The 57,394-nt window shown below is 71.3% G+C and carries 47 protein-coding genes (1 of these 47 cut by a window edge); 26 read left to right on the forward strand and 21 right to left on the reverse strand.

Features of this window, described 5'->3' with window-relative positions:
* Window positions 1-222: 222 nt before the first annotated feature.
* Window positions 223-1,443 (reverse strand): acetyl-CoA C-acetyltransferase, encoded by a 1,221-nt coding sequence (locus LIV37_RS29570; protein ID WP_020870762.1) that lies wholly within the window; start codon window positions 1,441-1,443, stop codon window positions 223-225.
* Between the two features lie 754 nt (window positions 1,444-2,197).
* On the reverse strand, window positions 2,198-3,229 hold the full coding sequence (locus LIV37_RS29580; RefSeq protein ID WP_121824361.1) for an SGNH/GDSL hydrolase family protein: 1,032 nt from the start codon (window positions 3,227-3,229) through the stop codon (window positions 2,198-2,200).
* Between the two features lie 197 nt (window positions 3,230-3,426).
* Between LIV37_RS29580 and LIV37_RS29585 the strand changes: the two genes are divergently transcribed.
* Window positions 3,427-4,812: a cystathionine beta-synthase gene (locus LIV37_RS29585; RefSeq protein WP_020870764.1), complete on the forward strand. Its 1,386-nt coding sequence runs from the start codon at window positions 3,427-3,429 to the stop codon at window positions 4,810-4,812.
* 290 nt (window positions 4,813-5,102) lie between these two features.
* On the opposite strand, the gene LIV37_RS29590 is transcribed toward LIV37_RS29585, so the two are convergent.
* Window positions 5,103-5,540 (reverse strand): hypothetical protein, encoded by a 438-nt coding sequence (locus LIV37_RS29590; protein WP_020870765.1) that lies wholly within the window; start codon window positions 5,538-5,540, stop codon window positions 5,103-5,105.
* Between the two features lie 154 nt (window positions 5,541-5,694).
* On the opposite strand from LIV37_RS29590, the gene LIV37_RS29595 reads away from it, so the two are divergent.
* The gene (locus LIV37_RS29595; RefSeq protein ID WP_020870766.1) at window positions 5,695-7,074 is read left to right on the forward strand and encodes an acyl-CoA synthetase; all 1,380 of its coding nucleotides are present in this window, start codon (window positions 5,695-5,697) and stop codon (window positions 7,072-7,074) included.
* Between the two features lie 46 nt (window positions 7,075-7,120).
* Here LIV37_RS29595 and LIV37_RS29600 read toward each other — a convergent pair whose 3' ends face one another.
* The 5 genes from LIV37_RS29600 to LIV37_RS29620 all read right to left on the reverse strand — a co-directional run bounded on the left by LIV37_RS29600 (window position 7,121) and on the right by LIV37_RS29620 (window position 12,079).
* Window positions 7,121-8,569, reverse strand: a complete 1,449-nt coding sequence (locus LIV37_RS29600; RefSeq protein ID WP_020870767.1) for a purine-cytosine permease family protein — start codon at window positions 8,567-8,569, stop codon at window positions 7,121-7,123.
* A gap of 16 nt (window positions 8,570-8,585) precedes the next feature.
* Entirely contained in the window at window positions 8,586-9,524 is a 939-nt protein-coding gene (locus tag LIV37_RS29605) for an ABC transporter substrate-binding protein (RefSeq protein ID WP_020870768.1), read from the reverse strand.
* 98 nt (window positions 9,525-9,622) lie between these two features.
* Window positions 9,623-10,300: an ABC transporter permease gene (locus LIV37_RS29610; RefSeq protein WP_020870769.1), complete on the reverse strand. Its 678-nt coding sequence runs from the start codon at window positions 10,298-10,300 to the stop codon at window positions 9,623-9,625.
* A 1-nt stretch (window position 10,301) separates the two neighbouring features.
* Window positions 10,302-10,943, reverse strand: a complete 642-nt coding sequence (locus LIV37_RS29615; RefSeq protein ID WP_020870770.1) for an ABC transporter permease — start codon at window positions 10,941-10,943, stop codon at window positions 10,302-10,304.
* Entirely contained in the window at window positions 10,940-12,079 is a 1,140-nt protein-coding gene (locus tag LIV37_RS29620) for an ABC transporter ATP-binding protein (protein WP_020870771.1), read from the reverse strand. The genes LIV37_RS29615 and LIV37_RS29620 overlap by 4 nt, the downstream gene beginning before the upstream one ends.
* 162 nt (window positions 12,080-12,241) lie before the next feature.
* Between LIV37_RS29620 and LIV37_RS29625 the strand changes: the two genes are divergently transcribed.
* The 3 genes from LIV37_RS29625 to LIV37_RS29635 all read left to right on the forward strand — a co-directional run bounded on the left by LIV37_RS29625 (window position 12,242) and on the right by LIV37_RS29635 (window position 15,471).
* Entirely contained in the window at window positions 12,242-13,768 is a 1,527-nt protein-coding gene (locus tag LIV37_RS29625; protein ID WP_373920667.1) for an aromatic amino acid ammonia-lyase, read from the forward strand.
* 31 nt (window positions 13,769-13,799) lie between these two features.
* Complete coding sequence (locus LIV37_RS29630; protein WP_020870773.1) at window positions 13,800-14,744, forward strand: MurR/RpiR family transcriptional regulator; 945 nt, start codon at window positions 13,800-13,802, stop codon at window positions 14,742-14,744.
* 139 nt (window positions 14,745-14,883) lie between these two features.
* Window positions 14,884-15,471, forward strand: a complete 588-nt coding sequence (locus LIV37_RS29635) for a hypothetical protein (protein ID WP_020870774.1) — start codon at window positions 14,884-14,886, stop codon at window positions 15,469-15,471.
* 582 nt (window positions 15,472-16,053) lie between these two features.
* On the opposite strand, the gene LIV37_RS29640 is transcribed toward LIV37_RS29635, so the two are convergent.
* Entirely contained in the window at window positions 16,054-17,409 is a 1,356-nt protein-coding gene (locus LIV37_RS29640; protein ID WP_121824360.1) for a type III PLP-dependent enzyme domain-containing protein, read from the reverse strand.
* A 111-nt stretch (window positions 17,410-17,520) separates the two neighbouring features.
* The gene (locus LIV37_RS29645; protein WP_020870776.1) at window positions 17,521-18,537 is read right to left on the reverse strand and encodes an MDR family NADP-dependent oxidoreductase; all 1,017 of its coding nucleotides are present in this window, start codon (window positions 18,535-18,537) and stop codon (window positions 17,521-17,523) included.
* Window positions 18,538-18,765: 228 nt separating this feature from the next.
* Here LIV37_RS29645 and hutU point away from each other — a divergent pair, with 228 nt between their 5' ends.
* The 4 genes from hutU (at window position 18,766) to hutI (ending at window position 24,411) form a co-directional block, all read left to right on the forward strand.
* Entirely contained in the window at window positions 18,766-20,427 is a 1,662-nt protein-coding gene (gene hutU, locus LIV37_RS29650; RefSeq protein ID WP_121824359.1) for a urocanate hydratase, read from the forward strand.
* A gap of 131 nt (window positions 20,428-20,558) precedes the next feature.
* The gene (locus LIV37_RS29655; protein ID WP_121825185.1) at window positions 20,559-21,746 is read left to right on the forward strand and encodes an allantoate amidohydrolase; all 1,188 of its coding nucleotides are present in this window, start codon (window positions 20,559-20,561) and stop codon (window positions 21,744-21,746) included.
* On the forward strand, window positions 21,737-23,188 hold the full coding sequence (locus tag LIV37_RS29660) for a formimidoylglutamate deiminase (protein WP_020870779.1): 1,452 nt from the start codon (window positions 21,737-21,739) through the stop codon (window positions 23,186-23,188). Before LIV37_RS29655 ends, LIV37_RS29660 begins: the two co-directional genes overlap by 10 nt.
* Window positions 23,189-23,232: 44 nt before the next feature.
* Window positions 23,233-24,411, forward strand: a complete 1,179-nt coding sequence (gene hutI, locus LIV37_RS29665) for an imidazolonepropionase (protein ID WP_020870780.1) — start codon at window positions 23,233-23,235, stop codon at window positions 24,409-24,411.
* A gap of 84 nt (window positions 24,412-24,495) precedes the next feature.
* Here hutI and LIV37_RS29670 read toward each other — a convergent pair whose 3' ends face one another.
* A complete protein-coding gene (locus LIV37_RS29670) occupies window positions 24,496-25,443 on the reverse strand; it encodes an RNA polymerase sigma factor SigF (RefSeq protein ID WP_020870781.1) in 948 nt (315 codons plus the stop codon).
* Window positions 25,444-25,696: 253 nt separating this feature from the next.
* Between LIV37_RS29670 and LIV37_RS29675 the strand changes: the two genes are divergently transcribed.
* The 6 genes from LIV37_RS29675 (at window position 25,697) to LIV37_RS29700 (ending at window position 31,266) form a co-directional block, all read left to right on the forward strand.
* Window positions 25,697-26,065, forward strand: coding sequence for an STAS domain-containing protein (locus tag LIV37_RS29675; RefSeq protein ID WP_020870782.1), 369 nt, complete (start codon window positions 25,697-25,699; stop codon window positions 26,063-26,065).
* A 183-nt stretch (window positions 26,066-26,248) separates the two neighbouring features.
* Window positions 26,249-26,776: an ATP-binding protein gene (locus LIV37_RS29680; RefSeq protein ID WP_020870783.1), complete on the forward strand. Its 528-nt coding sequence runs from the start codon at window positions 26,249-26,251 to the stop codon at window positions 26,774-26,776.
* 171 nt (window positions 26,777-26,947) lie between these two features.
* Entirely contained in the window at window positions 26,948-27,715 is a 768-nt protein-coding gene (locus LIV37_RS29685; protein WP_020870784.1) for an LPXTG cell wall anchor domain-containing protein, read from the forward strand.
* Between the two features lie 26 nt (window positions 27,716-27,741).
* A complete protein-coding gene (locus LIV37_RS29690; protein ID WP_121824358.1) occupies window positions 27,742-28,785 on the forward strand; it encodes a COG1470 family protein in 1,044 nt (347 codons plus the stop codon).
* Entirely contained in the window at window positions 28,782-29,849 is a 1,068-nt protein-coding gene (locus LIV37_RS29695) for a hypothetical protein (RefSeq protein ID WP_020870786.1), read from the forward strand. The genes LIV37_RS29690 and LIV37_RS29695 overlap by 4 nt, the downstream gene beginning before the upstream one ends.
* Window position 29,850: 1 nt before the next feature.
* Window positions 29,851-31,266 carry a hypothetical protein gene (locus LIV37_RS29700; RefSeq protein WP_121824357.1) on the forward strand — a complete coding sequence of 472 codons (1,416 nt, stop codon included), beginning with the start codon at window positions 29,851-29,853 and terminating at the stop codon, window positions 31,264-31,266.
* 101 nt (window positions 31,267-31,367) lie between these two features.
* Here LIV37_RS29700 and LIV37_RS29705 read toward each other — a convergent pair whose 3' ends face one another.
* Window positions 31,368-32,894 carry a peptide MFS transporter gene (locus LIV37_RS29705; protein ID WP_020870788.1) on the reverse strand — a complete coding sequence of 509 codons (1,527 nt, stop codon included), beginning with the start codon at window positions 32,892-32,894 and terminating at the stop codon, window positions 31,368-31,370.
* 324 nt (window positions 32,895-33,218) lie between these two features.
* On the opposite strand from LIV37_RS29705, the gene LIV37_RS29710 reads away from it, so the two are divergent.
* Together LIV37_RS29710 and LIV37_RS29715 are read left to right on the forward strand one after the other, a co-directional pair.
* Window positions 33,219-33,899 (forward strand): response regulator transcription factor, encoded by a 681-nt coding sequence (locus LIV37_RS29710; protein WP_020870789.1) that lies wholly within the window; start codon window positions 33,219-33,221, stop codon window positions 33,897-33,899.
* Between the two features lie 22 nt (window positions 33,900-33,921).
* Window positions 33,922-35,172 (forward strand): ATP-binding protein, encoded by a 1,251-nt coding sequence (locus LIV37_RS29715; RefSeq protein WP_020870790.1) that lies wholly within the window; start codon window positions 33,922-33,924, stop codon window positions 35,170-35,172.
* A 42-nt stretch (window positions 35,173-35,214) separates the two neighbouring features.
* Here LIV37_RS29715 and LIV37_RS29720 read toward each other — a convergent pair whose 3' ends face one another.
* Window positions 35,215-35,742 carry a GtrA family protein gene (locus LIV37_RS29720; RefSeq protein ID WP_020870791.1) on the reverse strand — a complete coding sequence of 176 codons (528 nt, stop codon included), beginning with the start codon at window positions 35,740-35,742 and terminating at the stop codon, window positions 35,215-35,217.
* Between the two features lie 182 nt (window positions 35,743-35,924).
* Between LIV37_RS29720 and LIV37_RS29725 the strand changes: the two genes are divergently transcribed.
* From LIV37_RS29725 to LIV37_RS29740, 4 genes are all read left to right on the forward strand, one after another.
* Window positions 35,925-37,046 carry a 5-(carboxyamino)imidazole ribonucleotide synthase gene (locus LIV37_RS29725; protein ID WP_020870792.1) on the forward strand — a complete coding sequence of 374 codons (1,122 nt, stop codon included), beginning with the start codon at window positions 35,925-35,927 and terminating at the stop codon, window positions 37,044-37,046.
* Window positions 37,043-37,567 (forward strand): 5-(carboxyamino)imidazole ribonucleotide mutase, encoded by a 525-nt coding sequence (purE, locus tag LIV37_RS29730; protein ID WP_121824355.1) that lies wholly within the window; start codon window positions 37,043-37,045, stop codon window positions 37,565-37,567. The genes LIV37_RS29725 and purE overlap by 4 nt, the downstream gene beginning before the upstream one ends.
* A 213-nt stretch (window positions 37,568-37,780) precedes the next feature.
* Window positions 37,781-38,983 (forward strand): dipeptidase, encoded by a 1,203-nt coding sequence (locus LIV37_RS29735; RefSeq protein ID WP_020870794.1) that lies wholly within the window; start codon window positions 37,781-37,783, stop codon window positions 38,981-38,983.
* Window positions 38,984-39,185: 202 nt separating this feature from the next.
* Entirely contained in the window at window positions 39,186-40,613 is a 1,428-nt protein-coding gene (locus LIV37_RS29740; RefSeq protein ID WP_020870795.1) for an alkaline phosphatase family protein, read from the forward strand.
* Window positions 40,614-40,695: 82 nt separating this feature from the next.
* Here the strand turns inward: LIV37_RS29740 and LIV37_RS29745 are convergent, their stop codons facing one another.
* Together LIV37_RS29745 and LIV37_RS29750 are read right to left on the reverse strand one after the other, a co-directional pair.
* On the reverse strand, window positions 40,696-41,064 hold the full coding sequence (locus LIV37_RS29745; protein WP_020870796.1) for a VOC family protein: 369 nt from the start codon (window positions 41,062-41,064) through the stop codon (window positions 40,696-40,698).
* 64 nt (window positions 41,065-41,128) lie between these two features.
* Window positions 41,129-42,469, reverse strand: coding sequence for a UDP-glucose dehydrogenase family protein (locus tag LIV37_RS29750; RefSeq protein ID WP_020870797.1), 1,341 nt, complete (start codon window positions 42,467-42,469; stop codon window positions 41,129-41,131).
* A 165-nt stretch (window positions 42,470-42,634) separates the two neighbouring features.
* Between LIV37_RS29750 and LIV37_RS29755 the strand changes: the two genes are divergently transcribed.
* Window positions 42,635-43,810 carry an acyl-CoA dehydrogenase gene (locus tag LIV37_RS29755; protein ID WP_121824354.1) on the forward strand — a complete coding sequence of 392 codons (1,176 nt, stop codon included), beginning with the start codon at window positions 42,635-42,637 and terminating at the stop codon, window positions 43,808-43,810.
* 79 nt (window positions 43,811-43,889) lie between these two features.
* On the opposite strand, the gene LIV37_RS29760 is transcribed toward LIV37_RS29755, so the two are convergent.
* The gene (locus LIV37_RS29760) at window positions 43,890-45,206 is read right to left on the reverse strand and encodes an LCP family protein (RefSeq protein ID WP_167525786.1); all 1,317 of its coding nucleotides are present in this window, start codon (window positions 45,204-45,206) and stop codon (window positions 43,890-43,892) included.
* Window positions 45,207-45,313: 107 nt separating this feature from the next.
* On the opposite strand from LIV37_RS29760, the gene LIV37_RS29765 reads away from it, so the two are divergent.
* Window positions 45,314-45,886, forward strand: coding sequence for an acyl-CoA thioesterase (locus LIV37_RS29765; protein ID WP_020870799.1), 573 nt, complete (start codon window positions 45,314-45,316; stop codon window positions 45,884-45,886).
* 94 nt (window positions 45,887-45,980) lie between these two features.
* On the opposite strand, the gene LIV37_RS29770 is transcribed toward LIV37_RS29765, so the two are convergent.
* Window positions 45,981-47,438, reverse strand: a complete 1,458-nt coding sequence (locus LIV37_RS29770) for an LCP family protein (RefSeq protein WP_020870800.1) — start codon at window positions 47,436-47,438, stop codon at window positions 45,981-45,983.
* A gap of 222 nt (window positions 47,439-47,660) precedes the next feature.
* Here LIV37_RS29770 and LIV37_RS29775 point away from each other — a divergent pair, with 222 nt between their 5' ends.
* Entirely contained in the window at window positions 47,661-48,677 is a 1,017-nt protein-coding gene (locus LIV37_RS29775; RefSeq protein ID WP_020870801.1) for a glycosyltransferase family 2 protein, read from the forward strand.
* Between the two features lie 136 nt (window positions 48,678-48,813).
* On the opposite strand, the gene LIV37_RS29780 is transcribed toward LIV37_RS29775, so the two are convergent.
* The 4 genes from LIV37_RS29780 to LIV37_RS29795 all read right to left on the reverse strand — a co-directional run bounded on the left by LIV37_RS29780 (window position 48,814) and on the right by LIV37_RS29795 (window position 54,635).
* The gene (locus tag LIV37_RS29780; RefSeq protein WP_121824353.1) at window positions 48,814-50,436 is read right to left on the reverse strand and encodes an LCP family protein; all 1,623 of its coding nucleotides are present in this window, start codon (window positions 50,434-50,436) and stop codon (window positions 48,814-48,816) included.
* 69 nt (window positions 50,437-50,505) lie between these two features.
* On the reverse strand, window positions 50,506-52,197 hold the full coding sequence (locus LIV37_RS29785; protein WP_121824352.1) for an LCP family protein: 1,692 nt from the start codon (window positions 52,195-52,197) through the stop codon (window positions 50,506-50,508).
* A gap of 227 nt (window positions 52,198-52,424) precedes the next feature.
* The gene (locus tag LIV37_RS29790) at window positions 52,425-53,543 is read right to left on the reverse strand and encodes an LCP family protein (protein ID WP_121825184.1); all 1,119 of its coding nucleotides are present in this window, start codon (window positions 53,541-53,543) and stop codon (window positions 52,425-52,427) included.
* A gap of 339 nt (window positions 53,544-53,882) precedes the next feature.
* Window positions 53,883-54,635 carry a TIGR03089 family protein gene (locus LIV37_RS29795; protein WP_020870805.1) on the reverse strand — a complete coding sequence of 251 codons (753 nt, stop codon included), beginning with the start codon at window positions 54,633-54,635 and terminating at the stop codon, window positions 53,883-53,885.
* Between the two features lie 128 nt (window positions 54,636-54,763).
* Between LIV37_RS29795 and LIV37_RS29800 the strand changes: the two genes are divergently transcribed.
* On the forward strand, window positions 54,764-56,365 hold the full coding sequence (locus LIV37_RS29800) for an N-acetylmuramoyl-L-alanine amidase (RefSeq protein WP_121824351.1): 1,602 nt from the start codon (window positions 54,764-54,766) through the stop codon (window positions 56,363-56,365).
* A gap of 71 nt (window positions 56,366-56,436) precedes the next feature.
* Window positions 56,437-57,394, forward strand: the 5' portion of a protein-coding gene (gene manB, locus LIV37_RS29805) for a mannose-1-phosphate guanylyltransferase (protein WP_121824350.1). The gene runs 149 nt beyond the window's last position; 958 of the gene's 1,107 nt are visible here — the first part of the coding sequence; it begins with the start codon at window positions 56,437-56,439; the stop codon falls past the right edge of the window.

Genomic DNA, 57,394 nt, shown 5'->3' on the forward strand with positions numbered 1-57,394 from the left:
AGGCTTATCGCCTCTCGACGTCAGTGCATACCATCACCAAATGGGCAGAATTCGGTACCGGGTGGGCCTTTGGTCACCGGTGCTGAGCTGGGCAGACAGCTCTCCCCCAGGACTTATGTCACATCCTGGGGGAGATTCGGTCACGGCCCGGGCCGAACCAGTGTCGCAGACGCGCTACGACGCGGCCGCCCGGCCCGGCTCCGCGGACCGGCTCAGCTCACCTCAGCTCAGGCGCTCGATGACCATGGCCATGCCCTGGCCGCCACCGACGCACATGGTCTCCAGGCCGAACTGCTTGTCGTGGAACTGCAGCGAATTGATCAGCGTGCCGGTGATCCGGGCGCCGGTCATGCCGAAGGGGTGGCCCACGGCGATCGCGCCGCCGTTGACATTGAGACGGTCCAGGTCGATGCCCAGATCGCGGTAGGACGGGATGACCTGCGCGGCGAACGCCTCGTTGATCTCCACCAGGTCGATGTCGCCGATCGACATCCCGGCGCGGGCCAGCGCCTGCTTGGACGCCTCGACCGGGCCGTAGCCCATGATCTCGGGGGAGAGGCCGGTGACACCGGTCGACACGATCCGGGCCAGCGGGGTCACGCCCAGCTCCCGCGCCTTGGTGTCGGACATGATCACCAGCGCCGCGGCGCCGTCGTTGAGCGGGCAGCAGTTGCCCGCGGTGATCCGGCCGTCGGGGCGGAAGACCGGCTTTAGGCCCTGCACACCCTCCAGGGTGGTGCCCGCGCGGGGGCCGTCGTCCTGGCTGACGACCGTGCCGTCGGGGGTGGTCACCGGGGTGATCTCACGCTCCCAGAAGCCCTTCTTGATGGCCTCCTCGGCGAGGTTCTGGGACCGCACGCCGAACTCGTCCATCTCCGCGCGGGTGACCCCCTTGAGCCGGGCCAGGTTCTCGGCGGTCTGGCCCATCGCGATGTACGGGTCGGGCAGGAGATCGTCCTCGCGCGGGTCGTGCCAGTCGGAGCCCTCCTGCTCGGCGCGCGCGACCGTACGGGCCTCGGCCTCCGCGAACACCGGGTTGTGGGTGTCCGGCAGCCCGTCCGAGGTGCCCTTCTTCGACCGCGAGACCATCTCGACGCCCGCCGAGACGAAGACGTCGCCCTCGCCCGCCTTGATGGCGTGCAGCGCCATCCGCGAGGTCTGGAGGGAGGAGGAGCAGTAGCGGGTGATCGTACAGCCGGGGAGGTGGTCCATCCCCATCTGCACGGCCACGATCCGCCCCAGGTTGTGCCCCTGCTCACCGCCCGGGAGCCCGCAGCCGAGCATCAGGTCGTCGATCTCGCGGGGGTCGAGCTCGGGGACCTTGGCGAGCGCGGCCTGGATGATCTCGGCGGTGAGATCGTCCGGCCTCAGATCCTTGAGCGAGCCCTTGAAGGCGCGGCCGATGGGGGAACGGGCGGCAGAGACGATCACTGCTTCGGGCATCACGGCTCCATGGGGGCGGGGTGCGGGCGGGACTCCGAGGGAAGTTACCCGTACGTATCGGCAGGGTCACGGGGTGCGGGCTGTGACACCGGACTCTTTTTTCCAAGCGTACGCTCAGCGACCCGGGGCTCGCCCGGGAACGGCCCCCGGGATCGGCCCCCGGGATCGGCCCCCGGGATCGGCCCCCGGGATCGGCCCCCGGGATCGGCCCCCGGGATCGCGCCCGGGAGCGCCGCCCTCCGGGCGGCACGAGTATCCGTCGGGGCCCGCGCCGTCGCCGGGCGCGGCGCCGTCTCGCGCCTTCGGCGCCATTGAGCAGCGGGGCAGGGGGGCGGGGGCGCGCGGCCGCCGCCGGGCGCCGGGCCGGCGGGAGTGGGTGCCGGGGGCGGCTCCCGTGCTCGGTGGCCGAGGTTCCTCCGGACTGCGGGCGGCGGGGGTTCGGCATGCCCTCTCGAAAACACTTGATATAGCGCAACTAATGCATCAAGCGATTTCGAGAAGGCACCCCACCCCCGCTGTCCGGCGTCGGCCTCGGCCCCCCGGCCACGGAAGCCGCCCCCGGCGGCCACCGCCATCGGCCCGGCGCCCGGCGGCGCACCCCGCACCCCGTCCCCCCCTGCCCCGCTGCTCAATTGCGCCGAAGGCGCGAGACGAAAGCCGCACCTGACCGAGCAGATCAGCCCGCACCGGAAGGGGGCGGGCGGCGGCCCCGGCCGACCCGGGACGCAGGCTCCAGGCACGCCCCGGCGGGGCCTCAGCAGCCCGAAGGGGGCGGCGACGCCGGGGACGGGGTGTCGGGCGAGCCGGAGACGGCCGCGGGCTCCTTCTTGGCGGGGCCCTGGCGGCGCAGCAGACGGGCCCAGGGGCCGCGGGCCGCGGTGACCTCCGTGCCGCCCTCCGCGGCCGCCTCGGCCGCCGCCGTGGCGACCGGCAGGATGCCCTCGTCGAGCATCTCCGGCGCCTCCTCGGGCCACAGGCCGAGCGAGTCGCACAGGGTCGGCAGAACGGCCATCGCGGCCGTTGCGTACCCCTCCGCCGAGGGGTGGTAGTTGTCCGGGCCGAACAGCTCCCGCGGATTCGCCGCGAACTCCGGGCCCAGCAGATCGCCCAGCGAGACCGTGCGCCCGCCCTGCTCCACCACCCCGATCGTCTGCGCGGCGGCCAGCTGCCGGCTCAGCCGCCGCGCGATCCAGCGCAGCGGCTGATAGACGGGCTCGATCGTGCCGAGGTCGGGACAGGTGCCCACGATCACCTCGCAGCCCGTCTCGCGCAGCCTGCGCACCGCGTCCGACAGCAGCCGCACCGACTTGGCGGGCGGCATTCGCCGGGTGACGTCATTGGCGCCGATCATGATCACGCATACGTCGGGGAGCAGATCCGGATCCTCCAGCACCAGCGTGACCTGGCGCTCCAGATCGCTGGACTGCGCCCCCGGCAGCGCCACGTTCCGCAGGTCCACCGGGCGCTCCGCGACCGCCGCCAGCCCCGAGGCGAGCAGCGCGCCCGGTGTCTGACTAGGGCGGTGGACGCCCTGCCCGGCGGCCGTGGAGTCGCCGAGAAAGGCCAGCCGCAGTGGTGGCTGGCCGGTCCTGCGGGCGAATGCGAAGCCATATCGGCCGTCCGCGCGCGGAGGCGGATCGTCCGACCCGCCCACGACCCGCTTCGCATGGGACACCTCGGTGAGCACCAGCACGGCGGTCACCCCGCCCAGCAGCCCGATCCCGCCGCCCCCGTACGCCGCCGCGGCGGCGATCCGCCGCGCCACCCTCGCCCTCGACATCGACATGGGTTCAGCCCACCTCCGTCCGCACGCGCACGCGCTTCTTTCTCCTTTGTACGCCTTGCTAACAACTTGTTGCCCCGTGCAGGCTTCGTCCCAACGCGCCGGTCGGAGGGCGGCAGCGCGCAATAAGCTGACAGCAAGGCCCCGCGACGGCGGCCGCCCCGACGCGGAGATCCCGCGGAACCGGACCAGGAGCAGGTGTGCAGTACTACGAATCGATGATTGAGCTGGTCGGCAACACCCCGCTGGTGAAGCTCAACACCGTGACCGAAGGCATCCGGGCGACCGTCCTGGCCAAGGTCGAATACTTCAACCCCGGCGGCTCGGTGAAGGACCGGATCGCGGTCCGGATGATAGAGGCCGCCGAGCGCTCCGGTGAGCTGAAGCCGGGCGGCACCATCGTGGAGCCGACCTCCGGCAACACCGGTGTGGGCCTCGCCATGGTCGCCCAGCGCAAGGGCTACAAGTGCGTCTTCGTCTGCCCGGACAAGGTGTCCACGGACAAGATCAACGTGCTGCGGGCCTACGGCGCCGAGGTCGTGGTCTGCCCCACCGCGGTGGACCCCGAGCACCCCGACTCGTACTACAACGTCTCCGACCGGCTGGTCCGCGAGACGCCGGGCGCCTGGAAGCCCGACCAGTACAGCAACCCGAACAACCCGCTCTCCCACTACGAGACCACCGGCCCCGAGCTGTGGGAGCAGACCGAAGGCAGGATCACCCACTTTGTGGCGGGCGTCGGCACCGGCGGCACGATCTCCGGCACCGGCCGCTATCTGAAGGAGGCCAGCGAGGGCCGTGTCCAGGTGATCGGCGCCGACCCCGAGGGCTCGGTCTACTCCGGCGGCTCCGGCCGCCCGTATCTGATCGAGGGCGTCGGCGAGGACTTCTGGCCGACCGCGTACGACCAGACCGTCGCGGACGAGATCGTCGCCGTCTCCGACAAGGACGCCTTCCAGATGACGCGGCGGCTGGCCAAGGAGGAGGGGCTGCTGGTCGGCGGCTCCTGCGGGATGGCCGTCGTGGGCGCCCTGAAGGTCGCCGAGCGGCTCGGCCCGGACGATGTGGTGGTCGTCCTGCTGCCCGACAGCGGCCGCGGCTATCTCTCCAAGATCTTCAACGATGAGTGGATGGCCGACTACGGCTTCCTCGAGGAGGACGGCCCCTCGGTGCGGGTCGGCGACGTGCTCCAGGGCAAGGAGGGCGGACTGCCCTCGCTGGTCCATATGCACCCGGAAGAGACGGTGGGCGAGGCCATCGACGTACTGCGGGAGTACGGCGTCTCGCAGATGCCGATCGTCAAGCCGGGCGCCGGGCACCCCGATGTGATGGCCGCCGAGGTCATCGGCTCGGTGGTGGAACGCGAGCTGCTGGACGCCCTGTTCGCGCGGCGCGCGGAGCTGACCGACCCGCTGGAGAAGCACATGAGCCCGCCGCTGCCGCATGTCGGCTCCGGTGAGCCGGTCGAGGACCTGATGGCGGTGCTGGGCGCGGCGGACGCGGCGATCGTGCTGGTGGAGGGCAAGCCCAAGGGCGTGGTGAGCCGGCAGGACCTGCTGGCATACCTGGCCAACAGCCCGAAGTGAGGGCCCGTAAGGATCCCAACCGCTCCCAACCGCCCTTCGGGCAAGTGGTACGAACGTGTCACGCGCCCGCAGCACAGGGTTAACACGGCTCCGGCAGATTAGTGGGCGTCGGAAGGACGACACCGACACCCGAGATGAGGCGGCAGGACCTCCGGAGCGGCTCCCGGACCTCCATGGTCGCCTGGACGCGGAATTCCGGCCCTGACCCGGCCCGCGTCCCCGCGGGGACCGCCGTCGTCCCGCCCTCGGTGGCTCGCCACCGGGGTGCGGCGGTCCCCGCGCAGCTTCTTCTAGTTCCCGCTCTCCTCCTGCCCGCGGCCTCGGCGGAGCCAGGAGAAGGCCCCCATGGCGTGGACCGCGTTGACGCCGAAGATCCCGGCCCAGGTGATCAGCAGACCGGGCAGCCCCTCGTTCACGACGCCGATGGCCGACAGCGGGATGGCCAGCACCAGGGAGACCCCGACGAAGGCGAAGCGCTCGCCGAGGCCCAGGCCGTGGGCCTGGTCCGCGGGCGCGCCGGTGGCGTACGGGCGGCTGCCGCGGGCCGTCGCCATCTGCTGTTCGGCGAGCTGGCGGCGGACATGGCGGTCCGCCGTATCGTTGAACCGCTGCTCGACCTTCTCCATGAAGGAGTCGACCAGCTCCGACTCGTACTCCGCGCCCAGCTCCTTACGGGTCTGCAGGGCCGCGTCGAGTTCCTTTTTCAGATCCGGGTCACGGGCGTCCATGCTTAAGGACGGTACGGTCGCGGGGACGCTTTGTCGGTAGGGCTAGCCCCCGAAACCAGCACCCCCTGAAACCACCCTCCGAGAAGCCAGCCCCCGGAAGACGAGCGGACCCGGGAAGCACCACCCCCGGCCCGCTGTGGAAGGAGTCAGTTCCGTGACCGCACCTCTCCTCACGTCCCTCGCCGCGTCCGGCGACGACCGCCCCGACGCGCTGAGCGTCGGCGGCCGCGCGCTCTCGCGCGAGGAACTGCTCGGTGCCGCGGGCGCGGTGGCGGCCCGTATCGCCGGCGCGCCGGTCGTCGCGGTCCGGGCGACCGCGACCCCGGAGACGGTGGTCGCGGTGGTCGGCGCGCTGCTGGCCGGGGTGCCGGTGGTGCCCGTACCGCCGGACTCCGGCCCGGCCGAACGCGACCACATACTGCGGGACTCGGGCGCCACCCTGCTGCTCACCGGGGAGGCCGTGGACGCCCCGGTCGAGACCGTTCCGGTGGACCTGACCGAGCGCGCGGCGTGGACGAAGGCGGAGCCGGACCCGGAGTCCACGGCGTTCGTCCTCTACACCTCGGGCACCACGGGGGCGCCCAAGGGCGCGCTGATCTCCCGGCGGGCGGTCGCCGCCGACCTGGACGGACTCGCCGCGGCCTGGGCCTGGACCCCGGAGGACACCCTGGTCCACGGGCTGCCGCTGTTCCATGTGCACGGTCTGGTGCTCGGCGTGCTGGGCGCGCTGCGGACGGGCAGTCGCCTCGTCCACACCGGCAAGCCGACCCCGGCGGCGTACGCGGCGGCGGACGGCAGCCTCTACTTCGGCGTCCCCACCGTCTGGAACCGCATCGTCCAGGACCCGGACTCCGCCCGCGCCCTGGCCTCCGCCCGGCTCCTGGTCTCCGGCAGCGCCCCGCTCCCCGCCCCCGTCTTCCGCGAGCTGGAGCGGCTCACCGGCCAGCGCCCCATCGAGCGCTACGGCATGACCGAGACCCTCATCACCATCAGCACCCGCGCCGACGGCGAACGCCGCCCCGGCTATGTCGGCACCCCGCTCTCGGGCATCCGCACCCGGATCGCCGCCGAGGAGGGCGCCGAGATCGGCGAGCTCCAGCTGACCGGCCCGACCCTCTTCGACGGCTACCTCAACCGCCCCGAGGCCACGGCCGGTTCGTACACCGAGGACGGCTGGTTCCGCACGGGCGACATCGCCGCCATCGACCCCGACGGCTTCCACCGCATCGTGGGCCGCGCCTCCACCGACATGATCAAGTCCGGCGGCTACCGCATCGGCGCGGGCGAGGTCGAGAACGCCCTGCTGGACCACCCGGCCGTCCGCGAGGCCGCCGTCGTCGGCGCCCCGCACGAGGACCTGGGCCAGGAGATCGTCGCGTACGTCGTGGCCGACGGCATCGGCGAGCGGGAGCTGATCGACTTCGTCGCCTCCCAGCTCTCCGTCCACAAGCGCCCCCGCAAGGTCCGCTTCCTGGAGGCCCTCCCCCGCAACGCCATGGGCAAGCCCCAAAAAAAGCTCCTGCCCCCGGCCTGACCCCGGCTTGACCCCGGCCCGCCCGCCCTCACCGTGCCGGGTGCCGTCACCCGGACTCGGTGACGTACGGACGGTCCGATGGTGGATCCGGGGTGAGGATCATGTGGTCCGGGACGTGGGCGGTGTCGCGGTGGGCCAGGAGCCAGTAGACGGCGGCGGGGACGGCGAGGCCGATGAGCCAGGAGATGTCCGCGCCGCCCAGGGGGGCGACGAAGGGGCCGGTGTAGAAGGCGGTGGACAGGAAGGGGAGTTGGGCGAGGACACCGAGGGCGTAGGTGGTCAGCGCCTTCCAGCGCCAGGCGCCGTAGCGGCCGTTCGGGTCGCTGAGGGCGGGGATGTCGTAGCGCTCCTTGGCGATGGCGTAGTAGTCGACGAGGTTGATCGCGCTCCACGGGGTGAAGAAGGTCAGCAGGAACAGCAGGAAGTCCTTGAAGGAGGACAGGAAGCTGTCCTTGCCGAGCAGTGCGACCGCCGTGCCCGCGACCATGATCCCGGCGATGTAGGCGGCCCGGCCGCGTGGGGAGAGGGTGGCGCGGCCGCGGAAGCCGCTGACGCTGGTCACCATCGACATGAAGCCGCCGTAGGTGTTGAGGACGTTGATCGTCAGCTTGCCGAGGGCGATGACGAAGTAGAGCAGCGAGGTGATCAGGGCCGCGCCGCCGCCGAGGCCGACGATGTACGTGACCTCGTGGCCGACGAAGGCGTGGCCGGCCGCGGCGGCCGCGAGGGCGCCGAAGGTCATGGACCACTGGGAGCCGAGGACGGTGCCGGCGAGGGTCCAGGAGAAGGTGGCCTTCGCGGAGGTGGTGCGCGGCAGATAGCGGGAGTAGTCGGCGACGTACGGGCCGAAGGCGAGCTGCCAGGAGGCGGACAGCGACACCGCGAGGAGGAAGAGCGGGAAGTCGAAGGTCCGGTCGTGGAGGAGGGTGGCCAGGTCGGTGCGGTCCAGCAGCCGGATGCCCAGATAGACGAAGGCCAGGGCGCAGACGACGCCCGCGATCCGGCCCAGGGTGTGGATCAGGCGGTAGCCGACGGCGGCCGCCACGGCGGTGACGAGGGCGAAGAGGACGATCCCGGTGGTGTCGCCGAGATGGGTGAGTTCGCCGACCGCCTGTCCGGCGAGCACGCTGCCGCTGGCGAAGAAGCCCACGTACATGACGATGACCAGCAGCAGTGGGACGATCGCGCCCCGGACCCCGAACTGGGCCCGGGAGGAGATCATCTGGGGGAGGCCTAGTCGCGGTCCCTGGGCGGAGTGGAGCGCCATGACGGCTCCTCCGAGCAGGTTGCCGATCAGCAGGGCGATGATCGCCCAGAAGGCGGCGGCGCCGAAGACGACGGCCAGGGCGCCGGTCACGACGGCGGTGATCTGGAGGTTGGCGCCGAGCCACAGGGTGAACTGGCTGAAGGCGGTGCCATGGCGCTCCGCGTCCGGGACGACGTCGATCGAGCGCTTTTCGACCAAAGAGTCCAGCGCGTCCGGGGAGTCGGGCATACGGGTGCTCCTACTGCTACTTCTTGGTGAGGCCGTTCTTGGCGGCCCAGTCGGCGGCGACCCGGTCCGGGTCCTTCTTGTCGTTGCTCACCAGCTTGTTGAGCCGGGCCAGTTCGCGGGTGGTGAGGGCGCCGCCGAGGCGGGCCAGGGCCTTGCGGACCTTGGCGTCGGCCTTGGCGCCGCGGACCACGGGCACGATGTGCTGGGCCGGGATGAGGGCCTTGGGGTCGGCGAGGATCACCCAGTCGTTGGCCTCGATGTCGGGGTCGGTGGAGAAGAGGTTGGCGACGTCCACGTCGCCCTTCTTCAACGCGCCCTTGACCAGGGGCCCGGAGGCGTCGAGGGCCTTGAACTCCTTGAAGGTCACGCCGTAACGGTCCTTGAGGCCGACCAGGCCGACCACGCGGTTCTTGTCCTCGGCCGGGCCGCCGAAGATCAGCTTGCCGTTCTGCCTGGCGAGGTCGGCGAAGCTGCGCAGCCCGTACTTCCGGGCGGCCTCGCGGGTGACGCAGAAGACGTCCTTGTCCTCGGCGGCCGCGTACGACAGGGCCTCCAGACCGCTGGGGAGGGCCACGGTGAGGGCGTTCTGGAGGTCGCCGGCCTCGGTCTGCGGGGCCTTGTCGTCGAAGTGGAGCAGCAGATTGCCCTGGTACTCGGGGAGCAGATCGATGTCGCCCTGCTGGAGGGCGGGTATGACGATCTCTCGGGAGCCGAGGTTGGGCCGCACGCTGGTCTTGATGCCCGCGCCCTTCAGCGCCTCGGCGTAGAGGTAGCCCAGCAGCTGGTTCTCGGTGAAGTTGGCGGTGCCGATGACCAGCCCGCCCAGGCTGCTGCCGCCGCCCGAGCCGCCGCTGCCGCCGTCGCCCTTGAGCGAGGTGATACCGCCGCCGCAGGCGGCGAGCGTGGGCACGGAGGCGCCGGCGAGCAGGCCGCCGAGCAGTTTCCTGCGGTTCATGGGGTCGTCTCCTCGGATCGGAGTGAAGTCGCTGAGTCGGTGGGGTGCTGAGGCGCTGAGCCGGGGGGCTGAGGCGCTGAGCCGGTGTGGGGTGGCGCTCAGTGCGCGTGGGCGCGCGGGGGGCGGTTGCGGAACAGCAGGCGCTGCACTCCGGCCAGCGCCAGGTCCAGGGCGATGGCCAGCACGGCGACCAGCACCGCCCCGCCCAGCACCTGCACCAGATCGCGCTGGGCGAGCCCGTCGAAGACATAGCGGCCGAGCCCGCCGAAGCTGACGTACGCGGCGATGGTGGCGGTGGCCACGACCTGGACGCAGGCCAGCCGCAGCCCGGTCATGATCAGCGGCAGCGCGAGCGGCAGTTCGACCTGGAACAGCACCTGGTACCAGCGCATGCCCTGGCCCCGCGCCGCGTCCCTGACCTCGGGGTCCACGGCGGCCATGCCCGCGTACGTATTGGTGACGATCACCGGGACGGCGAGGGCGACCAGCGAGACGTACACCGGCCACATGCTCAGCCCGCTGGCCAGGAAGACCAGTGTGACCAGGCCGACGGTCGGCAGGGCCCGGCCGAAGCCGGAGAGGTTGATGGCGAGGAACGCGCCGCGCCCGGTGTGCCCGATGAGCAGCCCGACCGGGAGGGCGATGGCGGCGGCGACCAGGGTGGCCAGCAGCGAGTACTGGAGGTGCTCCAGCAGGCGGGTGGCGATGCCGTCGGGCCCGGACCACTGGGAGCCGCTGGTCAGCCAGCGGAGGAGGTTCTGGAGTAGTTCGAGCATGTCAGGCACGCCTCCTCAGCCACGGGGTGCACAGCCACTGGATGGTGACCAGTACGGCGTCCGCGACCAGCGCCAGCACCAGGGACAGGATGACTCCGGCCACGACGGGGGTGGGGTAGTTGCGCTGGAAGCCGTCGGTGAACAGCTGGCCGAGGCCGCCGTACCCGATGTAGCTGGCCACGCTGACCAGCGATATCGCCATAACGGTGGCGACCCGTACGCCCGCCATGATCACCGGGAAGGCGAGCGGCAGCTCGACGGTGAGCAGGGTGCGCAGCGGGCGGGCGCCCATCGCGGTGGACGCCTCGCGGACCTTGGTGGGGACGCTGTCGAGGCCTTCGACGGTGTTCCGCAACAGCACGACCAGGGTGTAGATGGTCAGGCCGGTGATGGCGGTGGTGCGGGTGAGGCCGGTGACCGGCAGCAGCAGGACGAAGATCGCGATGGAGGGGATCGTGAACAGGATGTTCGAGAGCCCGAGCAGGAGTCCGCGCAGCGGGCGCACCCGGTGGGCGATCACGGCCAGCGGGAGCGCGATCAGCAGGCCGAAGAGGACGGCCGGGACGGCGGTGGAGAGGTGGTCCAGGGTGAGCGTGACCAGGGTGCTCCGGTGATCGGGGAACCAGCCCCAGTCGATGGTCATGCGGTCACGCTCGGGTCGGAGGCCGTGGTGCCGTCGCCCGCGTCGGCGGTTTCGGGGTCCTCGGCGGCGTTCTTGAGGGCGGCCGCGCGGCCCGCCTCCGTGTGGCGCTGCCCCGCGTACTCGTGGATCGCGTCGCGCCCGGTGACCCCGGTGAGCACCCCGTCGGCGTCCACGCGGGCCACCAGACCGGCGGGGGAGGCCAGCGACTCGTCCAGGGCGGTGAGCAGCGAGTCGCCGTCCCGCAGCGCGCGCACCGGCAGCAGCGGGGCCCGGTCGCCCTCCGGTCCTTCGGTGTCGCGCCAGCCCAGCGGCTCACCGCGCTCGGAGGTGACCAGCTGCCAGCGCTGCCCGTCGGCGGGCGCGGGCTCCCGCTCCACGTCGGCGAGGGTGGACAGGGAGAGCAGCTTCAGCCCGCGCTCGGCGCCCAGGAAGCCCGCCACGAAGTCGTCGGCGGGGCTCGCCAGCAGCTCGGCGGGGGGTGCGCACTGGACGAGATGGCCGCCGGTGCGGAAGATCGCGATGCGGTCGCCGAGCCGTACCGCCTCGTCGATGTCGTGGGTGACGAAGACGACCGTCTTGCGCAGCTCGCTCTGGAGCCGCAGCAGCTCGTTCTGGAGCTGGGTCCGTACGACCGGGTCGACCGCCCCGAACGGCTCGTCCATCAGCAGCACCGGCGGGTCGGCGGCCAGTGCGCGGGCGACCCCGACGCGCTGCTGCTGACCGCCCGAGAGCTGGTGCGGGTAGCGCTTGCCGGAGTCGGCGGGCAGCCCGACCAGCTCCAGCAGCTCGGCGGCGCGGGCCCGCGCCTTGCGGCGCCCCCAGCCCAGCAGCAGCGGGACGGTGGCGATGTTGTCGAGGATCGTGCGGTGCGGGAAGAGCCCGGCCTGCTGGATCACATAGCCGATCCCGCGCCGCAGCTCGGCGGCGTCCGCTCGCAGGACATCACGTCCGCCCACGCTCACCGTGCCGCTGCTCGGCTCGACCATGCGGTTGACCATGCGGAGGGTGGTGGTCTTGCCGCAGCCCGAGGTGCCGACAAGAACGGTGATGCCTCCTTCCGGGAGTTCGAGACTGAGGCGATCCACCGCTGTGGTGCCGTTCGGGTAGTGCTTACTGACGTCCTTGAAGCTGATCATCCGCTTCCCCTTGCCCTGTCTGCATATAGTCATGCACAGTCATAGTCGAGTGAATAGAAGTCAAGAGGGTCTGCGTTAATCACCGGTTACTTCTGCTCGCGATGTGGACGGAGTGCTGGGCGGTTGGCCCAGAAAGGGCGCGTTCGAGAGGGGTTGCCCTGGATGTTGTCTCACATGCTGGATGCTGATCACGCGGCGGCCGACGGCGCCGACGGCGCCGGCCCGCGGATCACGCTGGACGGCCGGAGCCTACGCGTCGTGGATGTGGCGCGTCTGGCCGACCGTCTCAGCCGGCCCGCCGCGCCCGATCCCACCGCGCTCGCCCTGGCCGAGCGTGCCTGGGAGACTGCGGACCGGCTCGCGGCCACCGGCCGCGTCTACGGGCGCAGCACCGGTGTGGGCGCCAACCGCACCGAGGACGTCGGCCCGGCCGACTCCGACCACGGGCTGCGGCTGCTGCGCAGCCACGCCGGGGCGATCGGCGCACAGCTGCCCGGCCGCGAGGTGCGCGCCATGATGGCCGTCCGCGCCAATCAGCTGCTGGCGGGTGGTGCCGGGCTGCGCCCCGCCGTCGTCACCGCGCTCGTCGAGGGCCTCGACAGCGGCGCCCACCCGGTGATCAACGAATACGGCGCGGTCGGCACCGGGGACCTCGCCGCGCTCGCCCAGACCGGTCTGGCGCTCGTCGGCGAGCACCCCTGGGACCTCACCGAGGCCGTCCCGGGCCGTCGCGCCCCCGACCCCATCACGCTCGACAGCAACGACGCCCTGGCGCTCATCAGCAGCAACGCCCTCACCCTCGGCCAGTCCGCGCTCGCCCTCGCCGAGCTGCGGCGGCTGCTGTCCGCCTCGCTCGCCGTGGCCGCGCTCTCGCTGATCGCGGTCGGCGGCTCGTACGAGGCGTACGCCGAACCCGTCCACGCGTCCCGGCCGCACCCCGGCTCCGTCGCGGCCGCCGCCCGGATGCGCGCCCTGCTCGGCGCCCCGCCCCGGCCCACCCCGCCGCTGGGCCGCATCCAGGACCCGTACGGCTTCCGCTGTCTGCCGCAGATCCACGGACCGGCGCTGGACGCGGCGGACGCGCTGGAGCGGGTGCTGGCCGTCGAGTTCAACGCGGCCGCCGAGAACCCGCTGATCAGCTCCACCGACGAGGCCGCCTACCACCACGGCAACTTCTACGCCGCGCACACCGCCCTCGCCCTGGACCACTTCCGGCTCGCCGCGCTCCAGACCGCCCGGCTCTCCACGGCCCGGCTCGCCGCGCTCAGCGAACCCGACTTCACCCGGCTGCGCCCCTTCCTCGGTGACGCCGCGCCCGCGAGCTCGGGCGTGATGATCCTCGAATACGCGGCGGGGGCTGCTCTCGGCGAGATGCGGGCGGTCTCCCACCCCGCCTCGCTGGGCCACGCCGTGCTCTCGCGCGGGGTGGAGGAACAAGCCAGTTTCGCCTCGCTCGGCGCCCGCCAGACGCTGCGGGTGGCCGACCACTACCGGCTGGTGCTGGGCTGCGAACTCGTGGCGGCCATACGGGCGTTGCGCCAGCGCGGTCTTGAGCCGGACCCGGAGCTCCCGGCCGGTGTGGCCTTCGCCCTGGCGTCGGAAGTGCTCGATCCGCGGATGGAGGACCGGCCGTTGACGGAGGATGTGGCGGTGGCCGCGCGTCTGCTCGACCGGCTGGCGGGGGCCTGAGGGACGAGGGTACGAGGGTCAGGAGGACGTGATGAGTACGGAGCACGGGGTGAGCGACGGGGTGGGCGGTGCGCGGGTGACGCAGGTGGAAGAGGACGTCACGGCGGTGTCGGCGGGGGTGCCGGGCGTCTCGGCCGCTTCCGGCGCCTCGACCGCCGCCCGGCTGCAGGCGCTCTTCGAGGGCCACCGGCTGACCCCGACCCAGCGGCGGATCGCCCACTGCATGGTGCGGCGGGCCGCGGACGCGCCGTTCCTCTCCAGCGTCGAGCTGGCCGAGCTCGCGGGCGTCAGCCAGCCGTCCGTGACCCGCTTCGCGGTCGCCCTCGGCTTCGACGGCTATCCGGCGCTGCGCAAGCATCTGCGCGATGTCGCGCCCGCCGAGCCGGAGGCGGACGAGGGGTCGTACAACGAGTATCAGCAGGCCGTGCAGTCCGAGATCGACAATCTGCGCCATCTCGCCGCGCTGCTGGCCGACCCCGCCCCGGTCGTCCGCGCCGGCCGGCTGCTCGCCGAGTCCCGTCCGCTGCCGGTCCTCGGGCTGCGCGCCGCCTCCGCGCAGGCCCGCGGCTTCAGCTACTTCGCGCGCAAGGTCCATCCGGACGTCCGGCTGCTCGACGAGGGCGGCACGATGCTCGACGACCGCGTGGACGCGGCGAAGCGCGCGGGCGCCACGGCGCTGCTGTGCTTCGCGCTGCCGCGGCATCCGCGCGAGGTCGTGGAGGGACTGGAGTACGCCCAGGAGGCGGGCCTGACCGTGGTCACCGTCGCCGACAGCGCCTTCGCCCCGGTCGCCCGCCACAGCGATCTGCTGCTGCCCGCGGCTGTCGGCACGGGCCTGGCCTTCGACACCGCGTGTGCGCCGATGCTGCTGGGGCGCGTGCTGCTGGAGGCGATGTGCGACGCGCTGCCGGACGCGCAGGCGCGGCTGGAGGAGTTCGACGCGAAGGCGGCGGAGCGGGGCCTGTTCGTGGAGTGAGCCGGGCTTCCGGGCCGGGCTTCCGGACCGCCCTGGGGGCCAACCCCCGTTCCTCTCACCGAATTCTCAGGCATCCTGGCTAGATTCCTCGATTCGACAGGGATTTCTTCCGGGATTCACCAGGGTGAGGAGGTCGGTCGTGGGGCGCGGGGCGTATGCGCTGGCACGGGTGGCGGTGATCGTGAGGGCTCCCGCGGGGTGGCTGTGGTGGCCCGGTGTGCTGGCCGCGGGGATCGGGGTGCTGGTGCCGGGGTTGACCGGGCGCCGGATCGGAGTGCTCGCCGGGGCGGCGCTCTTCCTGATCGCGGGGGTCGTGGTGTTCGTGGTGCGCCGCAAGCGGTATCTGGAGCTGGCGCGCGACGCCTCGCGTGCGGGCAAGGCGGTCTTCCTCCAGGACCGCGCGGTGACCGTAAGGACTCGGCGGCGCGCCCTGCGGTGGTGGCTGCTGCTGGCCTTCCTCGCCGCGATGGGCTCGTCCTTCGCCGTTCCGGCGGCGGGCGGCATGCTGCTGGCGGGGCTAGGGGCCGGGCTGTGGGCCAAGGCGCTGTGGCTGGGCCGCTGGGAGCGCGCGCACGACGCGCTGCTGTGGGTCCGCACGGAACGGGTCCCTCGGGGGCGGCCCGCGGGCAAGGCGGTGGACGGCTACCAGACGACGGGGATCGTGGCCGGTGACGCGGGGCCGGGCGGCGCGAGGCGCTCCCGCGCGATGGCGGCGGCCGCGCGCTGAGGGCGCTCCGGTGGGGGTTGCCCGGTGGGGTTGCGCGGTGTGGGTTTTGTGCGGCGCCGTCTCGCGCCTTCGGCGCCTTTGAGCATGGGGCCGGGGGTGCCCTGGCCGGGGCCCGTCGCCGACGGTCGGCCGGTGGGGGCGGGCCCGGTCGCGGCGTCCGTTCGGCCCGGGCTTCGCGCCGATCCGGACTGCGGGGGGTACCCCTCTCGAAAACGTTTGACAAAGTAGTTGCGCCAGATCAAGTGTCTTCGTGGAGGGGGTACCTCCACCGGGGGGCCGGGTCGCCGGGCACGGAGTGGACGTCGGACCGGCCCGAACACGTCGGCTCTTCGGCGACCTGCGAGGGCGCGGTGCGGCATGGGCCAGGCCACAGGGGCCCGCAGTCCGGCAACGGCCCCGGCTCCAGATCACAGAGGCCGCCACCGGGCTTCGCCCCCACTGACCGGTGGTCGGCGACGTGGCCCGCGCCCGCCCCCACCTGGCCCGATGCTCAATCAACGCCAGCCCGGACGAAAGCGCCACCTGTGCGGCGGACTTCGGAGCCCACAGCCTGGGCACCCCACAGCCTGGGCACCCCGCGCCCTACCGCAACCGGCTCAGACCCAGCGCGTGCTTCGCGCCGCTCTCGGCCACGATCTCGTCCACCGTCTGCGGCTCCCGTACCGTCGCGAAGCGCACATCGGCGCTCGTCGCGTCGAAGCCGTAGATCCCCGGGCGGGGCAGGCTGTTGTACGCGAAGTGGTTGGAGAAGTAGTACGCGCCGGTGTCGAGCAGGGCGACCAGGTCGCCCGCCGCCAGCTCCGGCAGTGGCCGGTCGCGTGCGACCAGGTCGCCCGCGAAGCAGCAGGGACCGGCGATGTCCTGGGGGACCGGGCCGTCGCCGGTCTCCGCCTTGGGGCGGCCCTCCGCGTCGTAGGCCAGGACGCGCAGCGGCCAGGCTTCCGGAGCGAAGACCGTACGGGTGGCGAGCTGGGCGCCCGCGTGGGTGACCGCGATCGGGCGGCCGCCCGCGGACTTGGCGTATTCGACCCGGGCCAGCACCAGGCCGGACTTGGCGAGCAGGGACCGTCCGAACTCGGTCACCAGCTTGTACCGCCCGTCGAGGAGCCCCGGCACGGTGGCCCGCAGCAGCTGGGCGTACTCCCGGTAGCCGGGGGTGATCTCGTCGGAGGCGAAGTTCACGGGGAGGCCGCCGCCGATGTCGAGGGCGTCGATCTGCTGCCGGCCGGCCGCCTCGTTGATCTCCTCGGCCAGTTCGTAGGCCGCCCGTATGCCCGCCGCCATCAGCTCCAGCGGACAGCCCTGGGAGCCGACGTGCGCGTGCAGCCGGGTCAGCCACGGGCGCTCGGCGAAGGCGCGCACGACCCACGCGCGCGCCCCCGGGTCCTGGAGGGCCACGCCGAACTTGGAGGTCGCGGTGGCCGTGCTCATCGCGTCGATGCTGCCGCCGCCCACCTGCGGGTTGACCCGAAGGCCCAGGGGCGAGGGCGGGGCCGCGCGGTGCCCCACCAGCGCGTCGAGCCGCTCCAGCTCCTGGGGGTTGTCGGCGTTGACGGCGATGCCCAGGTCGAGGGCCTCGCGCAGCTCAGCGGTGGTCTTGGCGGGGGAGTCCAGGACGATCCGGTCGGGCGTCACCCCCGCCGCACGGGCCAGCGCCAGTTCGCCGGGGCTGGCCACCTCGCAGCCCAGGCCCTCGTCGGCCAGCAGCCGCAGGACGGGGACGAGCGCGGCCGCCTTGACCGCGAAGGCGTGCAGGACGGGGGTGCCGGGCGCGACGACCTCCTCGAAGGCCTCGCGCAGCCCGGCGGCCGCGGAGCGGATCCCGGCCACGTCCAGCAGCCCCACGACGGGCTGGTCCGGGCCCAGCAGCCGCTGCTCCACGGCCGCCCGTACGGCCTGTTCGCGCCGGGTGGCCATCGCAACCGCTTTCAAAGTCATGCTTTCAGCCAACCATCCGGAACGGCCGCGGACCAGCTCCGGGGGGCGCTCCGGCGGGCGGGGCCGTGCGGTCGCGGGGAGCGCGGCCCCTGGCCCCGGGCCGACCCGGCCCTACAGCTCCACCAGCACCGCCCCGAGGTGGCGGCCCGCCACCAGCTCGCACAGCGCGCCCGGCGCCCGGTCGATCCCCGTCAGCCGGGTGTACGGGTAGGTGAGCGCGCCCTCGCGCAGCGCACGGCCGAACTCGTTCAGGTACCCGGGCATGGCGTCCTGGTGGTCCACCGCGCTGATGCCGCGCAGCGTGATGCTCCGGGTGATCAGGGCCAGGGTGCTGATCGCGGTCGGGGCCAGCGCGTCGTCGGACAGCTGTGCGGCCAGCGCCCCGACCAGGGCGAACCGGGCGTTGCGGCGGGCCAGCGCCAGGGCGGCTCTCAGCTGCTCGCCGCCGACGGTGTCGAAGAGGACGTCGATGCCGTCGGGGGCGGCCGCGCGCAGCTGCTCCTCGATCGATCCGTCGCCGCGCAGGACGACCGCGTCATAGCCCAGCTCCCGCGTCAGCCGGTCGGCCTTGTGCCGGGAGCCGGTGGAGCCGATGACCCGTGCGGCGCCGTGCAGCCGGGCGAACTGTCCGGCCAGGGAGCCCACTCCGCCCGCCGCGCCGGTGACGAACACCGTGTCGCCGCGCCGCACCCCGGCCCCGCGCACCACCCCCAGCCAGGCGGTGAACCCCTGCGAGAGATGGGCGGCGGGGTCCGGCAGCACCTCGGGGTCGACGGGCGAGACCTCGGGGGCGTTCAGGACCGCGTACTCGCGCCAGCCCGCGCGGTGGCGGACGAGGGTTCCGGGGGCGAGATCCGTGCCCGGCGCCCGGACCACCTCGCCGAGGGCCGCGCCCCGCATCACCTCGCCCGCCTTGTGCAGCAGCTGGGGCAGGCCGAAGGCGTCCGGGTCGGCCGGCGTGAGCGGGCGCATCACGGCGGCGACGCTCATCAGCCGGTTGCGCACCAGCACCTGACCGGGGCGGGGGGTGGGGACGGGAGCGGTGACGACCTCGAAGTGACCGGGGGTGAGCTCCCCGTCGGGCAGAGCCGCCAGACGGACCTCGCGGTGGGTGGCGGGGAGGGACACGGAGGGCTCCTCGGCGGGCGGGGACACGACCTGGTGACGCTACCCCGTGGCCCGGGGCGGGTAGGCCGCGACCAGCACGGGGAGTCCGCGCCGCTGAACCACCTGGGCGTATGCGGAGCCCCACGGTATTGACTAGTCATATTCATCGGCATCAAGATGTGAATAAGTCGATCCAGTCGATGTGGTCGACGCAGTCGAACCAGTTGATGGCACAGGGAGGCTTGGCCCATGACAGGACCGCGACCCGTACGGGCGCCGCGTGGTGCAGAGCTCAGCGCCCTTGGGTGGCAGCAGGAAGCCGCCCTTCGGATGCTGCAGAACAACCTCGATCCGGAGGTCGCCGAGCACCCCGACAAGCTCGTCGTCTACGGCGGCACCGGTAAGGCGGCCCGCGACTGGCGTTCGTTCGACGCCATGGTCCGCACCCTGCGCACGCTGAAGCAGGACGAGACGATGCTGGTCCAGTCGGGCCGCCCCGTGGGCGTCATGCAGACCCACGAATGGGCGCCTCGGGTGCTGATCGCCAACTCCAACCTCGTCGGCGACTGGGCCAACTGGGAGGAGTTCCGCCGCCTGGAGGCGCTGGGTCTGACCATGTACGGCCAGATGACCGCCGGCTCCTGGATCTACATCGGCACCCAGGGCATCCTCCAGGGCACGTACGAGACCTTCGCCGCGGTCGCCGCGAAGAAGTTCAGCGGTACCTTGGCCGGGACGATCACCCTCACCGCGGGCCTCGGCGGCATGGGCGGCGCCCAGCCGCTGGCGGTCACGATGAACGACGGCGTCGCGATCTGCGTCGACTGCGATCCGCGCGCCATCGAGCGCCGTATCGAACACCGCTACCTGGACGTCCGCGCCGACAGCCTGGACCACGCGCTCCAGCTCGCGACCGAGGCCCGGGACGCCCGGCGACCCCTGTCGATCGGCGTGCTGGGGAACGCGGCCGAACTGGTCCCGCAGCTCCTCGCGATGAACGCCCCGATCGACATCGTCACCGACCAGACCAGCGCCCACGACCCGCTGTCGTACCTGCCGGTCGGCGTGGACTTCGACGAGATGGCCTCGTACGCCACCGAGAAGCCCGCCGACTTCACCCAGCGGGCGCGCGAGTCGATGGCCAAGCACGTGGAGGCCATGGTCGGCTTCATGGACGCGGGCGCCGAGGTCTTCGACTACGGCAACTCCATCCGCGGCGAGGCAAAGCTGGCGGGCTTCGAGCGGGCCTTCGCCTTCCCCGGCTTCGTCCCCGCCTACATCCGGCCGCTCTTCTGCGAGGGCAAGGGCCCGTTCCGCTGGGCGGCCCTGTCCGGCGACCCGAAGGACATCGCCGCCACGGACAAGGCGATCCTGGAGCTCTTCCCGGAGAACGAGTCGCTGGCCCGCTGGATCAAGATGGCGCAGGAGCGGGTCCACTTCCAGGGGCTGCCCGCCCGGATCTGCTGGCTCGGCTACGGCGAGCGCGACAAGGCGGGCGAGCGCTTCAACGAGATGGTCGCCGACGGCACCCTCGCCGCACCGCTGGCGATCGGCCGCGACCACCTCGACTGCGGCTCGGTGGCCTCCCCGTACCGCGAGACCGAGGCCATGCTGGACGGCTCGGACGCGATCGCCGACTGGCCACTGCTCAACGCCATGGTCAACGTCGCCTCGGGCGCCTCCTGGGTCTCCATCCACCACGGCGGCGGCGTCGGCATGGGCCGCTCGATCCACGCGGGGCAGGTCACGGTCGCCGACGGCACGGCGCTCGCGGGCGAGAAGATCCGCCGCGTTCTGACGAACGACCCCGGCATGGGCGTCATCCGCCACGTGGACGCGGGCTACGACCGAGCGGACGAGGTAGCGGAGGAGCGGAACGTCAGGATCCCCATGAGGGAGAAGGATAAGTGACCGTTGTGGGCAATCGTTCCGCGGGGCGGAACGGGTGGGCACAACCCGGCCACCGGGCCGCACCCGCACACGAAACGGAGGCTGAGACGGGCGTGGGCGCACCCAGCACAACCGGCGCGTCGTTCCACGACATGTGGCGCGACCTGGCCCCCGTCGGCCGCAACACGACAACAAACGGCTACCGCCGCTACGCCTGGACAGACGCGGACGCCGACTGCAGAACGTGGTTCAAGGAGCAAGCCCAGAACCGCGGCCTCACCTACGAAGTGGACCGCAACGGCAACCAATGGGCCTGGCTGGGCGACCCCACCGCAGGAGACGCCGTCGTCACCGGTTCCCACCTCGACTCCGTCCCCGACGGTGGCGCCTTCGACGGCCCGCTGGGCGTCGTCTCCTCCTTCGCCGCCCTCGACGGGCTACGAGCGCGGGGCGCCCGCCCCACCAGGCCGCTCGCCATCGTCAACTTCGGCGACGAGGAGGGCGCCCGCTTCGGTCTGGCCTGCGTCGGCTCCCGGCTGACGAGCGGGCAGCTCAGCGTCGCGCAGGCGCATGAGCTGCGGGACGCGGACGGGGTGAGCCTCCCCCGGGCGATGGAGCGCGCCGGTTACGACCCGGACGCCATCGGCCCCGACCCGGAGCGGCTGGCCCGCATCGGCGCGTTCGTCGAGCTGCACATCGAGCAGGGGCGCGCCCTCGCCGACACAGACGACCCCGTTGGTGTCGCCTCCGCGATCTGGCCGCACGGCCGCTGGCGGTTCGACTTCCACGGCGAGGCCAACCACGCCGGGACCACCCGGATCGAGGACCGCCGCGATCCGATGCTCACCTATGCCAACACCGTCCTCGCCGCCCGTAAGAAGGCGAAGCTCGCCGGGGCGCTGGCGACCTTCGGCAAGGTCAGCGTCGAGCCCAACGGGGTCAACGCGATCGCGAGCCTGGTCCGCGGCTGGCTGGACTCGCGCGCGGCCGACGAGGAGACCCTGGCCGCCGTGGTCGGCGAGATCGAGCGTGCCGCGGTCGAGCGCGGACAGCGGGACGGGGTGGACGTCCGGGTCACCCGGGAGTCCTTCACTCCGGTCGTCGAGTTCGCCCACGACCTGCGTGACCAGCTCTCGGGGCTGCTCGGCGGCGTCCCGATCCTCCCCACCGGGGCCGGGCACGACGCCGGCATTTTGTCCGCGTCGGTTCCGACGGCCATGCTGTTTGTAAGGAACCCCACCGGCGTCTCGCATTCACCCGCGGAGACGGCGGGCGAGGACGATTGCCTCGCCGGTGTGGCCGCGCTCGCGGAGGTACTGGAGGGCCTGGCGTGTCACTGACGGCGCAGACGTACTGGGCGGAGCACGCCTGGGTGGACGGAAGCGTGCGGTCGGACGTGGTGATCGTGGCCGCGGCCAATGGGCGGATCACGGCGGTGGTGCCCGGGAGTCCGCGGCCACCCGCCGGGTCCGTCACCCTCCGTGGTCTGACGCTCCCCGGTCTGGCCAACGCCCACAGCCACGCCTTCCACCGGGCCCTGCGCGGTGTCGTCCAGGCGGACAGCAGGGCGAACGGTACGACGAACGGCGAAACGGGAGGCGAGACCGGAGACGGGGCGAACGCCCAGGCGGAAGGCAACGCGGACAGCGGCAATGGCGCGCCGGACTCCTTCTGGACCTGGCGCGAGGTGATGTACGGCGTCGCCGACCGGCTGACCCCGGACAGCTACTTCGAGCTGGCCCGAGCCGTCTACGCCGAGATGGCCATGGCCGGGATCACCTGCGTCGGGGAGTTCCACTACCTCCACCACGCGCCCGGCGGCGCCCGCTACGGCAACCCCAACGCGATGGGGGAGGCCCTGATCGCGGCCGCGGCCGAGGCCGGTATCCGGATCACCCTGCTCGACACCTGCTATCTCTCCTCCGGTTTCGGGGCCGAGCCCAACGAGCACCAGCTGCGCTTCTCCGACGGCACGGCCGAGGCCTGGGCCGAGCGGGTCTCCGCGCTGAAGGGCGACGGCAACACCCGCATCGGCGCGGCGATCCACTCGGTGCGGGCCGTACCCGTCGACCAGCTGGCGACCGTGTCCGGCTGGGCCGACGAGCACACGGCGCCGCTGCACGTCCACCTCTCCGAGCAGACGGCGGAGAACGACGCCTGTGTGGAGGCACACGGCTTCACCCCCACCCGGCTGCTCGCCGACCACGGGGTGCTGGGCCCGCGGACCACCGCCGTGCACGCCACCCACCTCACCCCGGGCGACATCCGGCTGCTGGGCCACGCCGCCACCGGTGTCTGTATGTGCCCGACCACCGAGCGTGACCTCGCCGACGGGATCGGCCCGGCCGTCGAGCTGCAGAGTGCGGGCTCACCGCTCTCGCTGGGCAGCGACAGCCATGCCGTGATCGACATCCTGGAGGAGGCCCGCGCCATGGAGCTGGACGAGCGGCTGCGCACCCGCGCCCGGGGCCACTGGACCGCGGCCCAGCTGCTCCGGGCCGCCACCGCGGACGGTCATGCGGCGCTCGGCTGGGGCGCGGAGGCGGGCCGGATCGAGGTGGGCGCGCTCGCCGACCTCACCACGATCGCGCTGGACTCGGTGCGCACCGCGGGGCCACCGCCCCGGCTGGGCGCGGAGACCGCCGTATTCGCGGCGACCAGCGCGGATGTCCGGCACACCGTGGTCGGCGGCCGCCACGTCGTACGGGACGGCGCCCATCAGCTCGTCCCGCGTGTGCCGCAAGCGCTGGCCGAGGCCATCGAAGCCCTGCACGGACCGTGATCCGGCCGCTACCGGCACGGCCGACGAAGGAGAGCACCCCCACGATGACGACCGCGACGCCCACGACGGCCATCACCGACATCGCCACTCTGGTCACCAATGACCCCTCCCTCGGTGAAGGCCCCCTCGGTCTGATCCGGGACGCGGCCGTCGTCATCGGCGGCGACCGCATCGCCTGGGTCGGTGAGTCCAGCAAAGCACCCGCCACCGACAATCGGGTCGACGCCGGTGGCCGGGCGGCCATTCCGGGCTTTGTGGACTCCCACTCCCATCTGGTCTTCGCGGGCGACCGGACCGAGGAGTTCAACGCCCGGATGTCCGGCCGCCCGTACAGCGCGGGCGGGATCCGCACCACCGTGGCCGCCACCCGCGCCGCCTCGAACAACGTGCTGCACGCCAACGTCGGCCGCTATGTGGCCGAGGCGCGCCGCCAGGGCACCACGACCGTCGAGATCAAGTCCGGCTACGGGCTGACCTCGCACGACGAGGCCCGCGCCCTGACCATCGCCGGTGCCCACACCGACGAGGTGACCTTCCTCGGGGCGCATATCGTCGCGCCCGAGTTCGCCGACGACCCGGCCGCGTACGTGGATCTGGTCACCGGCCCGATGCTGGACGCCTGCGCCCCGCACGCCCGCTGGATCGACGTCTTCTGCGAGCAGGGAGCCTTCGACGGCGACCAGGCCCGCGCCGTCCTGACCGCGGGCAAGGAGCGCGGGCTGATCCCGCGGGTCCACGCCAACCAGCTCTCCTACGGCCCCGGGGTGCGACTGGCGGTGGAGCTGGGCGCCGCCTCGGCCGACCACTGCACCCATCTGACCGAGGAGGACGTCGACGCGCTGGCCCAGGGCGAGACGGTGGCCACCCTGCTCCCCGGGGCGGAGTTCTCCACCCGCTCGACCTATCCGGACGCGCGCCGGCTGCTCGACGCGGGCGTCACGGTCGCCCTGTCCCCGGACTGCAACCCGGGCTCGTCCTTCACCAGCTCCATGCCGTTCTGTGTCGCCCTGGCCGTACGGGAGATGGGGATGACGCCGGACGAGGCGGTGTGGGCCGCGACGGCCGGTGGGGCGAGGGCCCTGCGCCGTACCGACGTGGGCCGGGTGAGCCCGGGCGCCCGCGCCGATCTGGCGCTGCTGGACGCCCCGTCCCATGTGCACCTCGCCTACCGCCCCGGCATGCCCCTGGTCTCGGCGGTGTGGCACGAGGGCACCCTGATCTGACGGCACGGCAGCGCACGACGGAGACACGGATAAGGGCCCGTCCCGGGTGATCCGGGGGCGGGCCCTTATTCGTCTGCGGAGGCGTCACTCCTCGATCATCAGACCCTTGCGGAGCCGACGGAGGGTGCGCGACAGCAGCCGCGAGACATGCATCTGGGAGATGCCCAGCTCCTCACCGATCTCCGACTGCGTCATATTGGCCACGAAGCGCAGGGAGAGGATCTTCCGGTCGCGGGCAGGCAGATCGGCGATCAGCGGCTTCAAGGACTCGACGTACTCGATGCCTTCGAGCCCGTGGTCCTCGTATCCGATCCGGTCCGCCAGCGCGCCCTCGGAGTCGTCCTCCTCCGGCTGGGCGTCCAGCGAGCTCGCGGTGTACGCGTTGCTCGCGGCCATGCCCTCGACGACCTCGGCCGGGCTGATGTCCAGCCGCTGGGCCAACTCGCTGACGGTGGGGGCGCGGTCGAGCCGCTGGGCCAGTTCGTCGCCGGCCTTGGCCAGGTCGAGACGGAGCTCCTGGAGGCGCCGCGGCACGCGCACCGACCAACTGGTGTCGCGGAAGAAGCGCTTGATCTCACCGACGATCGTCGGCATCGCGAAGGTCGGGAACTCCACGCCCCGGCCGGGCTCGAAGCGGTCGATCGCCTTGATCAGGCCGATGGTGCCGACCTGGACGATGTCCTCCATCGGCTCGCTGCGGGAGCGGAACCGGGAGGCGGCGAACTTGACCAGCGCCAGGTTGAGCTCGACCAGCGTGTTACGCACATAGGCGTACTCGTGGGTGCCTTCCTCCAGCACCTCGAGGCGTTCGAAAAGGGTCTTCGACAGAGCCCTCGCGTCTACCGGTGCTACCGTGTCGTAAGGAGGTATTTCCGGCAGATCGGACAATTCCGGCAGTTCATCGAAGAGGTGGCCAACGGTCGCCGGGGCGTCAACGTCGGGGATGAACTGCTCGGGCAGGGGAGCCGACGAAACGGTGGTCCGAGTGCTCCCCGAGGGTTCGGTACGCGTGTCGTCGAGGCGGGGTGACATAGTCTCCTCCATCGTTCTTCGGCATATGGCTGCCGGTGCCATAACGTGCTGCTCCGGTGAGCGGCGCCTCCAAAGCCGGGCCGTAAGCGGGTGTGACCCTCTACGCCTACCTGCATCGGCCACCAAGTGGCAAGTCCACGTTGTCCATATTTGCCGAACTATGCGAAATGTTCGGCTACCAGAGCAGCGGGTAGAAGGCGTAGGGTTCGATGCGCGCAATCGAAAGCAACGAGACGCCAGAAGAGGTGCGCAGATGGACCGCGGGATGGTCGGCAGCGCCAGCAAGGGCCGACTTCAGGTCGAGGTTCGGCACCACGGGGCGAGTGCGGTCGTCACGCCGGCGGGTGAGCTGGACCACCACACCGCCGAGGTGCTGCGCGAGCCGCTTGAGAAATGCGTGGAGGGGGGCCGTGTCCGGCTGGTGGTGGACTGCTCGAAGCTGGAGTTCTGCGACTCCACCGGGCTCAATGTCCTCCTCGGCGCGCGGCTCAAGGCCGAGGCCGCGGGTGGCGGCGTCCACCTGGCCGGGATGTTGCCGATCGTTGCCCGGGTATTCGAGATCACGGGCGCGGATGCCGTCTTTACCGTGCATGAGTCGCTTGATGCCGCTCTTGTCGAGTGACATAGCTCACTCCTGTTTCCGGCGTGTCATCGATGGGTCATCGATGCGTTGCCCGCGTCACATCGATGGGGCGGAAGTAGTGGGTGTTCTCACGCTATGGCCGGGCAGGAGACAGGCTGAAACTGTTGAAGAGATCAGGTATCCCTTGTCCCTGAATCGGTGAATCGGTGAGGTGAAGCGCTGATGAGCACCACGCGGCCGTACCCGCCGGGCGACCGCGGCCCGGACCCGGACGGCCCCGCCGCTTCGGCCTCCCCACCGGCCCCTCCGACCGCCGGCGCCCCTCCGGCCGCCGGTCCGACCCGCCAGATCCGCAGACTCCATCTGATCGGTGCCAGCGGGGCCGTGCCGCGCGCCCGCGACTTCACCCGCCAGGCGCTGCGCGACTGGGGGTGGCTTCCGGCCGCGACCGCCGACCACCGGGCCGCCGCCGAGGATGTGCTGCTCGTCGTCTCCGAGCTGGTCACCAACGCCTGTCTGCACGCCGAAGGCCCCGAGGAGCTGCGCGTCAGCTGCAACGCCAAAGTGCTCCGGCTCGAAGTCGTGGACCTCGGCACCGGTACGCCCGCCCCGCGCACCCCGCACCGCGCCGGGCGGCCCGGCGGCCACGGCATGTTCATCGTCCAGCGGCTGTGCCTGGACTGGGGGGTCGTGCGGAACGTGGAGGGGACCGGCAAGACGGTCTGGGCCGAGCTGGCCGCGCCGGGCTGAAGAGCGCGGCTCCGGCGCCACGATCCCGCTTTCACCCACCCCTTCCCCCGCCCCACGCCGATCCGGCGTGCTCTTTGTCTTCCCTTGACAAGGTCCCCGGCGTACCGTCAGCGCCCAATCTGATGTGCCGTCAGTTATATCCGGCTGCGGCGCTTGACGAGAGGGGATCTCGTGGTGTCCCACAACCAACGCCGTCCGGCCGGCCGTGGCGGCGCCCTCACGCTCGCGGCGGCCCTGGCCGGCTCCGTGGTGCTGCTCACCGCCCCGGCCGCGCACGCCGCCACCGTGGACGTCGACTACAAGTGCAAGACGCCGATCGGCGACAAGAGCGCCGTATCGCCCATCGACATCAAGAGCGTCGCGAGCGGCGGCTCCTACAAGCTCACGATGTCCTTCCAGAAGGGCGTCTCCTCCAGCCCGGTCGAGCTCGGCAAGGGCGCCATGCACCCCAGCGCGCTCATCAAACTGGGCGGAGCGGAGAGCGGCACGGTATCGGTGTCGGGCCCCGCCAACGACAAGGCCATCCCCGCCAACACCCCGATCAAGATCAGTGACCTGTCGGGCACCTACACCCCCAAGAAGAGCGGAAAGGTCACGTTCACCGCCTCCACCCTCACCATCAAGGCGCTGGGCACGACCACGACCTGCACCCCCGGCAACAACCCCAAGCCCTCGCTGACGCTGGACGTCAAGGCCGCGGGCGGCGGCGGAGACTCCGGCTCCACCGGCGGTTCGGGCAGTACGGGCGGTACGGGGGGTACGAGCACGGGCGGATCGGACGGATCCGGCGGTGCGCAGGGCGGCTCCGGCAACGACCAGCTGCCGCAGACCGGACCGACGGACTCCGCCGTCGCGCTCGGCACCCTCGGCGGCACGGTGCTGCTCGCCGGAGTGGCCGGGGCGCTCTGGCTGACCCGCCGTCAGCGTCCCACTCCCTGACGCGCGCGGCAGCCGAGGAGCCGCCGATGCCGTCGCGTATCCGTGCAGGGGTCCATGTTGTCATCCGCCCGGCCGTGCGGGCAGCCGTACGCGGGGCCGTGCGGGCAGCCGTACGTCCGGCTGTGCGGGCAGCCGTACGTCCGGCCGTATGCCGTCCGGCCGTCCGCCGAGCCGTGCGCGCCTGTGCCCCGGTCCTGCTGGCCGCGTCCCTGGTGAGCCCCGCGCCGTGGGCCTCACCGGCGGCCGCCGCCGGGCCCGACTGGTCGGCGGCCCCCGCCGCCGGGGGCGGCGCACCGGGCGCGGGCGACCGGCCGTACGTCTACCTCGAAGGCGGGCCCGGCGCCGTCCTCGAGGACAAGCTCTCGGTCACCAACCGGAGCGAGCACCCCCGCACCGTCCGGCTGCGCGGCGGCGACGGCGCCCGGATCGCGCTCGCCGAGCGGCGGGTGACGGTGCCGCCCCGCACCCGCGCCGACATCCCCTTCACCGTCACCGTCCCCTCCGACGCGGTGCCCGGTGAGCACCCCGGCGCGGTCATGGTCTCCTCCGGCGGCCGGGAGATCGCGGTCCGGCTGCGGCTGCGGATCAGCGGCGCGACGCTGTCCGCCCTCTCCGTCGAGGACGTGACGGTCCAGGACCACGGCGGCGGGGCGGCCATCCGCTACGCCCTGGTCAACCGCGGCAACACCGTGCTCACCCCACGGCTGGCCGTACGCGCCGACGGGCTCTTCGGCCAGGTGCTGCGCCGCGGCCCGCGCACCCTGCCGGTCGAGCTGCCGCCGGGCAAACGGGTCCGGCTCACCGAGAGCTGGCCGGACCCGCCCGCCCTGGACTCGGTGGACGTGACGCTCACCGTCACCGCGGGCGGGGGCGCGCACGCCACGGCGACCGCCGGCTACACGGCCGTCCCCTGGTGGCTGCTCGCGCCGGTGGCGACCGTCCTGGCGGGCGCCGGGGGAGGCGTCTGGCTGCTGCGCAGACGACGCCGCCGACGCCGCACACCGCGATCGCAGCCGCAGCCGGAACCGCAGCCGCAACCGCAGCGCACAGGGGCAGGAGCGACCACGTGAACGCACGCCGACACCCAGGCACCCCGGCCCGGCCCTCCGCCGTGCTCACCGTGCTCGCCCTGGTCCTCCTCACCCTCGGTGCGCCCCTTACGGGCGGCGCCGCGGCGGCCGAGGGCCCGACCGCGAAGGTCTCCAAGGCCGAGGCGGGCACGGGCGGCACGGTCACCGTGACCGGCACCCGCTGGTGGCCGCGCGCCCTGCTCACCCTGCTCATCTGCGGGCAGAACATGATCGGCGGCACCAACTCGTGCGCCAACGGCGACGGCAGGGCGGTCACCGTCGGCAAGGACGGCACCTTCACCAAGAAGCTGCCGGTGTCCGAGCCGCCCAAACCCTGCCCCTGTGTCATCCATATAGCGACCGTCACCGGTGAGGCCGCCGCCGCGGACGTGGCGTTCAAGGTCGCCGGGCACCCGGTCGCGCCGCTGCCGAAGGAGCGGACCGGAGGCGAGCGGCTGAGCGTGCTCTCGGCCCGGCTCGACGGCTCCAGCGGGCTGCTGACCTGGTTCGGCGCACCGCCCAGCCGGAAACTCGTGGTCACCGTCGGCAATCTCGGCTCGACCCCGGCCCGCGACCCGGTCTTCGAAGTGGGCAGCTCGCACGGCGTCTTCGCCCCCTCCTGGGAGGAGCAGCGCTGGCGGGGGACCATCCAGCCGGGGAAGAAGGCCCAGGTCAAGCTGGACGTCGAACTGTCCGCCGGGGCCCATGGCGACTATCTGGTCTCACTGCGCTACGGCCACAAGCTGCTCGTCGAACAGCCGTGGACGGTGGGACGGCCCTGGGGCGTCACGCTCTTCTGGGTCCTGCTGTGCGTCGTGGTCTCGGCGACGGTCTTCCGGATCGGCATGGCCGTCGTGGACAAGGTACGGCCCCGTACGGCCCGGACCGCGCCGCCACCACCCCCGTTCCCGCCCGCGTCGCCGCCGTCCGGACCGGCCGCGGCGGACGGCGCACCGCCGGCGCTGCCCTGGTTCACCCCGGACACCGCGCCGGAGGCACGGCCGCACCACCAGATTTCCGCACCGACCGAGGAGATCCGACCGACCCCGAAAGGAACCACGTGAGATGCGACCAAGAGTGAGTGCGGCGGCCGTCGCGCTGCTGCTCGGCGGTGCGGGCGTGCTGCTCGGCGCGGGCAGCGCGGAGGGCGCCGAGGTCTCGTACAAGACCGAGTGCTTACCGCCCCCCATCTCCGGTCTGCCCCCGGTGGAGGGCACCACGACCGTGGCCGTGACGGCACCGGAGACGGCCAAGGTCGGGGACGAGGTCGAGGTGGTGTGGAAGACGGTGCAGGCCGCCTCCAAGAACCCGCCCATCCTCGACCTGGAGGCCGACACCGTGCTGCCGACCGGCACCGTCACGGTGGGCGGCGCGCAGACGGGCGAACTGGCCATGGAGGGGCCGCGGGAGAACCCGGCGATCCCCAAGGGCGGTGACATGAAGCTCTCCGACATGAAGGGGAAGCTGAAGCTCACCAAGGCGGGAGAGGTGACGCTGACGCCCGGCGGCTACAACATCAACGTCAGCAAGCCGCTGCCCACGGACACCAAGTGCTCGGCGAAGGAGGACGTCAAGGCCGCCGCGACCATCAAGGTGACGGACGGCGGCAGCGGTCCGGGCGGCACGACGAGCGGTACGACGAGCGGTACGACGAGTGGCACCACGAGCGGGACGACCAGCGGTACCACGAGCGGCACCACCAGTGGTACGACGAGCGGGACGACCAGCGGCACCACAAGTGGCACCACGAGCGGGACGACCAGTGGTACGACGAGCGGCACCACCGGTGGCGGGGGCGGCGGTGACGATTCGTACACCGGTAAGGAGGTTCAGGTCGCCTATGCCTGCAAGACCCCCATCGGTGACAAGAACGCGACCTCCCCGGTGCAGATCAACGCCACCAAGAGCGGCGGGAACTTCGAGCTGACCGTGAAGTTCGGCAAGTCCGTGATGGACAGCCCGGCCGACATCCCCGCCGATTCGGTCAAGCCGTCGATGGCCGTCAAGGTCGGCGGCGTGGACAAGGGCACCGTCGCCGTGGCGGGGCCCACCAACAAGGAGCCCATCAAGTCCGGCGATCCGATCGAGATCCCCGACCTCACCGGCACCTACAAGCCGGGCGCGAGCGGCAAGTCGACGCTCACCCCCGGCGTGCTGACGGTCAAGGCGCTCGGTACGACCACCACCTGCACCCCGTCCAAGGACCCCGGCGCCTCGCTGGAACTGGACACCACCGGCCAGCCCGGCGGCACCACCGGCGGTGACTCGACCGGCGGCAGCGGCTCCGGGGGCGGCACCTCCGGCGGCGGCGGTTCGGGCAGCAGCGGCGGTTCGGCCACCAGCGGCGGGCTCGCCGACACCGGTGCCAGTGACCACGGCGGGCTGAAGGCGCTCGCCCTGATCGCCGGTACCACCGTGCTGCTCGGCGGCGCCATCTTCACCCTCACCCCGTGGCGCAAGCTGCGCGGCACCACCCGCTGAACACCGGCCCATACGTAAGTCCATGCGAAAGGCGAAGGGCCCGGCGCGGATCTCCCCGCGCCGGGCCCCTCGTGAGCCTCTTCCTGACGTCCTTACGGTCGTCAGTGGACGTCGGCCATCAACGCCACGACCTTCCTCCGGTACATGAAGACCGCGAAGCCCGCGAGCGCCGCCATCGTCGCTTCCAGCGCGATCACCCCGACCCCGCTCAGGTCGACCCCGGCGATGGACAGCAGGCCCGTGACGCAGTCGCCCGCGGTCACGGCCAGGAACCACACGCCCATCATCTGGCTGGCGTACTTCGCCGGTGCCATCTTGGTGGTCACCGACAGGCCGACCGGCGACAGGCACAGCTCACCCATCGTCTGGATCATGTAGATCGACACCAGCCACAGCGGGCTGACCTTGGTCCCGTCCCCGGCCATCCCCATCGGCACGACGAAGACGAAGAACGAGGCGCCGACCAGCACCAGGGCCATCGCGAACTTCAGCGTGGTGTTCGGCTCCCGGTCACGCCGCGCCAGCCACAGCCACAGCCAGGCGAAGACCGGCGCCAGCGCCATGATCATCAGCGGGTTGACGGACTGGAACCACGAGGACGGGAAGTGCAGCCCGAAGATCGTGTCCGCGGTCTTGGAGTCGGCGAAGGCCGACATCGTCGAACCGCCCTGGTCGTAGATCATCCAGAACACGGCGGCGGCCACGAAGAACCAGATGTAGCCGCTCACCTTGGTCTGCTCGACCGCCGAGAGCTCCCGGTCGCGCTTGATCCGGATCAGTACCCCGGTCGGGATGATCAGGCCGAGGATGGTGATCGGGATCAGCACCCAGTTGAGGGTCCAGCTGCCGCTGAGCACCACGCCGGTGTAGAAGACCGCGGCCACGATCAGCCAGATCATCGCCTTGCGCAGCCAGGAGCGGCGCTCCTCGGCCGCCAGCGGCGTCGGGACGACGCTGCTCTCCGTGCTCAGGTGGCGGGTGCCGATCAGGAACTGGACCAGGCCCAGCGCCATCCCGAGGGCGGCGAGCGCGAAGCCCAGGTGCCAGTTGTACGACTGGCCGACGGTGCCGATCACCAGGGGAGCGGCGAAGGCACCGAGGTTGATGCCGATGTAGAAGATGGTGAAGCCGCCGTCCCGGCGCGGGTCCTGCGGACCGTCGTAGAGCTGGCCCACCATCGTCGAGATATTGGCCTTGATCAGACCGGAGCCGAGCGCCACCAGGCCGAGACCGGCGAAGAAGGTCGCCTGGCCGGGGACGGAGAGCGCCAGATGCCCGGCCATGACGATGCCGGACGCGACCACCACCGTCTTGCGCGGGCCCCAGACCCGGTCGCCGAACCAGCCGCCCGGCATGGCCAGCAGATAGACCATGGCCAGGTACACCGAGTAGATGGCCACCGCGTTGCCCTCGGTCATCCCGAGTCCGCCGCCCTGTCCGCCGTCCTTGGCGTCGGGGCCGCCGGAGATCAGATAGACCACGAGGAGGGCCCGCATGCCGTAGAAGCTGAATCTCTCCCACATCTCGATCATGAAGAGAGTGGCCAGGCCGCGGGGGTGGCCGAAGAAGGTTTTGCCGCCGGCAGGGGTCCCCTGCGCGGTGGCGCCCTTCGTCAGGCTGGACGCCATGGTGCTTTCCTTGTGTGCTCAGGGAGCGCCGCCTGCGGGGCCGGCACCCTGTGGGGGGATGGCTGAGCGACTGAGCGGCCGGGCGCGGCGGGCCGGTTGTGCCGGTCTCGTCCCGCTCCGGACATGACAGAGACCTTTGGGTGCGTCGTCGCCACCAAAGGCCCCGGAGGAGTGCTGCAGACGTTGTTTCACCATACGACACGTTCTTGACACCTTTGGAGACGGTGAGAGATACCTCACGAGCGAGGCGTGCAACCTTCCGTGCTCCGTCCGTCGCGCCGTACGCGCCCCGTGCTCCGACCTCAGCGGACTACCATCACCCCCATGACCCGAGTACTGCTCGCCGAGGATGACGCATCCATCTCGGAGCCGCTCGCCCGCGCCCTGCGCCGCGAGGGGTACGAGGTCGAGGTGCGTGAGGACGGACCCACCGCGCTCGACGCCGGTCTGCAAGGAGGCGTCGATCTGATCGTCCTCGACCTCGGCCTGCCCGGGATGGACGGGCTCGAGGTCTGCCGTCGGCTCCGTACGGAGGGCCATGGCTTTCCGGTGCTGGTGCTCACGGCCCGCGCGGACGAGGTGGACACGGTGGTCGGCCTGGACGCCGGTGCCGACGACTACGTGACCAAGCCGTTCCGGCTCGCCGAGCTGCTCGCCCGGGTCCGGGCGCTGCTGCGGCGCGGTGCCGTCGAGACGCAGCAACAGCAGCCGGCCACCCACGGGGTGCGGATCGACGTCGAGTCGCACCGCGCCTGGATGGGCGACGAGGAGCTTCAGCTGACCGCCAAGGAGTTCGATCTGCTGCGGGTCCTGGTGCGGGACGCCGGGCGGGTGGTCACCCGCGATCAGCTGATGCGCGAGGTCTGGGACACCACCTGGTGGTCCTCCACCAAGACCCTCGACATGCACATCTCCTGGCTGCGCAAGAAACTCGGTGACGACGCGGCCAACCCCCGCTATATCGCCACCGTCCGCGGCGTCGGCTTCAGATTCGAGAAAAGCTGACCAGAGCTGACACGGTAGGGCAATGCGCCGTCGCTTGATCAACTCCACCCTGGCCGTGGTGCTCGTCGTCATCGCGGTCTTCGGCCTGTCGCTGGTCATCGTCGAGACGCGGACCATCGAGAACAGCGCCCAGGAGAGCGTGAGCTCCGACGCCGTGCGCCTGGTCAGCATCGTCGACAGCAGGCTGCTGGGCGGCGAGGGGGTCACCCCCAGGGTGCTGCGCGAGCAGATCGAGCCCGGCCGCTACGCCGTGATCAGGATGCCCGACCACCGCACGGTGGAGATCGGCAAGCGCCCCACGGGCAGCGTCATCTCCGCCGAGGAGCCGGGGGAGCAGGGCGAGGCCGTCCGCGTCGAGGCGTCCCGCTCCACGGTGAGCCGCGAGATCGGCCGCACCATGCTGATCATCCTCGCCGTGGCGCTGCTCGCCGTGCTCGCCGCGGTGGCCCTCGCCGTACGCCAGGCGCACCGGCTCTCCGCCCCGCTCACCGATCTCGCGGAGACCGCCGAGCGGCTGGGCTCCGGGGACCCCCGGCCGCGCCACCGGCGCTACGGGGTGCCGGAGCTGGACCGGGTCGCCGATGTGCTGGACGCGAGCGCCGAGCGCATCGCCCGGATGCTCACCGCCGAGCGGCGGCTGGCCGCCGACGCCTCCCATCAGCTCCGTACGCCGCTGACCGCGCTGTCGATGCGGCTGGAGGAGATCACGCTCACCGACGACCCGGAGACGGTCAAGGAGGAGGCGACGATCGCGCTGGGCCAGGTGGAGCGGCTCACCGATGTCGTCCAGCGGCTGCTGACCAATTCGCGCGATCCGCGCAGCGGCTCCGCGGTCGCCTTCGACCTGGACGAGGTCGTCAAGCAGCAGATCGAGGAGTGGCGCCCGGCCTCGCGCAGCGAGGGCCGCGCCATCGTGCGCTCGGGCAAGAAGGGGCTGCGCGCGGTGGGCACCCCGGGCGCGGTCGCCCAGGTGCTGGCCACGCTGATCGAGAACTCGCTGATGCACGGTGACGGTACGGTCGCGCTACGTACGCGCGTCACCGGCAACCAGGCCGTGGTGGAGGTCTCCGACGAGGGCCCGGGGGTGTCGCCGGACCTGGGGGCGCGGGTCTTCGAGCGGACGGTCAGCGGACGCAACTCCACGGGTCTCGGACTCGCCGTGGCGCGGGACCTGGCGGAGGCGGACGGCGGCCGGCTGGAGCTGCTCCAGCAGCATCCACCGGTGTTCGCGCTCTTCCTCAGCCGGGAGGCCGAGGACCCCACACCCTCCTGAGCGGCCCTGCCGCGCCGCTGGGCGCTGCTTCGCCGCTGGGCGCTACTTCCGGACCGGCTGCTTCCGGGTGGCCTGGGCGGGCGGCGCCTCGGACAGGAAGGCCTCCGCGCGCTCGACGGCCTCCCGCGCGGGCAGCGTCCGGAACACCCAGGTCCGGTAGGACCAGAAGCGGAAGAGGGTGCCCAGCCCGATGCCGACGAACTTGAACACATTGCTCTGGAGTGAGCTGTCCCACCCGAAGCCATATGTGGCGGTGTAGAGCACACCGTTCTCGATGATCAGGCCGATGGCGCTGAACAGCAGAAAGAGGCTGAGCTCCTTGGTGCGGCCCTGCTTGTCGCGGTCCCGGTAGGTGAAGTACCGGTATCCCAGGTAGTTGAAGCAGGTGGCGACCACCGTGGCCACGATGCTGGCCCGCACCACGGGGAGTTCGGTGACCCCGCGCACCAGGTTGAACACCGCGAGATTGACGAAGACGCCAGCACCGCCGACCACCCCGAACTTCGCGATCTCGCGGGTCAGTTGCCCCATCCGGGCACGCAGCCCACCGAGTGTGCTCCGTTCGCTCATGGTGATCGTTCAGCCCCGTCCGTCGGCGTCATCAATCCCCCCATGCTAACCAGCGGCCGCGCCCCGCGCCCTTCAGGCCGCGAGGCTGGGCCCGGCGGAATATGTGGAGGTTCCTCCAACGCAGGTCAGGGCCGGTCGAAGCGGGAAGTTACCCTGGGAGGGTGACATTCCCGGTAGTCGGCATGGTCGGCGGCGGCCAGCTCGCCCGTATGACCCATGAGGCGGGCATCCCCCTCGGCATCAGGTTCAAGCTGCTCAGTGACACCCCCCAGGACTCGGCGGCCCAGGTGGTCAGCGATGTCGTCATCGGCGACTACCGCGACCTGGACACCCTTCGTGCTTTCGCACAGGGCTGTGATGTGGTCACCTTCGACCACGAGCACGTCCCGGCCGATCATCTGCGCGCCCTGGAAGCGGACGGCGTGGTCATCCGCCCCGGAGTCGAGGCGCTGCTGCACGCCCAGGACAAGGGCGTGATGCGCGAGCGGCTGCGTACGGCCGGTGTGCCGTGCCCCCGTCACCGCATCGTGGCCGACCCCGAGGACGTGGCGCGATTCGCGGAGGAGGAGGGCGACGGATACCCGGTCGTCCTCAAGACCGTGCGCGGCGGCTACGACGGCAAGGGCGTCTGGGTCGTCCGCGGCGTGGCGGACGCGGCCGAGCCGTTCCGCGCGGGTGTGCCCGTCCTCGCCGAGGAGATGGTCGACTTCGCCCGCGAGCTCGCCGCCAACGTCGTACGGTCCCCGCACGGCCAGGCCGTCGCCTACCCCGTCGTGGAGTCGATCCAGGTGAACGGGGTCTGCGACACCGTGATAGCCCCCGCCCCCGGCCTCTCAGAAGAGCTGTCCGGCCAGGCGCAGGAGATGGCGCTGAAGATCGCCGCCGAGCTCGGGGTGGTCGGCCATCTCGCGGTCGAGCTCTTCGAGACCCGCGACGGCCGGCTGCTGGTCAACGAGCTGGCGATGCGCCCCCACAACTCCGGCCACTGGACCCAGGACGGCGCCGTCACCTCCCAGTTCGCCAACCACGTACGCGCCGTGCTCGACCTCCCGCTGGGCGACCCGCGCCCGCGCGCGGGGTGGACGGTGATGACCAATGTGCTCGGCGGCGACTACCCCGACATGTACGCGGCGTATCTGCACTGCATGGCCCGCGACCCGGCGCTCAAGATCCATATGTACGGCAAGGACGTGAAGCCCGGGCGCAAGGTCGGCCACGTCAACACCTACGGCGACGACCTGGCCGACGTCCGCGAGCGCGGCCGCCACGCCGCCGACTACCTCCGAGGGACCATCACCGAATGAGCGCTCCTGTGATCGGCATCGTCATGGGCTCCGACTCCGACTGGCCCGTCATGGAAGAAGCGGCCAAGGCCCTCGACGAGTTCGAGGTCCCGTACGAGGTGGATGTCGTCTCGGCACACCGCATGCCGCGCGAGATGGTCGCCTACGGCGAGAACGCGGCGGACCGCGGCCTCAAAGCGATCATCGCTGGCGCGGGCGGCGCCGCCCACCTCCCGGGCATGCTCGCGTCCGTCACCCCGCTGCCGGTCATCGGGGTGCCCGTACCGCTGAAGTACCTCGACGGCATGGACTCCCTGCTGTCGATCGTCCAGATGCCCGCGGGGGTCCCGGTGGCCACCGTCTCCGTAGGCGGCGCCCGCAACGCGGGACTGCTCGCCGCCCGGATCCTGGCCGCGCACGACGCCGGGCTCCAGGCCCGGATGCGCGAATTCCAGGACGAACTCAACGCCCAGGCCACGGAGAAGGGCAAGCGCCTGCGCGCGAAGGTGGACGGGGCGGGTTCGTTCGGCTTCGGCCACTGAGCTCTTCAAACCCCTCCGGAGCAACTCCAGCCCCTCGGGGCAACTTCCAGCCCCTCCGGCGTTTGAGGAGCGGGGGTCTGGGGGCGGAGCCCCAAGTTTCGGGAAGGGGCGGGGTGGGGCAAGCCCGCCGCAGGCGCCCCCCACCCACGCGCCCCCACCCCACACGCCCCCACAACACGTGACTTCGGCCGCCCCCCACGCGAAACTACGAGGATGACCGATCACCTCGCGCAAGCCCACGACCTGCTGGCCACCCACCCCATCGTGGACGGCCACAACGACTTCCCCTGGGCCCTGCGCGAGCAGGTCCGCTACGACCTCGACCAGCGCGACATGGCCACCGACCTCACCCCGTACACCCACACCGACATCGCCCGCCTCCGAACCGGCGGCGTAGGCGCCCAGTTCTGGTCGGTGTTCGTCCGCTCCGACTTCCAGGGCGACACGGCGGTCAGCGCCACCCTCGAACAGATCGACGTCGTCCGCCGGTTCACCGACCGGTACGCGACCGATCTGCGCCCAGCCTTCACCGCCGACGACATGGAGGCGGCCCGGACCGAGGGCCGTATCGCCTCCCTCATGGGCGCGGAGGGCGGCCACAGCATCAACTGCTCCCTGGCCACCCTGCGCACCCTCTACGACCTCGGCGTGCGCTATATGACGCTCACCCACAACGACAACGTCCCCTGGGCGGACTCGGCGACCGACGAGCCGAAGGCACACGGCCTCACCCGCTTCGGCGAGGAGGTGGTGCGTGAGATGAACCGGCTGGGCATGCTCGTCGACCTCTCCCATGTCTCGGCCGACACCATGCGGGACGCGCTCCGGGTGACCGAGGCGCCCGTGGTCTTCTCGCACTCCTCCGCGCGCGCCGTCTGCGACCATCCGCGCAACATCCCGGACGACGTGCTGGAGTCGCTGCCCGCCAACGGGGGTGTGGCGATGGCCACCTTCGTGCCCAAGTTCGTGCTGCCCGAGGCGGTCGCCTGGACCCGGGAGGCGGATGAGAACATGCGCGCCCATGGGCTGCATCCGCTGGAGATGACGCCCGCCGCGATGAAGGTGCAGCGCGCCTTCGAGGAGGCCAACCCGCGCCCCATGGCCACCGTGTCGACTGTCGCCGACCACCTCGACCACATGCGCGAGGCGGCGGGCATCGACCACATCGGCATCGGCGGCGACTTCGACGGAACCGCCTTCACCCCGGAGGGCCTGGGCGATGTCGCGGGCTATCCGAACCTGGTGGCCGAGCTCCTCGACCGCCGCTGGTCACCGGCCGACCTGGCCAAGCTGACCTGGCAGAACGCGGTCCGTACGCTGCGCGGCGCGGAGGACGCGGCACGCGCGGCGCAAACCACACGCGGCCCGTCCATCGCGACGATCGACCAACTGGACGCCGCCGAGCCGGACGCCTAGCCGAACGCCGAGCCGAACGCCGCCGGGTAACTGAACGGCAACGGCTCCGCCTGACACACCAACAGCCCCTTTAGCGGCCCTTGGTGCCTTTGCGATGCCTTGATGCATCGTTCACGTAATGCTCCTCTTCCTCGTTGCCTTGCGGGCGAGACAGTCGAAGCGGTCTGACGATCTCTCACGCGCTCAACGAGAAAGAGGCGTTATGCCCGACTTCACCCGCCGTAGACTCCTGGGTGCCGCCGCCAGCACGCTCGGTGCGGGCGCGGCCGCGTCGCTGCTGCCGCCGAGCGTGCAGCAGGCGATAGCCGCCGGCCCGGCCAAGGGCGGCTCCCTCCACGACGTCGAGCACGTCGTCCTGCTGATGCAGGAGAACCGCTCGTTCGACCACTACTTCGGCACCCTCAAGGGGGTCCGCGGCTTCGCCGACCCGGACGCCCTGACCCTCTCCACCGGCAAGTCCGTCTTCCACCAGCCGGACGCGGAGAACCCGGACGGCTATCTGCTCCCGTTCCACCTGGACACCCACTCCACCAGCGCCCAGGCGATCCCCTCCACCAGCCACGCCTGGTCGGTGCAGCACGAGGCGTGGAACGACGGCGCCATGGACAAGTGGCTGCCCGCGCACCGTAAGGCCGACGGCAAGAACGGTCCGTACGTCATGGGCTACCACACCCGTGCGGACATTCCGTTCCAGTTCGCGCTCGCCGAGGCGTTCACGATCTGCGACAACTACTTCTGCTCGGTCTTCGGCCCCACCTGGCCCAACCGGCTGTACTGGATGACGGGCACCATCGACCCGGCCGGTGTCAAGGGCGGCCCGGTCCTGGAGAACAAGGCGCCCAAGCCGTACCGCTGGACGACGTACGCCGAGCGGCTGCAGAACGCCGGGGTCAGCTGGAAGGTGTACCAGGAGGAGGACGACTACGGCTGCAACCTCCTGGAGCAGTTCCAGCAGTTCCAGGACGCCAAGCCCGGCGATCCGCTGTACGACCGCGCCATGACCGTCAGCCCCGCCGGGACCTTCGAGGAGGACGCCCGCAACGACCGGCTGCCGACCGTCTCCTGGATCATCCCCACCAGCACCCAGTCCGAGCACCCGGACTATCTGCCCGCCGCCGGTGCCGACTACGTCGCCTCCAAGATCGAGGCGATCGCGTCCAACCCCGAGGTGTGGCGCAAGACCGTCTTCATCCTCAACTACGACGAGAACGACGGGCTGTTCGACCATGTCCCGCCGCCCACGCCCAAGCCCGGGACCGTGGACGAGTTCGTGGGCGGTCTGCCCATCGGCGGTGGCTTCCGGGTGCCGTGCCTGATCGTCTCGCCGTGGACGGTGGGCGGCTGGGCCGCGGGCGAGGCGTTCGACCACACCTCGGTGCTCCGCTTCCTGGAGCGGCTGACCGGCGTCGAGGAGCCCAACATCAGCCAGTGGCGCCGCCGCTCCTTCGGCGACCTCACCTCCGCCTTCGGCTTCTCGCACGCCGCGCCGAAGCCGCCGAGGCTGCCGGATGACACGGCCGAGCAGCTGGAGCAGGCCAAGAAGGACGTCGAGAACCTGCCCGAGCCGACCCTCCCGGGCGCCGACCAGACCCCGCCGAAGCAGGAGAAGGGCCGCCGCCCCCGCCGCTGAGAGCACCCCGCTCCGCTCCCACCGGACGCCCTCCGGTGGGAGCGGAGGGCTTTGCGGGATGGACCGGTCAGGGATGGACCGGTCAGGGATGGATCAGACAGAAGGGGTGCCCCGCCGGATCGGCGAAGACGCGGAAGTCCCGCTTCCCGCCGTCGTCGTCGAGGTCCAGCGCACGGGCCCCCAGCGCCAGCACCCGCTCCTGCGCCGCCGCCATATCGGTCACCCGCAGATCGAAGTGCAGCTGCTGCGACTCCTTCGCCGACGGCCAGCTCGGCGCCACGAAGCCGGGCGCCTCCTGGAAGGCCAGCCGCGCCCCGTCGGGCAGGTGGAGATCGACCCAGGGCTTCCCCTCGTTCTTGATCTCACCGCCCAGCACCTGCTGGTAGAAGTGGGCGAGCGCGGTGGGGTCGGGGCAGTCGACGGCGGTGACGCTCAACTTGGCGATGGTCATGGCTCCTCCTCGGGTCCCGTCCCGAGTTGACCGAACGGGCCCCGTCAAACGGGAAGCCTTGGCCTTATGCCATCGGGCGGCCGAGCGCCCGGTACGTCCACCCGGCGTCCCGCCAGACGTCGGGGTCCAGCGCGTTGCGCCCGTCGAGGATCCGGCGCTCGGCGACGACCGAGCCGAGGCTCGCCGGGTCCAGCTCGCGGAACTCGCGCCACTCGGTGAGGTGCAGCACCGCATGGGCGCCCTCCGCCGCCGCGGCCGCGGTCGGGGCGTAGGCGAGGGTCGGGAAGAGCGCCCGGGCGTTCTCCATGCCCTTGGGGTCGAAGACGGTCACCTGGGCGCCCTGCAGCTGTATCTGCCCGGCCACGTTGAGCGCGGGGGAGTCCCGGACGTCGTCGGAGTCCGGCTTGAAGGTCGCGCCCAGCACGGCGACCCGCTTGCCCAGGAAGGCGCCGCCGACGGCCTCGCGGGCCAGCTCGACCATATGGCCGCGGCGGCGCATGTTGATCGAGTCGACCTCGCGGAGGAAGGTCAGCGCCTGGTCGGCGCCGAGTTCACCGGCGCGCGCCATGAAGGCCCGGATGTCCTTCGGCAGACAGCCGCCGCCGAAACCGATCCCGGCCCGCAGGAACTTCTTGCCGATGCGCTCGTCGTAGCCGATGGCCTCGGCGAGCTTGACCACATCGCCGCCCGCGGCCTCGCAGACCTCGGCCATCGCGTTGATGAAGGAGATCTTGGTCGCCAGGAAGGAGTTGGCGGCGACCTTGACCAGCTCGGCGGTCGGGAAGTCGGTCACCACGAACGGCGAGCCCTCGCCGATGGGCGTCTGGTACACCTCGCGCAGCAGCTTCTCGGCCCGGTCGCCCGCGACGCCGACCACGATCCGGTCCGGGTGCAGGGTGTCCTGGACGGCGAACCCCTCGCGCAGGAACTCCGGGTTCCAGGCGAGCTCCGCGTCCGCCCCCACCGGGGCCAGCTCGGCCAGCCGGGCCGCGAGCAGGTCGGCGCTGCCGACCGGCACCGTGGACTTGCCCACGACCAGCGCGGGGCGGCGCAGATGCGGGGCGAGCGACTCCACCGCGGAGTTCACGTAGCTCATGTCACAGGCGTACTCGCCGTGCTTCTGGGGGGTGTTCACACAGATGAAGTGGATGTCTCCGAACTCCCCGGCCTCCTCGTAGGAGGTGGTGAAGCGCAGCCGCCCGCTGGACCCCTCGATCCCCACGGTGTGGCGCCGCAGCAGCCCCTCGAGCCCGGGTTCGTACATCGGCACCCGGCCCTGGGTGAGCATCGCGATCTTCTCGGGCACGACGTCGAGGCCCAGCACCTCGAAGCCCAGCTCCGCCATGGCCGCTGCGTGGGTGGCGCCGAGGTAGCCGGTGCCGATCACGGTGATCTTGAGGGCCATGCAGTGCTCCAGAACGGTCGATCGCAGATGCGGTGCCTGAGCATAGTCGGGACCGGGGGGCGGGCTCAGCCGACTCTGTCAGGTAGCTCACGTATACCTATCGAGGCGGCGCCCCTAGAATTCAGTTACTTAACGGTAGTTAGCGCTCTATGGGGAGTGAGAGGCTTGGCGTCCTCGGTGAACGACTTCGACCTGTACCGGCCGTCCGAAGAGCACGACATGCTCCGGGACGCCGTCCGCTCTCTCGCCGAGGCGAAGATAGCCCCTTATGCCGCCGAGGTCGACGAGGAGGCCCGCTTCCCCCAGGAGGCGCTGGACGCCCTCGTCGCGAACGATCTGCATGCGGTGCACGTCCCCGAGTCCTACGGCGGTTCGGGCGCGGACGCGCTGGCCACCGTGATCGTCATCGAGGAGGTCTCCCGGGTCTGCGCCTCCTCCTCCCTGATCCCCGCGGTCAACAAGCTGGGTTCGCTGCCGGTGATCCTCTCCGGCTCCGAGGAGCTGAAGAAGCGGTACCTGGCCCCGCTCGCCAAGGGCGACGCGATGTTCTCGTACTGTCTCTCCGAGCCGGACGCGGGCTCGGACGCGGCCGGGATGAAGACCAAGGCGGTCCGCGACGGCGACTTCTACGTGCTCAACGGCGTCAAGCGCTGGATCACCAACGCCGGGGTCTCCGAGTACTACACGGTGATGGCCGTCACGGACCCCGAGAAGCGCTCCAAGGGCATCTCCGCCTTCGTCGTCGAGAAGTCCGACCCGGGCGTCTCCTTCGGCGCCCCGGAGAAGAAGCTCGGCATCAAGGGCTCCCCGACCCGCGAGGTCTACCTCGACAACGTCCGCATCCCCGCCGACCGGATGATCGGCACCGAGGGCACCGGCTTCGCCACCGCCATGAAGACCCTCGACCACACCCGGATCACCATCGCCGCCCAGGCCCTCGGCATCGCCCAGGGCGCGCTCGACTACGCCAAGGGCTACGTCCAGGAGCGCAAGCAGTTCGGCAAGCCGATCGGCGACTTCCAGGGCGTGCAGTTCATGCTCGCCGACATGGCGATGAAGCTGGAGGCCGCCCGGCAGCTCACCTACGCGGCGGCGGCCCGGTCCGAGCGGGTGGCCCTCGGCGGCGGCAAGGAGGACCTGACGTTCTTCGGCGCGGCGGCCAAGTGCTACGCCTCCGACGCCGCGATGGAGATCACCACGGACGCCGTCCAGCTGCTCGGCGGCTACGGCTACACCCGTGACTACCCGCTCGAGCGGATGATGCGCGACGCCAAGATCACGCAGATCTACGAGGGCACCAACCAGGTCCAGCGCATCGTGATGGCGCGCAACCTTCCGTAGTCTCCTGTTCCGTGGTCCTCGAAGACAAAAGACCGCTGCCGGGCCCGTCGGGCCCGGCAGCGGTCTTTTCCGGTCCTGCTCAGTTGCTGGAGACGGTGACCTTGTCGTCGTTCTTCAGCTCGCTCATCAGCTGCTTGACCTTGGCCATGTCCCACTGCACGGCGCTGCCCTTGGAGGTGGCCAGGCCGGGGTTGGAGATCGGCATGTTCATCTGCTTGCCGTCGCCGCCGGAGACACCCTTCATCGCGAAGAACATGTCCTTCACGTCCCACAGGCTCATGTCCTTGTCGACGATCAGGTTGTCCAGACCGGCGCCCATCGTCGGGTAGAGCTTGAACGGGTTCATGATCGTGCTCGGCGAGGCCGCCTTGTTGGCCAGCGCGGACAGGAACTTCTGCTGGTTCTTGGTGCGGTCCAGGTCGCCGCCCGCGAGGCCGTAGCGCTGCCGGACGAAGGCGAGCGCCTGCTGGCCGTTCAGCGTCTGCTTGCCCTTCTTCAGGTCATTGCCGGACTTCTTGTCCTTCATGTCCTGCGGGATGTCGATGTCGACGCCGCCGACGCCGTCCACCAGGTTGGCGAAGCCGTCGAAGCCGATCTCCGCGTAGTGGTCGATCTTCAGGCCGGTGTTGTACTCGATCGTGCGGACGAGCAGTCCGGGGCCTTCGGAGGAGAACGAGGCGTTCAGCTTGTTCTGGCTCTGCGGGATCCGCCGGCCGCTCTCCGAGCCGGTGAAGGCCGGGATCGTGACCCAGGAGTCACGCGGGAGGCTGACCATGGTGTTCCCGTTCTCACCGACATGGAGAAGGATCATGGAGTCGGTGCGGCGGCCGTCGGCCGAGCCGGTGTGCAGCTTCTTCTTGTCCTCGTCGGACATGCCCTCGCGGCTGTCCGAACCGACGATCAGGTAGTTGGTTCCCTTGCCGCCGCCCGGCCGGTCCTCGACCTTGCTCAGGTCCACCTCGTTGCGGAGCTTGGAGTCGGCCCAGATATAGGTGCCGATGCCGACGGCGAGCAGCAGGACGATCAGGGTGACCAGGCCGATGGTTATCCGGCGCTTCCAGTTCTTCGGCCTCACCGGGCGCGGGCCGGGGCCGCCGGGGCCACCGGGGCCGTTGCCGCCGCCCGGCCCGCCGTTGCCGCCGCCGTAGACCTGACCGGTGTTGTAACCGTCGTCGTAGTCGTCATAGCCCTGGGACGCCTGCTGCCGCGGAACGGTGCCGTGGGGCGAGAGGTCGGGCGGCAGCGGTGGCTCGTCGTACGGCGGTGGACCGCCCGCACCGGGCGCGCCGCGCCTCACCTGTGGCATGGCGCGAGCCCCCTCCGGCTCGGCGCTGCCGCTACCACGTCCGTACCGGCCGCTACCGTCGCCGGACCATCCCTGGGGCCATTCGCTCATGCAATGCAGTGTGCCTGGTCGGGTGGGTCGCATTACAGGGCGGGTGCCGGATCGCGGCAGGGCTGTTGCAGACCTGATAAGAATCTGGTCCGCATAAGGTGGACGACATGACCAAACCGGCCCAGGGTGCGGAACCGGAGCTTCCGGGAAAGCCCACCTCCGCCTCCCGTACCACGCTGTCACACATCATGACCGGCAGTGACACCAATCTCCTCGGGACCGTCCACGGTGGCGTGATCATGAAGCTGGTGGACGACGCCGCCGGAGCGGTCGCCGGACGCCACTCCGAGGGGCCCGCGGTCACCGCGTCGATGGATGAGATGGCCTTCCTCGAACCGGTCAGAGTCGGCGACCTCGTCCATGTGAAGGCCCAGGTCAACTGGACCGGCCGGTCCTCCATGGAGATCGGGGTACGGGTACTGGCCGAGCGGTGGAACGAGTCCACGCCTGCCACCCAGGTCGGCAGCGCCTATCTGGTCTTCGCCGCCGTCGACGCCGACGGCAAGCCCCGGGCCGTGCCCCCGGTCATCCCGGAGAGCGAGCGGGACAAGCGGCGCTACCAGGAGGCCGAGATCCGCCGGACCCACCGGCTGGCCCGCCGCCGCGCGATCAAGGAACTCCGCGCCCAGCGCACCGCCGGGCGCGCCCACGACACCACCGAGGGCACCGACCGGCCGTGACCCCCGAGGCAGCGCCGACCGGCCGTGACCTCCGGGGCAGCGCCGGCCGGCCGTGCCCCCTGTGGTCGGCACCGACCGGCCGTGACCCGCGGGGTCAGAGGGAGCGGGTGGCGCCGCCCTCGGGGCAGACGACCTCGTCGCCGGTGACGGCCCCGAACCCGGCGGCATCGGTCTTCGGCGCCTCGACCCGCACCGGCCGGACGCCCTTGTAGTCCGCGCCGATCGTGATCTGCATCACCGCGCCCTGCCCGACCACCGGCTTCAGCCGGGCCCCGGGCAGCGCGGCCGCCAGGGAGCGCGCGGAGCGGTCCCAGACGGGGTCGTACGCGATCACCGTGTGCCGGACGTCGGGGGTCGCGGCGTCGGCGGGGGAGCCGGTGGTGGCGAAGCCGGTGGCGTGCAGCGCGCGGTCCGCGCGGCGGGCGAGCCCCGTCGTATTGGTGCCGTTGAGCACATGCACCCGGATCCGGGCCGGGTCCACGTCGACCGGGGTGGCCCGGACACGCTTCGGGCGGTGGGTGACGAGCGGCCGGTCCTCGCGGAGGGTGGTGAAGAGCCGCTCGGCCTTGGCCCGGTTCCAGCGGAGCGTGGAGCCGGCCCCCTTCACCGGCACACCGGGCAGCACCACCGGGACCGAGGCGAACTCCGAGGACCTGGGGGTGACCCCGCTCATGGCCCGGCCCAGGGCGACCAAGTCCTCCGCGCTGAAACCGTGGTCGGCGCGGACCGAGCCCAGCAGCGCCCCGGCCACCCGGTTGAACCGCACCGGGTTGAGCAGGATGCCCCCGGCCGTGGTCTGGTGGACCACGGCCGCCATGAAGCGCTGCTGCCGCTGGATCCGGCCCAGGTCGGAGGTGCCGTCCACATGCCGGGAGCGGACGTACTGCAGCGCCTGGCCGCCGTTCAGGACATGGGTGCCGGCCGGCAGGTCAAGGCCCGTGTGGTCGTCCTTGAGCGGCCGCGCGGTGCAGATTTTCACCCCGCCGAGCACATCGACCGTCTTCATGAAGCTGGTGAAGTCCACCTCGAGGTAGTGGTCGATATGGACGCCGGTCAGATGCTCCACGGTGCGCACGGTCAGGCTCGGCCCACCCTCGGCGTACGCGGCGTTGAGCTTCCGCGGATGGCTCGGATGGCGCTTGCCGGTGGCGTCGGTGTACGCGGGGATCCTGGCGTACGAGTCGCGGGGCAGGCTGACCGCGCTCACCCGGCGGTGGTCGCCCGACAGATGCATCAGCATGATCGTGTCCGTGCAGCGGCAGGGGGCTCCGCCCAGCCGGTACAGCGCCTTCTCCCGGGGCGTGATCTTCTCCCGTCCGTCCGTGCCGACCACGAGGAAGTTGACGCCCCCGCCGGTGTTCTTCGGCCGGTTGTCCAGGCCGCCGAAGGCATCCACCCGGTGGATCCCGGAATCGAGCTCCCTGACCAGTAGATGCCCGATGCCGCTGACCGCCAGCACCAGACAGGCGCCGCCCGTGGCCAGCCGCAGCCCCCAGCGGGGGCGGCGGGAGCGGGGGCGCGACGGGTGCGGCGATCGGGCCGGTGCACTCACTGAAGGGGACCTCCGTGAACTTCGGCGGGCTGGGCGGAACCGCCTCACCGTAGGCCCATACGACGATCGCCTTGACGGCCCCACGCCGCCCGTACGGGGCGCTGCCACCCGGGCGGCGCGTTCCGGCGTCCCCCATTCGCGGTAACGTGGCCCGGAAACCGCAGTCTTTTGGGGCCCCCGCCCCCAGTCTCCTGGGGCCCGGCCCCCGAACCCCGAGGTGCCATGCCCCCGCATCAGCTCCCGGCCGTCTCCGTGATCATGCCGGTGCTCAATGAGGAACGCCATCTGCGCAATGCCGTACGGCACATCCTGGAGCAGGAGTACGACGGTGAGATGGAGGTGGTGATCGCGCTCGGCCCGTCCGCGGACCGCACCGACGAGATCGCCGCCGAACTGGTGGCGGAGGACCCCCGGGTGCATACGGTCCCCAACCCCACGGGCCGCACCCCCGCCGCCCTGAACGCGGCGATCAAGGCGTCCCGCCATCCGGTGGTGGTCCGGGTCGACGGCCACGGCATGCTCTCGCCCGACTACATCGCGACCGCCGTACGGCTCCTGGAGGAGACCGGCGCGCAGAACGTCGGCGGGCTCATGCACGCCGAGGGCGAGAACGACTGGGAGAAGGCCGTCGCCGCCGCCATGACCTCCAAGATCGGGGTGGGCAACGCGGCCTTCCACACCGGTGGTGAGGCGGCCCCCGCCGAGACCGTCTATCTGGGCGTCTTCCGGCGTGAGGCGCTCGAACAGCAGGGCGGGTACAACGAGGAGTTCATCCGCGCCCAGGACTGGGAGCTGAACTTCCGGATCCGCGAGGCGGGCGGGCTGATCTGGTTCTCGCCCGAGCTGAAGGTCTCCTACCGGCCGCGGCCGAACGTGCGGGCCCTGGCCAAGCAGTACAAGGACTACGGCCGCTGGCGCCATGTCGTGGCCCGCTTCCACCAGGGCTCGATCAATCTGCGCTATCTCGCACCGCCGACCGCGGTGGTCGCCATCGCGGCGGGCATCGTGCTGGGCGCGGCGGCCACCCCGTGGGGCTTCGTGATCCCCGGCGGCTATCTGGCCGCGATCGTCGCGGGCTCGCTCCCCGCGGGCAGGGGGCTTCCGGTGACGGCCCGGCTGCGGATCCCGGTGGCGCTCGCGACCATGCACATGTCGTGGGGCTGGGGCTTTCTGACCAGCCCGCGGGCGCTCGCCAAGAGGGTCATCGCCAGCCGCCGCCCGGCGGTCATGGCGCAGTAGCCGCGCCCGTACGCCACGTACGCCGCCACGTACGGCATGTACGCCGGAGGGGCCGGACCCGCATCGGGTCCGGCCCCTCCGCATGCCGTGACATGCCGTGACGGGGGCCGCCGGGTGTCCTACGAGGGCCGTGCCGTCAGAAGGTGTAGCCCGGGTTGACCTTCATACAGCCCTTCTCCTCGCCGTTGAGCGCGTCCGCGCTCTTGGGCGTCTTGTCGCCGTCGTCCGCCGCCGTCTTCGGATAGGCGGTGCCCTCGCGCCAGTCGTTGCCGACCACCAGGGTGACCTCCCGCACCGACTTCGATGACTTCACCGCGGACTTCGGCAGCTTCAGTGCCTTGGCCACGGCCAGGGCGTCGCCCTGCCGGGGCTCGTCCGGGTAGAGGACGGTGGTGTCGGCCTGCGAGATGAGCACCGTGTTCGCGGTGGCCTTGGCGTAGCCCAGCCGCGCCAGTTCGGAGGTGATGACCGCGGCCCGGCCGGAGACCGGCCCAAGGACGGTGCTGGCGGTGCCGTTCTGCACCACCACCGGGAGCTGCTCCTTGGGCGCGGTGGGCGCCGGGGTGGCGTCGGGCTTCTTCTTGTCCTTGCCGTCCAGGCTTATGTCGTTGCGCAGCAGCGAGAAGGTCTGCTCGGCGTCGCCCGGCTTGGGCAGTACGTACTCCCCGCCGCCGCCGTACTCCCAGGGCATGGTGATCATGGTGGTGCGCTTGGTCGGCACCCGCTTGAGGTCATTGCCCAGGTCGTAGAGCTTCTTGACGGTGCCGAGGCCGTGGTCGACGGTCAGCGCGTCGGTGGCGGCCTCCGCGAGGTCCATCAGCTTGCCCGGGTCGCTGAGCTTGGTGCCCGACTTCAGCTGGCGGATCATCGACGTCATATACATGTGCTGGGCCTTGGCCCGGCCGATGTCGCTGTTGTCCTCGAAGCCGTAGCGGGTGCGCAGCCACTGGAGGGCCTGGATGCCCTTGACGTTGTGGGTGCCCTTGGTCAGCTTCAGCCCGGAGCCATGGCCCTTGCTGTCATGGGAGTAGACGTTGTTGTCCACGCACACCGGGACGCCGCCGATGGCGTCCGCCATGGAGACCACCCCGGAGAAGTCGATCATCATGAAGTGATCGATGTAGACGCCGGTGAGCTCCTTCCAGGTGGCGACCGTGCAGCCCGGGCCGCCGTGCTGGAGCGACTGGTTGATGGCCCCCTCGGTCTTCGGATACACCGTGCCGTCGTGCGGATCGGTGCACCGGGGGATGGTCACGCGGGTGTCGCGCGGGATGCTGACCACCGACATGTTGCCGCGGTCGGCGGAGACGTGCACCAGCATCTGCACATCGCCCAGCGGCTTGCGGTCCGCGTCCTGCTTGGCGCCGCCCAGCTTGACGTTCTCCGCGGTGTTCCGGCTGTCGGAGCCGATGAGCAGGATGTTGAGGGGGGTCTGTCCGGCGGCGTTGGGCTCGGGCTTGCCGATCTTGCTGTCGCCGAGGTCCAGATCCTCCTTCTTCAGATTGCCGTTCAGATGTTCGTAGTAGAAGTATCCGGCGCCGGCCGCGCCGAGCACCAGCACGGCCAGCGTCAGGGCGGTCCAGCGCAGGATCCGCACCCCGCGGCTCCGCTTCGGCCGCCCCTGACCGCCCCGCCGGTGCCCCGCGCCGTGCGGCGCGGGGCCCTCCCCTTTCGGCGGACTGTCGTCCTCACCCTGCTCACGTGGTTCGGGAACGGTGGCCCGCCGCCCTCTCTCCCCCCGCACACTGCTCTGCCGCATCGGGCCCTCCCCGCAGTCTCTCGGTCGTCCGGCCCGATGGACGAGGGTGGATCCGCTGGCCGGCGACGGTCACTTGGCGCAGACGTCCTTGTCGTCGGCCTCGACCCTCTGAATGTCCTTCGGCGCCTTCGACGGGGCGGAGATCGGTGTGCCGGCGCCCTTGAAGTCCGCGCCCAGCGTCAGCGTCATCTCCGCCATCGGCTCGGCGTCCTTCGTGCCTTCCTTCATGGCGGAGGCGGGCAGCCCCATGCTGTCGGCCAGCCGACGCGCCTGGTCGGCCTGGTTGGGAGCGTACTCCAGCGTCGTCTTCTTCAGTTCTGACGGAGCGTTTCCGCCGTTGCTGGTGCGGGACATCCCCTCGGTGTTCTGCATCCAGTCGACGGTCTCCTGGGCGGCGCCGAACTGCCCGCTGCCGTTGAGCACCTTGACCCGGACGTCGGCGGGATCGGCCTTCGGCCCCTTGAGCCGCGCCGCCTGCTCGTCCTTGGCCGCCTTCTCCTTCTTCTTGACCTCGGTCAGCGAGACGTCCTGCCGGACCATGGAGAACAGCGGCTCGGCCTTGGTCTTGTCGAGCAGCACGGTCGCACCGTCGGTGTTGTCGACGACCGGAACCGTCGCGAAGGTGACGTTCTTGAGATCGACCTTGCTCAGGTTCTTCCCCAGCGAGGCCAGCTTGGAGACGGTGCCGATCCCGGTGTCCACGGTGAGCGCCTTGGTGGCGGTCTGGGCCAGGTCCCACATCTTGCCCGGGCTGGAGAGCGTGCCGCTGGACTTCATCTTGCGCATCAGCGAGCTCAGGAACTGCTGCTGGAGCTTGATCCGGTCCAGGTCGCCGCCGAAGCCGACGGCGTGCCGGGTCCGGACGAACGCCAGGGCCTGCTCGCCCTCGACCGTGTGCCGCCCCTTCTTCAGGTTCAGGTGCGACTTGGGGTCGTTGATGTCCTTGCCGAGGCAGATGTCCACCCCGCCGACCGCCGTGGACATGCTCTTGACCGCGTTGAAGTCGGCCATCATGAAGTGGTCGACCTCCAGCCCGGTGATCTTCTCCACCGTCTGCCAGGTGCAGCCGGGGTCGCGGCCCTCCTGTCCCAGACTGGTGTTGAACCGCACCTCGTCCTCGCCCGGGATCTTCTTCCGCCGGCCGTCTTCCTTCACGGTGCAGTCCGGGATGTCGGTGATCATGTCGCGCGGGAAGCTCAGCACCGTCGCGTTCGACCGGTCCGCGGAGACGTGGAACAGCAGGGTGGTGTCGGCGTGGCCGACGCTGCCCGCGTCGCCGTAGCCCTCGTTCCCCTTGCCGTCCCGGCGGTCGGTGCCGATCAGCAGGATGTTCATCGGGCCGTCGGAGACCGCGGCGTTGTTCTCGCCGACGTCCACCTTGCTGATGTTGTTGTTCAGGTGCTGATAGACGAAGTACGCCGCGGCCGAACCGCCCACCAGCAGGAAGGCCAGGGTGCCGCTGCCCCAGTAGAGCGCCTTCTTCGTCTTCGACTTCTTCGGCTTCGGCTTGCGACGGCTGACCGGGCCCGTCGCCGTCTCCTTCTCCGCCTCTCGTTTGGCCGCGCGGCGGCGCCCTCTGGGCTCGGAGCCGGTGGTGCCGTCGCCGCTCGACGATCTGGAGACCCGTCGCAGCTCCGTGGTGTCGTCCGCCGATGTCTCGGCGGGATTCAGCCGCAGCTCGTAGTTGCCCGTATTCGGGTCGAACACCCACTGATCGGCTGGGTCGAAGTCACCCGCCCCGCCAGGGCCTTGCGCGTCCACGGTCGCCTGTGTCCTCCGTCGGTGCCACGCGGCGCCTCCCCCTCAAGGCGCTCCAACTGTCTTCATGCAGTGCGCGGCCACCTCGTAGAGCGCACCGGATCGCTCACACTATCCGTCCAGATCAGCGTCAAGCGACGCCGGTGACAAATTCCACTTCCCTACAACTGGGCAATCTGCTCAATCCTTATCCGATCCTTCACGAATCATGGGCCGCCCTTATGGTCCTTTTACTCGCAGATGCCGCGCGCCGCGGTCGTCCCCTGGTACCCGGTGAGGTCGGCGGCCTTCGGCCCGCCGCCCGCCGAGGCCGTGACGGCGTGGGACACCGGCACCGGCCGATCCAGCCGCAACTGCCGGAACAGGCGGTCGGCATCGGGTTGGACGAGCTCATCGCGGTTCTTGTCGTACGTGTAGGGCTGCCGCGGAATCGTGAGGAAGCGGATCTTGTCCCGGGGGATGTCCCGCACCCCGCGCGCCAGAGCGTACAGATCTTTGAGCGAATCCAGGCCCGGATCCGTGGTCAGCGAGGACGTCGCGGCGTTGAGCACCGGATACAGCTTCGCGGGATTGAGCAGCACACCATTGCTCTGCACTTTCTTCACAAGCGAGCTCATGAACTCCTGTTGCCGTCCGATGCGCTCCGTGTCGCTGCCGTCGCCGATGCTGTACCGGGCGCGCACATAGCCCAGGGCCTGCTCGCCGTGGAGGACCTGACGGCCCGCGGGCAGCTTCAGATGCGCTTCGGCGTCGTCCACGGGCTCCTTCAGGCACATCTCCACCCCGCCGACCGCGTTCACCAGCCGCTTGAAGCCGCTGAAGTCCACGATCATGTGGTGGTCGACGCGGATCCCGGTCAGCTTCTCGACGGTGCGGATCGAACAGGCCGCGCCACCGGATTCGAACGCCCAGTTGAACTGGGCGAACCGGGCCTGGGCGCGCTTGCCGTCCGCCCCCTCACAGGCCGGGATGTCCACCATCAGGTCGCGCGGGATGGAGACGGCCGTGGCGCTCTTACCGCCGGCCTGCAGATGCAGCAGGATCGTGGTGTCCGAGCGCTGCGTGCCGGTGTCCTTGCCGTACTTGCCGTTGCCCTTGCCGCCCCGGTTGTCGGAACCGATCAGCAGGATGTTCTGCGCGTCCCGCACCACCGACACCGGCCGCTCGGCCTCGTACTTCTTCAGCTCGTTCGCGGTCCGGGTATCGGTGTGGATATTGCCGTCGAGGCGCTCGTAGAACCACCACCCCACCCCGGCGACCGACAGCACCAGCAAGGCCGCGCCCAGCGCGAGGACGCGCGGCCAGCGGCGCCTGCGTCTCGGCGCAGGCTCAGAGCTGTCGGTCGTCACGTCCGCGTCCTCCCACCCGTCTTCCGCCCGGAGGGCGGAGCGGCATCGCATGCCGGGATCCCGATTGACGGAACAGACATGCGAAGCCCGTACATGGTTGTACGTATCCGTAGATCATCGCGCGGGGGTGGGCGGCGCGGCCCGTGGACTCGGCTCTCGGCCCGCCGGACGGGTCAGGAGAGGGGCGGCCGGGTTTTGGGGGCAGGCCGGGGCGCGGCCGGGGGCGTGGGTGCGGCCTCGGGACGTGGTGGGTGCGGTCGGCTCAGGGTGTGGTGGCGGTCTTGGGCTCAGGGCGTGGTGGTGCGGTCGGCTCGAGGTGTGGTGGGTGCGGTCTTGGGCTCAGGGCGTGGTGGCGGTGACGCGCTCGCTCTCCTTGCGCCCGGCAAGCCCCTTCTCGTCCAGCCGGTCCAGGTGGCGGCAGAGCACCACCGAACCGCCACTGGCCAGCGGCGCGTACAGCCCGTACGACAGCCCCTCCCAAGTGCCGTACGACAGCCCCGACAGGATCCGCGAACCGGGCCCGAGCCCCCGCCCGGCGGCGTCGGCGGCCGCCCGCTCCACCACCTCGGCGCTCGTCAGCTCCACACCGCCGACGGCCAGCGCGGGCGTATACGGGTCCACGGGGGAGTACGGGGCGAAGCGGTCGCCCTGGCTGGGCACCTCCACGGCGTAGTCCGCGAACCCCTCCGGCAACTGGGGGAAGCGGCCGCCCAGCGGCTGAAGCGACAGCGCCACCCGCTCCCCGGAGCACTCCCGCGCCTCCTTGAGGCTGTCCGGGCCGCTGACGACGAGGTCGGCGGAGGCCGGGTCGCCCCCGATGTCCACGAGGACCCCGACCGAGGAGCAGGCCACCAGCCACACGGCGGTCTGCCAGTGGGCGGGGAGCAGTAGCGCGCATCTGTCGCCGGGCGCCGCGGCGAGATCGTCCTGGAGCAGATTGGCGGTCTTCGCCACCCAATTGGCGAAGGTGGCCACGGAGAGTTCGACGCGTTCGCCCGTGGCGTCGTCGTAGAAGGTTACGAGCGGGCGGGAGGGATCCGCGTCGAGCGCGGATCCCAGCAGGTCGGCGGGGGTGCGATCGGTGGCGTTCACCCGCGCAAGCCTACGCGCCGAAGTTGCGGCGCGGATGGGGTCGGTGGGGTCCGGGTCACCGGACGGTCCGCGACGTGTGCGCTCTTCCGAATGGACAGGTTTGTCCCCTTATGTAGACGATTTCAATCATGCGTGCATACCTGGCATCCTCGATCGGCGTCGCGTGCACCGCCGCCCTCGCCCTTCCCCTCGCCCTGCACCCCGGCCCCGCCCAGGCCCGCGCCGAGCGCGCCGAGCGCACTGTCGCCGCCGGGTCCACGCAGTCGCTGCCGTTGCGGCCGCTGCGCCCGCTGCGCTCGCTCGAGGGCGGCGGACCGGACCGGGGTGTGGCCGCCGGACGCGGAGGCGCCGTGGTCGAGCGGGGCGTCACCGCGTCGGGCGTGCGGCCGTTCTCGCTCGTCGGCGTCGTCTGGAACCGGCCCGCCGCCGAGCTCCGCGGCCGGGCGGAGGTGCGTACCCGTGCGGTCGGCGGCGCGTGGTCGCCATGGCGCGAGCTGCTGCCGTACGGGGACGAGGGTCCCGACCCGGACTCGCCCGAACTCCGCGGCGCACGGGCCCACGGCGGCACCGCGCCACTGTGGGTCGGCGCCTCGGACGCCGTCCAGGCGCGGGTACGGCCGGAACGGGCGGCGACGGACGCGGATGCGGGATCGGCGACGGCGACGGTCGACGCGCGGGCGGGGGGCGCGGGGTCGGCGACGGCGGACGCGGGGTCGGCGGACGCGGCGACGGCGGGCGCGGGGGCCCTGCCGTCCGGGCTGCGGCTGGAGCTGATCGAGCCGGGTGAGCCCACGGCGCCGCCGGGGCCGGACCGGGCCGCGCTCCGCGCGCTTCCGGGGCATCCGGCGCCGACGGCGGGGGATGGGGCGTCGCCGGGCGCGAGGCCCGGTGCGAGGCCGGGTTCGAAGCCGACGGTGGTGGGTTCGCCGGGAAGGCCGTCCTGGGGGGCCTCCGGGCCGTCGGGACCGTCCGCCGGACCGTCCTTGCCCCCCACGTCGTCCGCGAAGCCGACTCCCAGACCCTCCTCCTCCGTAACCACTGCCCCGACGCCCAGCGCGCTCGATGCCGATGCCGATGCCGAGGTCGACGCCGATGCCGAGGCGGCCAACGCGGGTGCCGCCCGCTACCGCGCGCCGCGGCCCGGCATCGTCACGCGCGCGGGCTGGGGCGCCGACGAGAAGATCCGTGAAACGGGCCACGTCTACAGCAAGACCGTGAAGGTCGCCTTCATCCACCACACCGTGACGGGCAACAACTACAGCTGCTCACAGGCGCCCTCCGTTTTGCGCAGTATCTACCGCTACCACGTGAAGAGCCTGGGATGGCGTGACTACGGCTACAACTTCACCATCGACAAGTGCGGGAAAATCTACGAAGGCCGCTCCGGCGGTGTGACCAAAGCCGTACGCGGGGCGCACACGCTGGGCTTCAACACCAACAGCACGGGCATCGCCGTCCTCGGCACTTTCACCTCCAAGAAGCCCTCGGCCAAGGCAGTGAAGGCCGTCGCCAAGCTCACCGCGTGGAAACTGGGTCTCTTCAAGCGGAATCCGCGCGGCACGACGCATCTGGTGTCGGGCGGCGGCAACAAGTACAAAAAGGGCGCCAACGTAAAGCTCCATGTGATCGCAGGTCACCGCGACGGCTTCGCCACCGAGTGCCCCGGCAAGCGTCTCTACGAGAAGCTCGGTTCGGTACGGAAGACGGCCGCCCGCCTCCAGGGGCGCTGATCAGGCGCGGTCCGGGGATCTGCATACACTGGCCGCCGACCGGCGAGCCCCAGCAGGAAGCAGAGACGTACGTGACCAATGCGCCAGCAACGCCATCGCCAGAGGCGATCCTCCTGGTCGGCGGCAAGGGAACCCGGTTGCGCCCGATGACGGTGCACACTCCCAAGCCGATGGTCCCGGCGGCCGGCGTTCCGTTTCTGACCCACCAACTCGCCCGCGCCCGCGCCGCCGGAGTCGAGCACATCGTGCTCGCCACGTCCTATCTGGCGGAGGTCTTCGAGCCGTACTTCGGTGACGGCGCCTCGCTCGGCCTGCACCTGGAGTACGTCACGGAGGAGGAACCGCTCGGCACCGGCGGCGCCATCCGCAACGTCGCCTCCCGGCTGCGCTCCGGCCCCGACGACCCGGTGCTCATCTTCAACGGCGACATCCTCACCGGCCTCGACATCCGTGCCCTCGTCGACAACCACCGCACGACGGGCGCCGATGTCTCCCTGCACCTCACCCGGGTCCCGGACCCGCGCGCGTACGGGCTGGTGCCCACGGACGAACGGGGCAGGGTCACCGCCTTCCTGGAGAAGCCGCAGACCCCCGAGGAGATCGTCACCGACCAGATCAACGCGGGCGCGTACGTCTTCAACCGCTCGGTCATCGACACCATCCCCGCCGACCGCCCCGTCTCCGTGGAGCGCGAGACCTTCCCCGGTCTGCTGGCGGAGGGCGCCCACCTCCAGGGCATGGTCGACTCCACCTACTGGCTCGACCTGGGCACCCCCCAGGCGTTCGTCCGCGGCTCCGCGGACCTGGTGCTGGGCCACGCCCCCTCCCCGGCCGTGCCGGGCCGCTGCGGCGACCGCCTCGTCCTGGACAGCGCCTCGGTCGCGATCGACGCCAAACTCACCGGCGGCACGGTCATCGGCCGCCAGGCCCGGGTGGGCGCGGGCGCGCGCATCGACGGCAGCACGGTGCTGGAGGGCGCCATCGTGGAGGAGGGTGCCCAGGTCCACGACTCCCTCGTCGGCGCGGGCG

The sequence above is a fragment of the Streptomyces rapamycinicus NRRL 5491 genome (genome assembly GCF_024298965.1).
Classification (GTDB): Bacteria; Actinomycetota; Actinomycetes; order Streptomycetales; family Streptomycetaceae; genus Streptomyces; species Streptomyces rapamycinicus.

What these genes read in the sequence shown, in the direction of transcription:
- LIV37_RS29680 (WP_020870783.1), top strand. Translation starts at nt 26,249, where the DNA reads ATGAGCACCACGCGGCCGTACCCGCCGGGCGACCGCGGCCCGGACCCG.
- LIV37_RS29620 (WP_020870771.1), bottom strand. Translation starts at nt 12,079, where the DNA reads ATGATCAGCTTCAAGGACGTCAGTAAGCACTACCCGAACGGCACCACA.
- LIV37_RS29675 (WP_020870782.1), top strand. Translation starts at nt 25,697, where the DNA reads ATGGACCGCGGGATGGTCGGCAGCGCCAGCAAGGGCCGACTTCAGGTC.
- LIV37_RS29760 (WP_167525786.1), bottom strand. Translation starts at nt 45,206, where the DNA reads ATGAGCGAATGGCCCCAGGGATGGTCCGGCGACGGTAGCGGCCGGTAC.
- LIV37_RS29670 (WP_020870781.1), bottom strand. Translation starts at nt 25,443, where the DNA reads ATGTCACCCCGCCTCGACGACACGCGTACCGAACCCTCGGGGAGCACT.
- LIV37_RS29720 (WP_020870791.1), bottom strand. Translation starts at nt 35,742, where the DNA reads ATGAGCGAACGGAGCACACTCGGTGGGCTGCGTGCCCGGATGGGGCAA.
- LIV37_RS29580 (WP_121824361.1), bottom strand. Translation starts at nt 3,229, where the DNA reads ATGTCGATGTCGAGGGCGAGGGTGGCGCGGCGGATCGCCGCCGCGGCG.
- LIV37_RS29765 (WP_020870799.1), top strand. Translation starts at nt 45,314, where the DNA reads ATGACCAAACCGGCCCAGGGTGCGGAACCGGAGCTTCCGGGAAAGCCC.
- hutU (WP_121824359.1), top strand. Translation starts at nt 18,766, where the DNA reads ATGACAGGACCGCGACCCGTACGGGCGCCGCGTGGTGCAGAGCTCAGC.
- LIV37_RS29690 (WP_121824358.1), top strand. Translation starts at nt 27,742, where the DNA reads ATGCCGTCGCGTATCCGTGCAGGGGTCCATGTTGTCATCCGCCCGGCC.
- LIV37_RS29600 (WP_020870767.1), bottom strand. Translation starts at nt 8,569, where the DNA reads ATGCCCGACTCCCCGGACGCGCTGGACTCTTTGGTCGAAAAGCGCTCG.
- LIV37_RS29615 (WP_020870770.1), bottom strand. Translation starts at nt 10,943, where the DNA reads ATGACCATCGACTGGGGCTGGTTCCCCGATCACCGGAGCACCCTGGTC.
- LIV37_RS29630 (WP_020870773.1), top strand. Translation starts at nt 13,800, where the DNA reads ATGAGTACGGAGCACGGGGTGAGCGACGGGGTGGGCGGTGCGCGGGTG.
- LIV37_RS29750 (WP_020870797.1), bottom strand. Translation starts at nt 42,469, where the DNA reads ATGGCCCTCAAGATCACCGTGATCGGCACCGGCTACCTCGGCGCCACC.
- LIV37_RS29800 (WP_121824351.1), top strand. Translation starts at nt 54,764, where the DNA reads ATGCGTGCATACCTGGCATCCTCGATCGGCGTCGCGTGCACCGCCGCC.
- LIV37_RS29710 (WP_020870789.1), top strand. Translation starts at nt 33,219, where the DNA reads ATGACCCGAGTACTGCTCGCCGAGGATGACGCATCCATCTCGGAGCCG.
- LIV37_RS29780 (WP_121824353.1), bottom strand. Translation starts at nt 50,436, where the DNA reads ATGCGGCAGAGCAGTGTGCGGGGGGAGAGAGGGCGGCGGGCCACCGTT.
- LIV37_RS29590 (WP_020870765.1), bottom strand. Translation starts at nt 5,540, where the DNA reads ATGGACGCCCGTGACCCGGATCTGAAAAAGGAACTCGACGCGGCCCTG.
- LIV37_RS29735 (WP_020870794.1), top strand. Translation starts at nt 37,781, where the DNA reads ATGACCGATCACCTCGCGCAAGCCCACGACCTGCTGGCCACCCACCCC.
- LIV37_RS29655 (WP_121825185.1), top strand. Translation starts at nt 20,559, where the DNA reads ATGTGGCGCGACCTGGCCCCCGTCGGCCGCAACACGACAACAAACGGC.
- LIV37_RS29745 (WP_020870796.1), bottom strand. Translation starts at nt 41,064, where the DNA reads ATGACCATCGCCAAGTTGAGCGTCACCGCCGTCGACTGCCCCGACCCC.
- purE (WP_121824355.1), top strand. Translation starts at nt 37,043, where the DNA reads ATGAGCGCTCCTGTGATCGGCATCGTCATGGGCTCCGACTCCGACTGG.
- LIV37_RS29775 (WP_020870801.1), top strand. Translation starts at nt 47,661, where the DNA reads ATGCCCCCGCATCAGCTCCCGGCCGTCTCCGTGATCATGCCGGTGCTC.
- LIV37_RS29605 (WP_020870768.1), bottom strand. Translation starts at nt 9,524, where the DNA reads ATGAACCGCAGGAAACTGCTCGGCGGCCTGCTCGCCGGCGCCTCCGTG.
- LIV37_RS29625 (WP_373920667.1), top strand. Translation starts at nt 12,242, where the DNA reads ATGTTGTCTCACATGCTGGATGCTGATCACGCGGCGGCCGACGGCGCC.
- LIV37_RS29725 (WP_020870792.1), top strand. Translation starts at nt 35,925, where the DNA reads ATGGTCGGCGGCGGCCAGCTCGCCCGTATGACCCATGAGGCGGGCATC.
- LIV37_RS29610 (WP_020870769.1), bottom strand. Translation starts at nt 10,300, where the DNA reads ATGCTCGAACTACTCCAGAACCTCCTCCGCTGGCTGACCAGCGGCTCC.
- LIV37_RS29740 (WP_020870795.1), top strand. Translation starts at nt 39,186, where the DNA reads ATGCCCGACTTCACCCGCCGTAGACTCCTGGGTGCCGCCGCCAGCACG.
- LIV37_RS29570 (WP_020870762.1), bottom strand. Translation starts at nt 1,443, where the DNA reads ATGCCCGAAGCAGTGATCGTCTCTGCCGCCCGTTCCCCCATCGGCCGC.
- LIV37_RS29640 (WP_121824360.1), bottom strand. Translation starts at nt 17,409, where the DNA reads ATGACTTTGAAAGCGGTTGCGATGGCCACCCGGCGCGAACAGGCCGTA.
- hutI (WP_020870780.1), top strand. Translation starts at nt 23,233, where the DNA reads ATGACGACCGCGACGCCCACGACGGCCATCACCGACATCGCCACTCTG.
- LIV37_RS29705 (WP_020870788.1), bottom strand. Translation starts at nt 32,894, where the DNA reads ATGGCGTCCAGCCTGACGAAGGGCGCCACCGCGCAGGGGACCCCTGCC.
- LIV37_RS29715 (WP_020870790.1), top strand. Translation starts at nt 33,922, where the DNA reads ATGCGCCGTCGCTTGATCAACTCCACCCTGGCCGTGGTGCTCGTCGTC.
- LIV37_RS29700 (WP_121824357.1), top strand. Translation starts at nt 29,851, where the DNA reads ATGCGACCAAGAGTGAGTGCGGCGGCCGTCGCGCTGCTGCTCGGCGGT.